The following is a 56,258-nucleotide window of genomic DNA, read 5'->3' on the forward strand; positions in this document are numbered from 1 at the left end:
GGACGTCCGGCATCACCGCCGTCGAGGCCGAGCACGGCCCGCCCGAGGACCGCCGCTACTCCTACGAGCCGACCTACATTTTGCGCGGCCTCAACGACCTGCACCTCGAATTCACGCCGGTCACCGAGTCCTGAACGGATGGTCGTGAACGTGCGGACGGGGGCCCGGCGGGCGCGGCCCCCGTCCGCCGGTCAGCCCTCGGTGATCCGGTTGAGCCGGTCCACGGCGTCGGCGAACTCCTGCACCATGTCGTAGACCACCTGGCGGGCGGGCTTGACGGTGTTCATCAGCCCGACGCACTGGCCGACGAAGTAGTTCGCGAGCTGCCGGGCCCCCGGGTTGCCGGACTCGGCGACCTTGTTGATCTGCCGCATGGCCCCCTCGGCGACGATCATCTGCAGCGGCATGCCGAGGGCGCCGGGGCTCGCGGAGCCCTCCCACTCGTCCGTCCAGGCCGACCGGAGCTGCCGGGCGGGCTTGCCGGTGCGGGACCGTGAGCGGATCGTGTCGCGGGACGTCGCGGCGAGCATCTTCTCCTTGACGGAGGGCGGGGTCTCGGCCTCTTCGGTGGTGAGCCAGACCGAGCCGCACCAGACGCCGGACGCGCCGAGGGCCAGGGACGCGGCCATCTGGCGGCCCGTCGCGATCCCGCCCGCCGCGAGGACGGGGACCGGCGCGACCTCGTCGACGATCTCGGGGACCAGCACCATCGTGGAGATCTCGCCGGTGTGCCCGCCCGCCTCGCCGCCCTGCGCGACGATGAGGTCGGCGCCCGCGGCGACCTGCCGGCGGGCGTGCTCGGCGGTGCCGACGAGCGCGGCCACCGGGACGCCCGCCGCGCGGGCCTTCTCCACCATGAGCGGCGGGGGAGTGCCGAGCGCGCTGGCGATGAGCCCGATCGGATGGGCGAGGGACACGTCGATCAGCTCGGACGCGCCCTTCTTCGTCACCTGCGTGCCGCCGCGGACGTTCGAGCGCTTCGCCTTCTCGAAGTCCGGCGGCGGGACGTCGTACTTCTCGAACAGGCCCGCGAGGAAGGTCCAGTGCTCCTCGGGGATCGCGGCGAGCATGTCGTCCAGCCCGCCGCCCCGCTCGGCCGACGCGTCGATCTTGCCGGGGACGAGGACGTCCACGCCGTACGGCCGCCCGCCCACGTGGTCGTCGATCCAGCGGAGCTCTTCTTCCAGGCGGTCGGGCGTGTAGGCCACCGCGCCGAGGACGCCGAAGCCGCCCGCGTTGGTGACGGCGGCGACGACGTCGCGGCAGTGGCTGAAGGCGAACAGGGGGAACTCGATGCCGAAACGGCGGCAGACCTCGGTGTCCATGCCCGGCACGCTACTAAACCGAATGTCATTCGGTCCAGGGGCGGAACAGCACGTACGCCTCCCCCTCGTCCGGATGGACGAACGCCGCGCGCAGCGGGAGGCCCTCGCGCAGCTCCGCGCGGTCGACGCCGTCCAGCCGGGCGTGCAGCCACGGCCCCTCGGCCAGCTCGACCAGCGCGAGGAACGCGGGCGGCGGGACGGAGCCGTCCGCGGCCGGGCGCCCGTGCGTGACGGTCCAGGAGACGAGGACCGCCTCGCCGCTCGCGTCCGCCCACTCGAGCTCCGTCCCCCCGCAGCCGGGGCAGTCGCCCGCGTCGGGGGCCAGCCGGTGGTCGCAGGCCGCGCAGCGCTTCAGCACGAGCCGGTCGGCGGCGGCGCCGTCGAAGAACGGGTCGGTGCGGCCGTCGCGCCGCAGAACGCCGATGTCCATCGGGTCAGGCTCCCTTCGGGTGCGGGCTGACGATCAGCGTGGAGTGGTGGTCGAGGATGCCGCCGTTGCCGCTGACGAGGATCACGTCGTTGGCGGGCGCCTGCCGCTCGCCGCCGTCCCCGCGGGCCTGGATCACGGCCTCCGACAGCGGCGTCATGCCCCACATGTAGTACGCCGACAGCTGCCCGCCGCCGGTGTTGGTCGGCAGCGACCCGCCCGGGCCGAGGGCGCCGGACGCCGCGAACGCGCCGCCCTCGCCCTTGGCGCAGAAGCCGTAGTCCTCCAGCGACACCAGGACCGTGTACGTGTAGCAGTCGTACAGCTCGCACACCGTGACGTCCGCCGGGGTGACGCCCGCCATCTTCATCGCGGTGGCCCCGGACGCGGCGGCGCCGGTCGTCAGGCCCCACTCGCTGCCGCGCTCCTTGCGGTGCCCCGGGTGCCCCTGCCCCCACCCCCACAGATGGACGGGCGGGCGGGCGAGGTCGCGCGCCCGCTCGGCGGACGTGACGATCACCGCGATCGCGCCGTTCGAGACGAGGCAGCAGTCGAGCAGGTGCAGCGGCTCGGACACCCAGCGCGAGCTCTGGTGGTCGTCGATCGTGATCGGGTCGCGCATCTGCGCGAGCGGGTTGCGGGCCGCCCACTCCCGCGTCGCGACGGCGATCGCGCCGAGCTGCTCGCTGGTGGTCCCGTAGCGGGCCATGTGGCGCTGCGCGGCGAGCGCGTAGAACGAGTTCACGCTGCGCAGGCCGAGCGCGGCCGTCATCCCCCCGAACCCGTACCATTCGCGCGCGTCGCGGTGGTACGCCGCGCCCGACGACTGCTTCGGCTTGAGCGGCGCGTCCGCGAACACGCACGCCACCGCGGACGCGGCGCCGCTGCGCACCGACATCGCCGCGTAGGAGATCATCGCCCCGGCGGTCGCGCCGAACGCGTTCATCTGCGTCAGCAGCCGCAGGTCGCGCATCCCGAGCGTGTCGGCCAGCTCGATGCCGGGGGAGCCCCCCAGCCCGTGGCTGACGATCAGCCCGTCCACCTCGCCCAGCGCGAGGCCCGCGTCGGCCGCGGCGAGCCGCACCGCGTCCGCGGCGAACCGGCGGGGGCTGCGTCCGTACACCTTGCCCAGCTCGGTCATGCCGAGCCCTGCGATCGCCGTCCCGTCACCCATCGGTCGTGCATCCCTCCCGCATGTCCATCCGGCCACGGTACCGAATCGCGTTCGGTGCGGGGGCGGGCGGGTCGGACGGCGCGGCGCGGAAGGCGCCCCGGTACGCCTGCGGGGACGCGCCCACGGCGCGCGCGAAGTGGGCCCGCAGCGTCACCGCCGACCCGTACCCGCACTCGGCCGCGACCCGCTCCACCGGCAGGTCCGTCGTCTCCAGCAACTGCTGCGCCCGCCGCACCCGCGCCCGCGCGAGCCACCGCAGTGGCGTCGTCCCCGCCTGCTCGCGGAAGCGGCGGCTGAGCGTCCGCACGCTGACGGACGCGTGCCGCGCGATGTCGTCCAGCGTCAGCGGCCGGTGCAGGTTCGCCTCTAGCCACGCCAGGACGGGCTGGAGTGCCGTGCCGGCGTCCGCCGGGTCCGCGTGCCGGATGAACTGCGCCTGCCCGCCGTCCCGCTGCGGCGGCATGATGATCCGGCGTGCGGTGCGGGCGGCGGCCGCCGCGCCGTGGTCGCGGCGGACGACGTGCAGGCACAGGTCGATCCCCGCCGCGACGCCGGCCGAGGTCAGCACCGCGCCCTCGTCGATGAACAGGACGGCCGGGTCGACCTCGACGTCCGGGTACCGCCGGGCCAGCCGCCCGGCGTACATCCAGTGGGTCGTCGCGCGCCGCCCGTCCAGCAGCCCGGCGGCGGCCAGGACGAACGCGCCGACGCAGATGCTCGCGACGCGCGCGCCCCGGGCGGACGCGTCCCGCAGCGCGTCCAGCACCGCGCCCGGCGGATCGTACGGGTCGTCGAGGCCGGGGACGACGATCGTGTCGGCGCCCGCGAGCGCGTCGAGCCCGAACGGGGCCTCCACCCGCATCCGGCCGAGCATGCCCGACGTCGCCGCACCGCCCGGCCCGGCGCATATGCGCACCTCGTACAGCGGGACGCCCAGGTCGGTGGTGGTCGGCCCGAACACCTGCCCCGGGACGGCGAGGTCGAACGGCACGACCCCGTCCAGGGCGAGGACCGCGACGACATGAGGGGCGGGGGAGACCGGGTCCGTGAGCGGCATGGCCAGAACGTAGCGCATATCGGCAGGACGGCCACTGGCCGGTGGGAGCCCCCGCGGCGGACGATCGGTGCCGTCATCGTTCGTCCGACAAGGAGACCGGCATGGGCGACTTCTTCGCCGAGTTCAACGCTCCCGACACCGACCTCACCCGCCAGGCCCACGACTTCGTCTTCACGGCCGGGACGCCCGCGCTCGCCGGGCACAGCGCGCGGGCCTACCTGTTCGGCCGGGCGCTCGGTGAGGCGCGGGGCCTGCGGCCGGGCGCCGACTACGACGACGAGGTGCTCCTGCTGGCCTGCCTGCTGCACGACCTCGGCCTCACCGACGACGGGGACGGGGACCAGCGGTTCGAGGTCGACGGCGCCGACCGCGCCGCGTCGTTCCTGCGCGACCGCGGCATGGACGGGGAGCGGGTCCGGGTCGTGTGGGAGGCGATCGCCCTGCACACCAGCCTCGGGATCGCGGACCGGATGCGCCCCGAGATCGCGCTCACCCACGCCGGATCCGGCGCCGACGTCGTCGCGTTCGGCGCGGACGCCCTGCCGGACGGCCTCGCCGACCGGGCGCACGCCGCGTTCCCCCGGCTGGACACCGGCCGCGAGCTGACCGCCGCGATCGTCGGGCAGATCGCCCGGAAAGCGCACAAGGCCCCGCTGGGCTCCCTCCCCGCCGTCCTGGCCGCCCAGGCCGGCGTCACCGTCCCGACCCCGCAGTGGTCGGACCTCGTCGCACAGGCATGGAAGGACGCACCGTGACGGCCCCGCCGTGACGGGCAGGGCTTGGCGCGTTCGGGTGTTCGTTCTGCCGCGACGCGGAGCGCCCGCGTCCCCCGGAGGGGGCGCGGGCGCTTCGGTGCGGGCGCGCGGGGCGGTCAGGAGGCCAGGACGGCCTGCAGGAAGTCCCGCGTGCGCTGCTCGGTGGGCTCGCCGAAGATCTGGTCCGGCGGGCCCTCCTCGACGATCTGGCCCTGGTCGAACATCAGGACCCGGTTCGAGATGTCCCTGGCGAAGTGCATCTCGTGCGTGACGCACAGCATCGTCAGGTCGCTCTCCCGGGCGATGTCCCGCAGCAGGTCCTGGACGCCGACGACCAGTTCGGGGTCGAGCGCCGACGTGACCTCGTCCAGCAGCAGCACCTTGGGCTGCATGGCGAGGGCGCGCGCGATGGCGACCCGCTGCTGCTGGCCGCCCGACAGCCTGCTCGGGTGGGCGTTCTCCTTGTCGGCCAGCCCGACCATGTCCAGCAGGCCGCGGGCCCGCTCGACGGCCTCGTCCTTGGACACCCCCAGCACGCGCACGGGCCCCTCGGTGAGGTTGCGCAGCACGTTCATGTTGGGGAACAGGTTGAACTGCTGGAACACCATGCCGACCTGCTTGCGCATCTCGTGCAGGTGCTTCTCGTTGGCCGGGACGAGCTTGCCGCCCTTGTCCATGTGCCAGAGGGTGTTGTCCCCGATCCAGATGACGCCCTCGTCGAGCTTCTCGAGCGTCATCAGCAGCCGCAGGATCGTGGTCTTGCCCGACCCGGACGGCCCGATGAGCGTCACGCGCTCGCCGGGCCGCACGGTGAAGTCGAGCTCGCGGAGCACGACATTGCCGCCGAACCGCTTGACCACCTTCTCGAAGCGGATGCCGGGCGCGTCGGAGCCCTTGCCGACGGCCGTGCCGAGGGCCTCGCCCTCCTGCTTCGAGACGCCCGCGGTCTCGTCGGGATTCGGGGCTTCCGGTGTGGTGTCAGTTGGTGGCATAGCGCGTCTCCAGGCGGCGGACGATGATCGAGGAGATCACGCTGACCAGGACGAAGATCAGTCCGGCGACGGTCAGCGGCTCCAGGTACTTCAGGGTCTTGGCCCCCTCGTCGAACGCGACGAAGAGCACCTCGTGGACGCTGATCGCCAGCAGCATCGGAGTGTCCTTGAACGTCGCGATCAGGTAGTTCCCGAGGGTCGGGATGACCCGCCGCACCGCCTGCGGCAGGATCACGTCCAGCCAGACCCGCGACCTCGGCAGGTTGAGCGCCGTGCAGGCTTCCCACTGGCCCTTCGGGATGTCGGCGATGCCCGCCCGGTACACCTCCGCCGTGTAGGTGGAGTAGTGCACGCCCAGCGTGATGATGCCGGCGGTGAGCGACTCGAGCGTCAGGCCCCAGTCCGGGAAGACGAAGTAGACGAAGAACAGCTGCGGGATCAGCGGCGTGGACCGGATGAACTCGGTGATCCAGCGGACCGTCTGCCGGACGACCACGTTCGGCGCCCGCCGCAGCAGCGTCCACACCAGCCCCAGGACGAGGGCGATCGCGTAGGCGATCAGCGTCGCCAGGACCGTGACGCGCAGTCCTTCGAGCAGCGCCGGGAAGACGTCCACGGCGTACCCGGTGTCCCACTGCATCAGCCGGTCACCCCCGCCCCGGGGGCGCCCGCCGCGACGGACTTGAGCGACGGCTCGTGGCCGCCGCGGCGGCCGAGCATCCGGTCGACGCGGCGTTCGGCGAAGCGGACGAACAGCTGCAGGACCTGCGCGATCACGAAGTAGAACACGAGGACGACGGAGAAGACCATGATCGTGTCACCCAGGCTGCTCTGCAGGTTCTTCGACACCCGCGTCAGGTCGACCAGGCCGATCAGGGAGACGATGGCGGTCGCCTTCATCAGCTCGATGAGCAGGTTGCCGAACGGCGGCAGCATGAGCGCGACGCCCTGCGGCAGCAGGATGCGCACCATCCGCTGGAACGGCGTGAAGTTCAGCGCGATCGCGGCCTCGTACTGGGCCTTGGGCACCGCGTTGATCGCGCCGCGCACCACTTCCGCGCCGTACGCGCCGACGTTCAGGCCGAGGGCGAGCACCGCCGCGAGCATCGGGGTGAACCGGAAGCCGACGAGGGGCAGCGCGTAGAAGAACCAGTACAGCAGCACCAGCGCCGGCGTCCCGCGGAAGAACTCCACGTAGACGCGGTTGAGCACGCGCACCCATGTGTGGCGCGAGGTGCCCGCCAGGCCGAAGGCCAGGGCGAGCACCAGCGCCAGCAGGGCGCCCAGCACGGTGAGCTGGACGGTGGTCACGGCGCCCTCGAGCCACTGGTCGTTGCTGAGGACCTCGGACACGGATCAGCCCTTGCAGAACTTGGCCGCGGTGTCGTCCGCGCCGGGCATCTCCGCCTCGGTGAAGCCGAACGGCTGGAGGATCGGCAGCAGCTCGTTGCCGTCCTTCAGCTTCTTCAGCTCCGCGTTGAAGGCGTTCAGCAGCTCGCTGTCGGCCTTGCGGAACGCGAACGCGCCCGCGCCGAACTGCTCCTTGCCGTCGACGACGGGCGTGAACGCGTCGGTGACCTCGAAGCCCTCGCCCTCGTGCTTGGACAGCAGGTCGGCCAGCGAGATGCGGGTCAGCCAGATCGCGTCGATCCGGCCGGACTTCAGCCCCGAGAAGGCGCTCGCCTGGTCGGGGAAGGTCTGGACGTCCTTGACGCCGAGGCTCTCGGCGTAGCCCTGCTCGACGGCGCCGGTCAGGACGCCGACCTTCGCGCCCTCGGCGGCGAGGGTCTTGCCGTCCGTCAGGCCCTTCGGGTTGCCCTCCTTGACCATGAGGGCGCTCTTCGCGACGTACTCGGGGTCGGAGAACGCCACCGACTGGCAGCGCTCGGGGGTGATGAACATGCCGGCGGCGATGACGTCGAAGCGCTTGGCGTTCAGACCGCCGATCAGGCCGCCGAAGTCGACCTGGACTCCCTCCATCTCGTCGATGCCGAGGTTCTTGAAGATGACGCGGGCGAGCTCGGGTGCCTCACCGGTCAGCTTGCCGGAGCTGTCGGTGAAGCCGTACGGCGCCTCGTTGGCGAAGCCGACCTTGATCTTGCCGGCGTCCTTCGCCTTCTGGAGGGTGCCGCCGCCGCTCGCCTCGGTCTCCGGGTCCGTCGTGGAGCAACCCGCCGCGGCGAGCGGCACCGCGGCGGACAGCAGAACGGCGGAGCGGAGGAAATGGCGTCGGGAGGAAGTCATCGTTGAACTCCTGCTTCGGGGGGTGGTGTGCGTTGCGCCCGCGGAGACGATATGCCTCCGCGGGCGCAACCACCTTGGTCGGGTTATGAAATTGTTACGTCCATCGGGTCAGTCGCGCACGGGGGTGAAGTCGCGGGCGCCGATGAACGTGGGGCGGGGTGAGGGCGCCGAGAAGGGCTCGACGCACGTGTTCTCCACGCTGTTGAACACGATGAACACGTTGGAGCGCGGGAACGGGGTGATGTTCCCGTTGGAGCCGTGCATGCAGTTGCAGTCGAACATCGTCGCCGAGCCGGCGGGCCCGGTGAACAGCTCGATGCCGTGCTTGTCGGCGAGGATGGAGAGGCTGTTCGGGTCGGGGGTGCCGATTTCCTGACTGCGCAGTGACTCCTTGTAGTGGTCGGCGGGAGTTTCCCCGACGGCCGCCACGAAGGTCTTGTGCGATCCCGGCATAATCATCAAGGCGCCATTGTGCACGAAGTTCTCGGTCAGCGCGATGGAGATGCTCACCGCGCGCATCCGAGGCATGCCGTCCTCCGCGTGCCAGGTCTCGAAGTCCGAGTGCCAGTAGAAGTCCTTGCCGGTGAAACCTGGCTTGTAATTGACCCGGCTCTGGTGGACGTAAACGTCCGAGCCGAGAATTTGCCGGGCCCGGCCAACCACCCGGGGGTCCTTGACCAGCGAGTCGAAGACCTCGCTGATCTTGTGGACCTCGAAGATGGACCGGACCTCGTTCGACCCGCGCTCGGTGACCGTGCGCTCGTCGGCCAGGATCTCCGGGTCGGCGGACAGCCGGCGCAGCTCGGCGCGGTAGTCCTCGACCTCCTCCGGCGCGAGCAGCTGGTCGACGTTCAGGAACCCGTTCGTCTCGAAGGAGTCGAGCGTCGCCTCGTCGATGGGACCGTCGCTCGGACCGCCGTAGACGACCGGGTCCTGGCGGTACAGGAGCGCCGCCTCCGCCCCCTTGCGAGTCGGGTAGGCGTCGTCGATCGTCGGGTGGCTCTCGATGATGCTCATGCGTCCTCCTCTGTGAGCAGCGGATAGACCCCGTTCTCGTCGTGGACCTCCCGGCCGGTCACGGGCGGGTTGAACACGCAGACCGTCTTGACGTCCGTGTGCGCCCGCAGGGTGTGGTGCTCGTGCCCGTCCAGCAGGTACATGACGCCGGGCTCGATACGGTGCTTCTCACCGTTCTCGTGGTTGATCAGCTCCCCTTCGCCCTCGATGCAGTAGACGGCCTCGATGTGGTTCGCGTACCACATCTTCGTCTCGGTCCCGGCGTACAGGACGGTCTCGTGCATCGAGAACCCCACGCCCTCCTTGGCCAGCACGAAGCGGCGGCTGTGCCAGGTGGGCGCCTGAACATCGCGCTCGGTGCCGATGATCTCCTTCAGGGAACGAACGATCATTGATCTCCTCTTTCGATCGGCGGGGGGCGGCCGGTGACGGCCCCTCTGCGGGCCCGCGCTGGACGGGCCCGGCGGACCCCTTGCGGGACGGTCGGTCAGACCGCCACGGTCGAGCGGACGGCCTCGACGGAGTCGGCGATGATCTCCAGGCCGCGGCTCAGCTCGGCCTCGGTCACGGTGAGCGGCGGCAGCAGCTTGACGACCTCGCCCTCCGGACCGGACGTCTCCATCAGCAGCCCGCGCTTGAACGCCTCGCCGCAGACCTGCGGGGCCGTCTCGGGGTCCTTCATGACCAGGCCCCAGGCCAGGCCGCGGCCGCGCACCCCGTCGACGGCGCCGGCGTGCGACAGCGCGATCTCCTCCAGGGCGGTCTGGACCTGCTGGCCCTTGGCGAGGGTCTGCTTCTCCATGCCCTGGCCGGTCCAGTAGTCCTCCAGGGCGCCGACGGCGGTGACGAACGCGGGGTTGAAGCCGCGGAACGTCCCGTTGTGCTCGCCGGGCTCCCAGACGTCCAGCTCGCGCCGCATCAGCGTCACCGCGAACGGCAGCCCGTAGCCGCTGAGCGACTTGGACAGGCAGACGATGTCCGGGGTGATCCCGGCCTCCTCGAAGGAGAAGAACGGGCCGGTGCGGCCGCAGCCCATCTGCACGTCGTCGACGATCAGGAGGATCTCGTGCCGGCGGCACAGGTCCTGCAGGCCGCGCAGCCACTCGGCGGTGGCGACGTTGATGCCGCCCTCGCCCTGCACCGTCTCGACGATGACCGCGGCGGGCTTGTCGAGGCCGCTGCCGCTGTCGTCCAGCATCGTGTCGAACAGCAGGAAGTCGGGCGTGCGGCCGTCGAGGTAGTTGTCGTAGGGCATCGCGACGCCGTGGCCGAGCGGCACGCCGGCGCCGGTGCGCTTCATCGAGTTGCCGGTGACCGCCAGCGCGCCCAGCGTCATGCCGTGGAAGGCGTTGGTGAAGCTGACGACCGTCTCGCGGCCGGTGTACTTGCGGGCGAGCTTGAGGGCGGCCTCGACCGAGTTGTTGCCCGCCGGGCCGGGGAACTGGACCTTGTAGTCCAGGCCCCGCGGGGACAGCACGTACTCGTTGAAGCGTTCCAGGAACTCCCGCTTGGCCGAGGTGTACATGTCCAGGCTGTGGACGATCGCGTCGCTCGCCAGGTAGTCGATCAGGCGGCGTTTCAGCTGCGGGTTGTTGTGCCCGTAGTTGAGGGTCCCGGCGCCGGCGAAGAAATCGAGGTAGGTGCGGCCGTTCTCGTCCGTCATGTGGCTGCCCTGGGCGCTGGTGAACACCGTGGGCCAGCTCCTGCAGTAGCCGCGGACTTCCGATTCCATGCGGGCGAAAGTGTCCATGATCTGCCTCCGGCAGGTTGGGATGGAGTGAGCAGCGGGATGTCGAAGCGTGCGTCAGTCGGCTGCGGTGAACGGGCCGATCCGGAAGAGCACCTCGGGCTCGTGTCCCCCGTCGGGGAAGTGCTCCGCGCCGAACAGCGGGGTGCGGACGAGTTCGCATCCCCGGGCCCGCGCGAACGACTCGAACATCGCGGTCGACGCGGCGTTGTCCGGGGTGACGGTGGCCTCCATGTACCGGTGGCCGCGGTCGGCGAGGCGGTCGGCGAGGTCGTCGAGCATGCGGCGGGCCAGGCCCTGCCCGCGGTGGTCGCGGTCGACGGCGACCTGCCAGACGAAGAACGTGTCGGCGCTGGACGGGCGGGTGTACCCGGTGATGAAGCCGCAGGCCGCGCCGCCGTCGCGGGCGACGACGGAGGTGTCGGCGAAGTCGCGGCACCAGAGCGTGTAGCTGTACGGCGAGTTGACGTCCAGGACCTTGGAGTCCCGGGCGAGCCGCCACATCTCGGGGCCGTCGGTAAGGCTGGGCTCCTGGAGTCGCACGTCCTCGTTCGTCTCGTTCGCGTCCGGGCGTCGGGTCGGTCTTTCCAGGGATTGCGCTGCCATGTCCAGGCAACTTAGCGAATCTCGCCCCGTGATCGCAGAGGAATGTTATCTGCGAGATGTTTAGCCAGGCCGCGCAGTGGGTATGGTGATACGCTTATCAATTTCCGAGGAAATTAAGTCGGTGCGGCGGCACCGCTGAGGCGCCATTCCCTGCGATACGCAGGAGGTACTGTCGACTGCGCGCCGGGAAGCGTCGATCGCCTTCCTGAACGGAAGCTTAATGTCCTGTCATCGCTTGCAGAGGCATTTTGTGTATCGGTTGTGTGAGGTAAGTCACATAGATTTAACGTCAACGGCACAGGTGCGGTGGGCGTCACGTCGGCCGGGCCCGGGAGGGGCTCTCATCACGCCTGGTGGGGCGGGTGGGAGCGGTGGCGCCGGCGCGGGATCTGGGAGGGGCTCCGGCTGTCCCGCAAGCCCCCGAAGGGCTTACCTCGGCGTCAGGGTGAACGCACCGACAGGTAAGGCGATCGCAGGTTTCGGACGATCCGGACGCCCGTCACGGGGGGTTTCGGACGCTGTCGGGCGATCCTGTTCCGGACCGGCTGGAACGACGTTCGGTGGTGGACCGTAAACGGAGGGGGCGGCGGCGCGCCCCCGGGCGAGGGGAATCGGAACGGGGAGAAGGGGACGGGCCTCGGCGGTCCGACGCCCGTCCGGTGGAGCGGCTCAGCGGGTGCGGGCGAACCTGTCGGTCGCCTCGATCAGGCGGTGGAGGATTCCCGGCTCACTGTAGGCGTGCCCGGCGTCGTCCACGATGTGGAAGTCCGCCTCCGGCCACGCGCGGTGCAGGTCCCACGCCGTCGCGGCGGGCGTGCACACGTCGTAGCGGCCCTGCACGATGACCGCCGGGATGTGCCGGATCTTGTCGACGTCCCGGATCAGCTGGTCTTCCTCGAAGAACCCTCCGTTGACGAAGTAGTGGTTCTCGATCCGGGCGAAGGCCACCGCGTAGTCGGGCTCGCCGAAGCCGTCCGCCAGCTTCGCGTCGGGGCGCAGCGTGAGCGTCGACCCCTCCCAGGTCGACCAGGCGCGGGCGGCCGCCACGCGCACGTCGCGGTCGGGGGAGTTGAGCCGCTCGTGGAACGCGGAGACGAGGTCCTCGCGCTCGTCCTCCGGGATCGGCTCGATGTACCGCTCCCACAGATCGGGGAAGATCAGCGACGCGCCCTCCTGGTAGAACCAGTACAGCTCGAACGGCCGCAGCGTGAAGATGCCGCGCAGCACCAGCTCGGTGACGCGGTCCGCGTGCGTCTGCGCGTACGCCAGCGCCAGCGCGCTGCCCCAGCTCCCGCCGAAGACGAGCCACCGGTCGATCCCCAGGTGCTCGCGGAGCCGCTCCATGTCGGCGACGAGGTGCCAGGTGGTGTTCGCCTCCAGCGACACCTCCGGGTCCTTGGCGTGCGGCTCGCTCCGGCCGCAGTTGCGCTGGTCGAACAGCACGATCCGGTACGCCTCGGGATCGAACTGCCGGCGGTGCGCGGGGCTGCACCCGCCGCCCGGGCCGCCGTGCAGCATGACGGCGGGCTTGCCGTCCGGGTTGCCGCAGACCTCCCAGTAGACGCGGTTGCCGTCACCCACGTCGAGCAGCCCGGAGTCGTACGGCTCGATCGGCGGGTACAGGGTGCGAAGCTCCATGGGCCGGATTCTCGCACCCGCGCGCGCCCGCGCGTGCGTCCGACCCCGAAACTCCTCGCGCGCTCGGTCCGTCCTGGGCGGTGGGGGCGGCGTCCGGTGCCGTGGTGCGTGCGTCCGCGCGGCGGCCACCCGGCGGGGACGTCCGGTGCGCAGGAGGTTTCGGGCTCGGTGTGTGCGTTCGTCCGGTCTCCGTGGAACGTTCCGAGGTGGCGTTCGGGTGTGAGTCATGGCACCGTCCGGGGAAGCCCCCACGGACCCGCGCGGGACCGTGATAGGGGGTTGATCAGGCGCGCTGCGTGCGTGAACACCGGACCGGGACCGCTAAAGCAAACCCCAAACTGGGCAAACGTTTCGCCGGTCCGGACTAGAGTGCCTTCCGTGAGCGAAGCGACGAGCCTGCGGGCGAGGAGTGAAGCGAGCACCATGTCCACGGGCGGCCCCGCGCACACGACGTGCACACCAGCCCCGCGAACGCGGCCCAGCGCCGCCAGTCGAGGAGAGCAGTGAGCGAGCTGAACGGATCGGGTGGTTCGCGCGGAGTCCCGGACCCGGGCTCCCCCTGGCCCGCGATGGGCCGCGACCCGTCGCGCGGGTCGGACGTCTCCGTGCCTGCCGCCCAGCAGCCGATCCAGATGACCAAGTCGGACCCGCCCGGCGACACCGCCCGGCCGGAGCCCGAGCAGCCCGAGGCGCAGCCCTGGGACATCGTCGAGCGGCTCCGCCAGATGGCCGACCTGATCGGCGACGCCCTCGCCGCCGGCGAGCGCAAGGTCTCCGAGGCGCAGAACGACGCCGCCTCGCAGGTCTCGGCCCTGCAGGCGGAGAAGGAGTCGGCGCAGCGGGACGCGGCGGCGGCGTGGGGCGAGGTGCAGCGCGCGCGGGGGCAGGCCGAGGAGGCCGACCGCCGCGCCGTCGAGGCCGAGCGCCGCATCACCGAGGCGCAGAGCGAGGCCGCCTCGCAGGTCTCGGCCGTCCAGGCGGAGAAGGAGTCGGCGCAGCGGGACGCGGCGGCGGCGTGGGGCGAGGTGCAGCGCGCGCGGGGGCAGGCCGAGGAGGCCGACCGCCGCGCCGTCGAGGCCGAGCGGAAGATCGCCGAGGCGGAGCGCCGCGCCACCGAGGTCCAGAACGAGGCGGTCACCCAGATCGCGGCCCTCCAGACGGAGAAGGAGGCCGCCCAGCGCGACGCGGCCGCCGCCTGGAACCAGGCCCAGCAGGGACGCGTCCAGGCCGACCAGGCGCGCGGACAGGCCGAGCAGGCCCGCATCCAGGCCGACCAGGCGCGCGCGCAGGCCGAGCAGGCCCGTACCCAGATGGAGCAGGCGCAGGGCCAGGCGGCCCAGGCGCGGGCCCAGGTCGAGCAGGCCGAACACCGCGTCGCCGAAGCTGAGGCGACCGTCCGGCAGGCCATCCAGCAGCGCGACGCCATGAGCGAGGCCCGCGACGACTCCCTGCGCGCCGTGGAGGACGCCGTCGCCGGCCGCCGCGCGGCCGAGACCGAGCGCGACCGCGCCGCCGAGCAGGCCGCCGAGCTTTCCCGGGCGCTGGAGACCGCGCACGCCGAGCTGACCGCGCTGCGCGCGAAGGTGTCCGACGCGGAGATGACCGCGCAGAACCTGCAGCACGCCGTGGTCGCCGCCGGCAAGGAGGCCGACGAGACGCGCCGCCGCGCCGACGCCGCCGAGCGCCGCGCGCAGGAGAACGACCGGCGCGCCCAGGACGCCGAGCGGCGCGCGCAGGAGTCCGAACGGCGCGCCACCGACGCGCAGCGCCGCGCCGAGGCCGCCGAGGCCGAGCGGCAGCAGGCCCTCGACACCGCCGCCCAGTCGCTGGAGGCGGGCAAGAAGGCCGAGCGCGAGCGCGACGTCGCCGCCAAGGCCCGCGAGGACGCCGAGCGGGCCCGCGAGGCGGCCGTCCAGGCCCAGGCGCGCGCCGAGTCCGAGCTCACCCTCGCCCGCGGCCGCGCCGACCAGGCCGGTCGGGAACGGGACAAGGCGGTGGCCGGAATGCGCCAGATGGCCGCCGAGCGCGACGCCGTGGCCGAGAAGCTCGCCGAGCGCGACCAGTGGGTCGACCAGCTGGCGCAGGCGGTCACCGAGCAGCGCGCCGCGATCGCCGAGCTGTCCCAGGAGCGCGACGCCGCCAAGAACGCCGCCGACCAGGCGCGCTCGCTGATCGACGAGCTGACCCGCCAGCTCCGCACGATCATGCCGACCGCGGCCACGCCCCGCCTCTAGGGGACGGACGGGCAGCAGACGGACGAACGGGACGGCGCGACCGCGCCGTCCCGTTCGCCGTTCCGGCCCCCGGCAGCCTCGCGACCGGCCCACGACGGCCTCCGAGGCCACCGCCGCCACCGCCGCCACCCGGGCCCGCCCCCGGCGTGTGCGACGGAGCCCGCTGCTCGGGGCGCCGCGCGGCGTGCCGCCAGCTCACCGGCCCGCCGTGCCGCGCGGCGGGACGGCCTGCGGCGGGACGGCGGCGGCGGGCTCGCGGGCGGTCGGTTCGGCCCCTGACCAGGAGCGGGGCGCCACCGGACGTTCGACCTCCGGACGCCTCACCGGTGCGCGGCTGTTATCCTGGTGGCCCGTGGACAGTGAGCCTTCTCCAGGCTCCAAGCGGTACCGTCCGCATCGCAACGACCACGGGAGCGCCTTCTTGCCTTCGGCAGCCACTGGTAGAACTCGTCCTACCAAGCATCTCTTCGTCACCGGCGGTGTCGCCTCCAGCCTCGGCAAGGGTCTGACGGCGTCCAGCCTGGGCCGGCTACTCACCCTCCGCGGCCTGCGGGTCACCATGCAGAAGCTCGACCCCTACCTCAACGTCGACCCCGGCACGATGAACCCCTTCCAGCACGGCGAGGTCTTCGTCACCGACGACGGCGCCGAGACCGACCTGGACATCGGGCACTACGAGCGCTTCCTGGACACCGACCTCCACGGCTCCGCGAACGTCACCACCGGCCAGGTGTACTCGAACGTCATCGCCAAGGAGCGGCGCGGGGAGTACCTCGGCGACACCGTGCAGGTCATCCCGCACATCACCAACGAGATCAAGGACCGCATCCGCGGCATGGCGGACGGCTCCGACGGCGCCGAGGTCGACGTCGTGATCACCGAGGTCGGCGGGACGGTCGGCGACATCGAGTCGCAGCCGTTCCTGGAGGCCGTCCGGCAGATCCGGCACGAGATCGGCCGCGAGAACTGCTTCTTCCTGCACGTCTCGCTGCTGCCGTACATCGGCCCGTCCGGCGAGCTGAAGACCAAGCCCACGCAGCACTCGGTGGCCGCGCTGCGCTCCATCGGCATCCAGCCCGACGCGATCGTGTGCCGCTCCGACCGGCCGATCACCGACGGGCTCAAGCACAAGATCAGCATGATGTGCGACGTCGACCGCGACGCGGTCGTCTCCGCCGTCGACGCCGCCAGCATCTACGACATCCCGAAGGTGCTGCACGCCGAGGGGCTCGACGCCTACGTCGTCCGCCGCCTCGACCTGCCGTTCCGGGACGTCGACTGGGGCGCGTGGGACGAGCTGCTGCGGCGCGTCCATCGGCCCGCGCACGACGTCACCATCGCCCTCGTCGGCAAGTACATCGACCTGCCCGACGCGTACCTGTCGGTCACCGAGGCGCTCCGGCACGGCGGGTTCGGCAACGACGCCAAGGTCCGCATCCGCTGGGTCAAGAGCGACGACTGCGAGACGCCCGAGGGCGCCAAGCGCGAGCTGGACGGCGTGGACGGCGTGCTGATCCCCGGCGGGTTCGGCGTCCGCGGCATCGAGGGCAAGCTCGGCGCCGTCCGGCACGCCCGCGAGAACGGCGTCCCGCTGCTCGGCATCTGCCTCGGCCTCCAGTGCATGGTGATCGAGGCGGCCCGCAACCTCGCCGGGATCCCCGGCGCGGGCAGCGCCGAGTTCGACGCGACCACCGCCGACCCGGTGGTCGCGACCATGGCCGACCAGCTCGACGTCGTCGCCGGGGAGCGCGACATGGGCGGCACCATGCGGCTCGGCCTCTACCCCGCCGACCTCGCCGAGGACTCGATCGTCCGCGAGCTGTACGGCGAGTCGAAGATCTCCGAGCGGCACCGGCACCGGTACGAGGTGAACAACCTCTACCGCGACCGGCTGGAGGACGCCGGGCTGCGGTTCAGCGGCCTGTCGCCGGACGGCCGGCTCGTCGAGTACGCCGAGCTGCCCCGCGACCGGCACCCGTTCTTCGTCGGGACGCAGGCGCACCCGGAGTTCCGCTCCCGGCCGACCCGCCCGCACCCGCTGTTCACCGGCCTGGTCGCCGCCGCGATCGACTACGCCGGGGAGCACGGCCGAGGCCGGGCGCCCGGCGCCGTGACCGCGTCGTGAGCGGCCTCGGCCCGGACGACGTCCGCGACCGCCCGGAGCGCTGGCGCGTCGTGGAGGAGACCACGGCGTTCAAGGGGCACGTGTTCAACGTCCGGCGCGACCGGGTGGAGATGCCGCGCGGCGACGGCAGCGAGGTCGTCGGGCGGGACGTGATCGAGCATCTCGGGTCCGTCGGCGTGATCGCGCTGGACGACCGCGACCGCGTCCTGCTCGTCCGCCAGTACCGGCACCCGGTCGGGCGGCTGCTGTGGGAGGCGCCCGCCGGGCTGCGGGACGTGGCGGGGGAGCCCCTGCACGAGCTCGCGCGGCGCGAGCTGCTGGAGGAGGCCGGGTACCGGGCGGAGCGCTGGGACACCCTCGTCGACGTGTACCCCTCGTCCGGCATGTCGGACGAGCGGGTCCGCATCTTCCTCGCCCGGGACGTCGCCGAGGTCCCCGCCGACCAGATCGACTTCGAGCGGATCCACGAGGAGGCCGACATGCCCGCCGTGTGGGTGCCGCTCGACGAGGCCGTCCGGAAGGTCCTCGCCGGCGACGTGCACAACATGATCGCCACGGTCGGGATCCTCGCCGCGCACGCCGCCCGCGCCGCCGGGTTCGCCGGGCTGCGGCCGGTCGACGCGCCCGAGGACTGAGGCCGATCAGCGCCCCCTCGCGCCGCGCGAGGGGGCATGATGGGCGGGTCCCCGATCGGCCGCCACCGCCGGAAGAGGTGCCGCACTGTCTCCGCGCACGACCCGCCGCAGCACCGGACGCCCCCCGGCCGGCCCCGCCCCCGGCAACGCGGCGCCCCGCGAACCGGACGGCCCCGCCCGCGACTCCGCGGCAGCGCCGGAGCCGCCGCTGGCCGCGGCCGTCGACACCTACCTGGGGCACCTGGCGGTCGAGCGCGGGCTGGCCGCCAACACGCTCAGCGCCTACCGCCGCGACCTCGGCCGGTACCTGCGGGTGATGCTGCTGCGGGGCCGCACCGCCGTCGACCAGGTCACCGAGCACGACGTCCGCGGCTTCCTGCTCGTCCTGCGCGAGGGCGACCCCGACCATCCGCCGCTGTCGGCGGGTTCGGCGGCGCGCGCGCTCGTCGCCGTCCGCGGCCTGCACCGGTTCGCGCTGCGCGAGGGCCTCGCCCCCGACGACCCCGCCCACGGCGTCAAACCGCCGACGCCGCCGCGCCGGCTCCCGAAGGCGATCTCCGTGCGGGACGTCGAGCGCCTGCTCGCCGCCGCGTCCGCGGCGTCCGGCGGGTCCGCCGCGGACGGCCGCGCCGCCCGCGGCCTGCGGGACCGCGCCCTGCTGGAGCTGCTGTACGGGTCGGGCGCCCGGATCTCCGAGGCCGTCGGGCTGGACGTCGACGACCTCGACCTCGCCGAGGGCGTCGCCCGCGTCGCCGGCAAGGGCGGCAAGGACCGCGTCGTCCCCGTCGGCGACTACGCCGTCCGCGCCGTCGACGCCTACCTCGTGCGGGCCCGCCCCGAGCTGGCGGGGGCGGGGCGGGGCGGCCCCGCGCTGTTCCTGAACGCGCGCGGCGGGCGGCTGTCGCGGCAGGGCGCGTGGATGGTGCTGCGCGCCGCCGCCGAGCGGGCCGGACTGTCGGACGTCTCGCCGCACACCCTCCGGCACTCGTTCGCCACCCACCTGCTGGACGGCGGGGCGGACGTGCGCGTCGTCCAGGAGTTGCTCGGGCATGCGTCGGTGACCACCACCCAGGTCTACACTCTCGTCACGGTGCAGCTCCTGCGCGAGGTGTACGCCACCTCGCACCCCCGTGCGAGGAGCGCCTGACCGGCCGCCTTACCGGACGGAAACCAGCGGTGATGCGGCACCGACAAATACCGACGTACGGCGCGCGTCGCCTTGTGAGGGCATGGTAGGGGGCCATAGAGTCCCCGTTCTGGACGGCATTTCCGGCCGCCGGGGAGGGATCTGGTGACCAGCACGAACGGTGCGGACGGGCTGTCCTCCGCCACCATAGAGACCGATCCGAGTCGGGCCCTCGGCCCGACTCAGCGACCCGTGCCCGAATTCCCGGAACCTGAGATCCCGGCCGAGCACGGGCCCGCGCGCATCGTCGCCATCTGCAACCAGAAGGGCGGCGTCGGCAAGACCACGACGACCATAAACCTGGGCGCCGCGCTCGCCGAGTACGGCCGCCGCGTCCTCCTCGTGGACTTCGACCCGCAGGGCGCCCTGTCGGTGGGCCTGGGCAAGGGGGACCCGCGCCAGCTCGACGTGACGATCCACAACCTGCTGCTCGAGGCCGACACCGAGTGGGAGGACGTGGTCATCGAGACCAGCGTCGACGGCATGGACCTCCTGCCGAGCAACATCGACCTGTCGGGGGCGGAGGTGCAGCTCGTCCACGAGGTCGGGCGCGAGTACATCCTGCAGCAGGCGCTGAAGTCGGCCGTGCCGCACTACGACTACATCCTGATCGACTGCCAGCCGTCGCTCGGCCTGCTCACGGTCAACGCGCTGGCGGCCAGCGAGGGCGTGCTGATCCCGCTGGAGTGCGAGTACTTCGCGATGCGCGGCGTCGCGCTGCTGATGGAGACGATCGAGAAGGTGCAGGGCCGGATCAACCCGTCCCTGGTCATCGACGGCGTGCTCGGCACCATGTACGACTCGCGCACGCTGCACACCCGCGAGGTGCTCGGCCGGATCGTCGAGGCGTTCGGCGAGAAGGTGTTCCACACGGTCATCAACCGGACCGTGCGGTTCCCCGACGCGACCGTCGCCGGCGAGCCGATCACCTTCTTCGACCCCAACTCGATGGGGGCGAACGCCTACCGCGCGCTGGCGCGCGAAGTCCTCGCCAAGTGGGCGGCCTAGCCCGGCCGGACCGACGGGACGACAAGTGAATCAGTACGGGGCGCAGCCCGTGCCGGCGTCGCCGCCCGAACCGGGCGGCGGACCGCCGAGGAAGGCCGTCGCCATCGTGGCGGCCTCGGTCGCCGTGGCGGTCGTCCTGGCGGCCGCCGGGGCGTTCCTGGCGATCCGGTTCGCCGGCACGCAGCACCGCGGGGCCGGGCCGGCCCCGCGAGGCCCCGTGGAACTGCGGATGCCGCTCGAGTTCACGCAGGTCGCCGACGAGCGGCAGGGGCGGCCGTGCCCGTCCGGTTACCTGCCCGAGGGCACCGCCGACGCCTGCCTCCAGTTGGAGTCCGGCGGCTTCCAGGTGGCGCGCGTCGACGCGATCGAAGCCGCCCGGCCGGAGCACTCGATGACGTGGGGCGTGGAGCTTACGCTCACCGGGGACGACGCCGAGGCGTTCGCGCGGCTGACCGAGCGGGCCGCGGCGGCGCGGGCCGGGACGCCCGGCCAGCGGATCGCCGTCGTGGTCGGCGGCGAGATCATCTCGGCGCCGGTGGTGATGCAGCCCATCACCGGCGGCGAAGTCCTGATCAGCGGCGACTTCACCCGGACGCAGGTCGACGACCTCATCGAGCGCATCACCGGCGGCTGACCCCTCGCCGGTCCGCCCGCCCCGGCCCCGAACGTGCCCGCGCACCCGCCGCGGCATGGGACGATGTGGCCGGTGGACGGCGTGGCGGAACGGGGGGAGAAGCGGGTGGGCTCCGCTACGGTGAGCGACGTGGAGGAGACGCCCCCGGACCCGACGCCCCCGGACGCGCCGCGGCCGGGGCCCGAGGCCGGTGCGGAGAGCGCGGGGGAGACCGCCGAGGAAGGCGGGTTCCACGTCCACCTGGACAACTTCGACGGGCCGTTCGACCTGCTGCTCGGGCTGATCTCCAAGCACAAGCTGGACATCACCGAGGTGTCCCTGCACAAGGTCACCGACGACTTCATCGCGCACATCCGGTCCCACGGCAAGGACTGGGACCTCGACCAGGCCAGCCACTTCCTGCTGGTCGCCGCGACCCTCCTGGACCTCAAGGCCGCGCGGCTGCTGCCGTCCGGCGAGGTCGACGACGAGGAGGACCTCGCGCTGCTGGAGGCCCGCGACCTGCTGTTCGCGCGGCTCCTGCAGTACCGCGCGTACAAGGAGGTCGCGGGGGTCTTCGCGGCGCGGATCACCGAGCACGGCCGCCGCTACCCGCGGCTCGTCCCGATGGAGCCGCGGTTCGCGAACCTGCTGCCCGAGGTGCTGCTCGGCCTCGGACCGGACGAGTTCGCGCGGCTCGCCGCGCGGGCGATGACGCCCAAGGCGCCGCCTTCGGTGTCCGTCGAGCACATGTACCAGCCGAAGGCGAGCGTCAAGGAGCAGGCGGAGATCGTCGTGGCGATGCTGCGGCGGCTGCGCAACACGACGTTCCGGGTCCTGGCGGCCGACGCCGGCGGCACCTACGAGGTCGTCGCGCGGTTCCTGGCGCTGCTCGAGCTGTACCGGGAGCAGGCCGTCGCGTTCCGCCAGGACGAGCCGCTCGGCGAGCTGCACGTCGCCTGGACCGGCACCGACGACGGCGACGTCGCGGTCGGCGACGACTACGAGGGCGCCCCGAAAACCGCCGAGGACGCGGAGCGCGCCGAGCACGCGGAGCGCGCCGAACACGCGGAAGGCGCCGAGCACACCGAGCACACCGAGCACACCGAGCACACCGAGCACACCGAGCACACCGAGCACACCGAGCACACCGAAGACGCGGCGGGCTCCGCGGACCCGGTGGGCCCGGCGGACGCCCGCGACGACGACGAGGGGGGACGATGACCCAGGAACCGATCACCGCCGAGCCCGGCGGCCCGCTCGACGCCCCGGACGGCCCGACCCTGCACGCCGCGATCGAGGCGATCCTGCTGGTCGTCGACGAGCCCGTCGCCGAGATCACGCTCGCGCAGCTGCTGGAGCGGCCCCGCCCGCAGATCGCGGCGGCCGTCCGGGAGCTGGCCGCGGAATACACCGCGCAGGGCCGGGGGTTCGACCTCAGGGAGGTCGCCGGCGGCTGGCGGTTCTACACCCGGGACGTGTGCGCCCCGGTCGTGGAGCGCTTCGTGACGGACGGGCGGCAGGCGCGGCTCACCCAGGCCGCGCTGGAGACCCTCGCCGTCGTGGCGTACCGGCAGCCGGTGAGCCGCGCGCGCGTGTCGGCGATCCGCGGCGTCAACAGCGACGGCGTCATGCGGACGCTGGCGCTGCGCGGCCTCATCGAGGACGCCGGCCAGGACCCGCGGTCGCAGGCGCACCTCTACCGCACCACCGGGTACTTCCTGGAGCGGCTGGGGCTGCGCGATCTCGACGAGCTGCCCGAGCTCGCCCCCTACCTGCCCGACGACCTGCCCGACGAGATGGTCGACGAATGACCGAGGCGGTCGGACACCGACCGACCGTACGAAGACCGACCGGATGATCGAGGAAACGTGAGCGAGAACGAAGGCGTGCGGTTGCAGAAGGTCCTGGCCGAGGCCGGGATCGGCAGCCGTCGCCACTGCGAGGAGCTGATCGGCGAGGGCCGCGTCACCGTGAACGGCAAGAAGGTGTTCCGGTTCGGCGAGCGCGTCGACCCGGACCGCGCCGTCATCCACGTGGACGGCCGGCGGGTCGAGACCCGCTCCGAGATGCGGTACTACATGATCAACAAGCCGCGCGGCGTGGTCAGCACGATGTCGGACGAGCGGGGCCGCAAGTCCCTCGCCGACTACGTGGAGGTGCCCGAGCGGCTGTTCCACGTCGGCCGGCTCGACACCGACACCGAGGGGCTGATCCTCCTCACCAACGACGGGGAGCTGTCGCACCGGCTGACCCACCCCAGCTACGGCGTGTTCAAGACCTACCTCGCCGAGATCCACGGCCCGATCCCGCGCGACCTCGGGCGGCGGCTGAAGGCCGGGGTGACGCTGGAGGACGGGCCCGCGAAGGCCGACAAGTTCCGGATCTTCGACCAGGTGGGCCGCCGGGTGCTCGTGGAGATCACCCTGCACGAGGGGCGCAAGCACATCGTGCGGCGGCTGCTGAAGGAGGTCGGTTTCCCGGTGCAGCAGCTGGCCCGCGTAGAGTTCGGGCCCATCAAGCTGGGGCAGCTGAAGCCGGGCGGGATGCGCGCGCTGACCGTCCGGGAGGTCGGCGAGCTGTACAAGGCCGTCGGGCTGTAGCCGCGGGCGGACGACGAGGAGGGGAGTGCAGGTGGCGGTACGCGCGGTCCGCGGGGCGACGCAGATCGACGCCGACGACCGGGACCAGATCCTGGAGGCGACGGCGGAACTGGTGGCCGAGGTGATGAGCCGCAACGCGCTCAGCACCGACGACGTCATCAGCGTGATCTTCACCGTGACGCCGGACATCACGGCGGAGTTCCCGGCGCTCGCCGCGCGCAAGCTCGGGTTCCACGAGGTGCCGCTGCTGTGCGCGACGGAGATCGGCGTCCCGCACGCCCTGCCGCTGGTGATCCGGCTGATGGCGCACATCGAGACGGACCGGCCGCGTTCGGACGTCCAGCACGTGTACCTGCGGGGGGCGACCGCCCTCCGGCTCGACATCGCGCAGTGACGCGGAGCGACGCGCACCGGCGCGCAACAGGCGGGACATCGCAGTGAAGAGGGTGGCGGCGTGAAAGACGAACTGGGGGACCTGCGGATCGCCGTGGTCGGCACGGGCCTGATCGGCACCTCGATCGCCCTGGCCGCCCGGGAGCGGGGCGCGGAGGTGCTGCTGACCGACCGGGACGCGGCGGCGCTGGAGCTGGCCGTCGAGCTCGGCGCGGGGCGGGCGCTGCCGGACGGCGCCCTGGACGGCCCCGCCGACCTGGCCGTCCTCGCCGTGCCGCCCGCCGCGGTCGCGGTGACGCTGCTGGACGCGCAGAAGCGCGGGCTCGCGTCCGTCTACACCGACGTGGCGAGCGTGAAGGCGCTGCCGCTGGCGCAGGCGGCGGAGCTGGGCTGCGACATGTCGGTGTTCGTGCCCGGCCATCCCCTCGCGGGCAGCGAGCGGTCCGGGCCGGGCGCGGCCCGCGCGGACCTGTTCCTCGGCCGCCCGTGGGCGCTGACCCCCGGACCGGAGGCCGGCCCGGACGCGGTGGCGCGGGTCACCGCGCTGGTGCGGGCCTGCGGCGGGATGCCCGTCACGGTGGACGCGGCCGAGCACGACCGGGCGGTCGCGCTGGTGTCGCACGGCCCGCACGTGGTGTCGGCGGCGGTCGCGGCCCGGCTGACCGGCGCCGACGACACGGCGCTGGGCCTGGCGGGCCAGGGCGTCCGGGACGTCACCCGGATCGCCGCCGGGGACCCGAAGCTGTGGATCGGCATCCTCGCCGCGAACGCGCAGCCGGTCGCGGACGTCCTGGAGGGCGTGGCGACCGACCTCGCGGTGGCCGCGTCGCTGCTGCGGGACGGCAGCGAGGGCGCCGCGGCGCACGTCGCCGACCTGCTGCTGCGCGGCAACGCGGGCCGGTCCCGCATCCCGGGCAAGCACGGCGGCGACCAGTCCGCGTACACGTCCGTCCAGGTGGTGATCCCGGACCGTCCGGGCGAGCTGGCGATGGTGTTCCAGGCGGCGGGGATCGCCGGGGTCAACATCGAGGACGTGACGATCGAGCATTCGCCGGGCCGCCCGGTGGGCGTCCTGGAGCTGTCGGTGGCCCCCGAGGCGGCCGACCGGCTCGCCGACGAGCTGCGCGCCCGCGGCTGGTCGGTGCCGGGCCGGCCCACCGGGGGCTGAGCGGCCCCCGGCACGGCGCCGGGGGTGGCCGCGGCCCGGTAGCCTGATGCGCCGGGGCTCGTACGGGGGACGCGCACGCCGCGCTGCGGCGGGACGAGCGCCGCCCGTTCGCCCGACGGCCGCGCCGTGGGGCGCTCCGACGAACAGAGAAAGGGAGCGATCGTGCCGCTCGTCATCGCCATGGACGGACCCTCCGGGTCGGGCAAGTCGAGCGCCTCCAAGGGCGTCGCCCGCGCGCTGGGCCTGCGCTACCTGGACACCGGCGCCATGTACCGCGCCATGACCTGGTGGATGCTGCGGGCCGGGGTGCCGGTGGAGGACGCGGGCGCCGTCGCGGCCCGCGCGCTGGAGCCGGCGATCGAGGCGGGCACCGACCCGGACGCCCCGGCGATCGCGGTGGACGGCGAGGACGTGTCCGGGCCGATCCGCACCCGCGAGGTGACCAACGCGGTCAGCGCGGTCAGCTCCGTTCCGGCGGTCCGCACCCGGCTGGTCGACCTGCAGCGCGAGATCATCGGTGTCGGCGGCATCGTGGTGGAGGGCCGCGACATCGGCACGGTGGTCGCGCCGGACGCCGCGGTGAAGGTGTTCCTGACCGCGAGCGAGGAGGCCAGGGCGCAGCGCCGGGCGAAGGAACTGGCGGCCGACCCGGGCGCGTCGGTTCAGGTCACGCAGGCCGAGCAGGCCCGCCGGGACCGGATCGACTCCACCCGGAAGGCGTCGCCGCTGACGAAGGCGGCCGACGCGCACGAGATCGACTCGACCGAGCTGGGGCTCGACGAGGTCATCGAGGCGGTCGTCCGCCTCGCCAAAGAGCGGGAGTGAGCGGGCCGTACGGCGCCCGCCGGGGAAGCACAGTGAGCGAATACGAGATCGAGACGGTCGACATGGAGACGGTCGACGTCGGCGCCGAAGTCGGCGCGGACGAGGGGCCGGCGCCGGTGGTGGCGGTCGTCGGCCGCCCGAACGTCGGCAAGTCCACGCTGGTCAACCGGATCCTGGGGCGCCGCGAGGCCGTCGTCGAGGACGTCCCGGGCGTCACCCGGGACCGCGTCGCCTACGACGCGACGTGGAGCGGGCGGCGGTTCACCGTCGTCGACACCGGCGGCTGGCTGCCGGACTCGTCCGGGCTGGCCGCGGCGATCGCCGAGCAGGCCCGGCTGGCGGTCGACCTCGCCGACGTCGTGATGTTCGTGGTCGACGCGACCGTGGGCGCCACCGACGTCGACGAGGCCGTGGTGGAGATCCTGCGGCGCGCGGGCAAGCCGGTGGTGCTGGTCGCGAACAAGGTCGACGACGCGGGCACCGAGGCGGACGCGGCGCTGCTGTGGTCGCTCGGCATCGGCGAGCCGCATCCGGTCAGCGCGCTGCACGGGCGCGGCAGCGGCGACCTCCTGGACGCGGTGCTGGAGGCGCTGCCCGAGGAGCCGCCGGCCGAGACGTTCGCGGAGGCGGGCGGCCCGCGCCGGGTGGCGCTGCTGGGACGTCCGAACGTCGGCAAGTCGAGCCTGCTGAACAAGCTCGCGGGGGAGAACCGCGCGGTCGTCGACGCGGTCGCCGGGACGACCCGCGACCCGGTCGACGAGCTGATCGAGCTGGGCGGCCGGGAGTGGCGGTTCATCGACACCGCCGGGATCCGGCGGCGGCACCGGGAGAACCAGGGCGCCGACTTCTACGCGACGCTGCGGACGCAGTCGGCGCTGGAGCGGGCCGAGGTCGCGGTCGTCCTCGTCGACGCGGGGGAGCCGCTCGCCGAGCAGGACCTGCGGATCATCTCGATGGTGGTCGAGTCGGGCCGCGCGCTGGTCATCGCCTACAACAAGTGGGACCTGCTGGACGAGGAGCGCCGCCACTACCTGGAGCGCGAGATCGACCGGCAGCTCCACAACGCCCGGTGGGCGCCGCGGGTGAACATCTCCGCGAAGACCGGACGGCACGTGGAGAAGCTCGTCCCCGGGATCGACGCGGCCCTCGAGGGCTGGGGCACCCGGGTGCCGACGTCGAAGCTGAACCAGTTCTTCGCCGACCTGGTGAACTCGCATCCGCACCCGGTGCGGGGCGGGAAGCAGCCGAAGGTGCTGTTCGCGACGCAGGCGGGCGTGCGTCCGCCGAGGTTCGTGCTGTTCACGTCCGGGTTCCTCGAGGAGGGGTACCGGCGGTTCATCGAGCGCCGGCTGCGCGAGGAGTTCGGCTTCGAGGGCACCCCGCTGGACGTCACGATGAAGATCCGCGAGAAGCGCGGGAAGGGCCGCAAGTAGCCCCGACCGCGAGCACGGCCCGTCCGGGGACCTTCCCCGGGCGGGCCGCGGCGTGTCAGGATGCAATCAGCGGGCGCGAGTAAGTTGTCCATTACTCGAGGGGTGCTTAGGTGAAGCTGCTGTTGTTCCTGTCCTGTGCCGTCGTGTGCGTCGCGCTGAGCTTCGCCTGGCGGGAACCGTGGATCGGCGGCGTCGGCCTGCTGTTCGGGTTCCTGGCCATGTTCACCGACCGCGACGACGTCCAGGTGGACGACGAGAAGCGCAGCTACGAGACGACGAAGGCCGTCCGCAACATGCGCCACGGCAACCGCTAGCAGGGGTCCGCCCCGCGCTCGGCGCCGTCCGGCGGCCGCCGGACGGATCAGACCGCCCGGGAGCGCAGCTCGGGGTGGTCGCGGTCGATGTGCCAGCTGACGATCCGGGTCGGGCGGATGCGGATCAGGTCGTCGCTGAAGAAGCCCTCGCCGATGTGCATCGTGCCCTTGACCGGCTCGGCGGCGCCGCGGATCTCGACGCCGCGGCCCCAGCCGGGCTTGACCGCGTCGGGGTCGTCGGCCGCGGCCACGTCGTCGACGAGGAACGACACGTGCGGGACGGCCTGCACGTTGCGGTACTTGCGGCTGTTCGCGTTGTCGGGGCCGCCGATGTCGATGGTGCCGTCGTCGTTCAGCCGGAAGCCGACCGGCCGCGTCTGCGGGGCGCCGTCGGGGCCGATCGTGGACAGGCGCCCGAGGCTCTGCGCGGCGAGGTAGGCGCGTTCGGCGGCGGTGAAGGGATCGGTGATGGTGTCCATGGCACGACGGTAGAACCTCAAGTTCGGTCGAGGTCAAGCCCCGGTTGCATGTGCCAGACCCGACCCGCGACCGGGTTGGCAATCTCCGTACTTTCGGCCGGATGCGTCTCGAATCTGCGAGACGCTAAGGTTGCCGCGTGACGACATTCGGGATCGGCGAGGCGGCGGCGCTGCTGGGCGTGAGCGCGGACACCGTGCGGCGGTGGGTGGACGGCGGGCGGCTCCCGGCCGCGCGGGACGAGCACGGGCGCCGCCGGGTCCCCGGGCCCGACCTGGCGGCGTTCGTCCGGGAGCAGGCGCGCGGCGGCCTCGGGGAGCACGGCGAGCGCTCCTCCTCGGCGCGCAACCGCCTGCGCGGGATCGTCACCGAGGTGGTCCGCGACGGCGTCATGGCGCAGGTGGAGATCCAGGCCGGTCCGTTCCGGGTGGTGTCGCTGATGAGCCGTGAGGCGGCGGACGAGCTGGGCCTCGCGCCGGGCGTGGTCGCGGAGGCCGTCGTGAAGTCCACCAACGTCGTCGTCGAGCTGCCCGACGCGGGCTGAGGGGGAGAGGTGTTCCAGCGCACGGCGGCCGCCGCCCTGCTCGCCCTGCTCGCCTCGGTCCCCGCGCTCGTCGGATGCGGCGCGGTGGACGGCGCCTCAGGTGAGGGCGGCGGACGGACGCTGACGGTCTTCGCGGCGGCGTCGCTCACCGAGGCGTTCACCGAACTGGGGGAGGAGTTCGAGGAGTCCCACCCCGGGACGGAGGTCCGCTTCGGCTTCGCCGGGAGTTCGACGCTCGCCCAGCAGATCACCCAGGGCGCGCCCGCGGACGTGTTCGCCTCCGCCAGCCCCGCGACCATGAGGACGGTGACGGACGCCGGGGACGCGGCCGGCGACCCGCGCGTGTTCACCACGAACCGGCTCGTCATCGCCGTCCCCCAGGACGGCCCCCGCCGCGTCCGGACGGTCGGGGACCTGGCGCGCGACGGGCTCCGGGTCGTCCTGTGCGCCGAGCAGGTGCCGTGCGGCGCGGCGTCGCGCACCGCGCTGGACGCGGCCGGGGTGGCGGTCGCGCCCGTGTCCCTGGAGAAGGACGTCAAGGCCGTGCTGACCAAGGTGCGGCTCGGGGAGGCCGACGCGGGACTCGTCTACCGCACCGACGCGAGGGCCGCCGGCGGGGACGTCGCGGCCATCGAGTTCGCGGCGGCGGCCGAGGCCGTCAACGACTATCCGATCGTCCGGGTCGCGCACGCGCCGCAGCCGGGGCTCGCGCGGGAGTTCATCGACCTCGTGACGGGGCCGCGCGGCGGGGCCGTGCTCGGCCGGGCCGGTTTCCAGGCCCCGTGAGCGCACCGGACACCGCGCGCGACACCGCGCGCGACACCGTCCCGGGCCGCCCGCCGCTGGTCCTGGTGCTGCCCGCGCTCGCGGGGCTCGCGTTCCTCGTGCTGCCGCTCGCCGGGCTGCTCGTCCGCGCGCCGTGGTCGACGCTCGGCACCCGGCTCGCGCGGCCGGAGGTCCTGGACGCGCTGCGGCTCTCGCTGGTCACCGCGACGGCCGCGACCGTGCTGTGCGTGCTGTTCGGCGTCCCGCTGGCGTGGACGCTCGCGCGCGTCCCGTTCCCCGGCGTCCGGCTCGTCCGGGCGCTGGTCACGGTGCCGCTGGTGCTGCCGCCGGTGGTCGGCGGCGTCGCGCTGCTGCTGGCCGCCGGACGGCGGGGGATCGTCGGCGGCCCGCTGGAGTCGCTGGGGATCACGCTGCCGTTCACCACGGCCGGCGTGGTGCTCGCGCAGACGTTCGTCGCCATGCCGTTCCTCGTGATCAGCGTCGAGGGGGCGCTGCGCGCCGCCGACCTGCGCTACGAGGAGGCCGCCGCGACCCTCGGCGCCACCCGCTGGACGGCGTTCCGCCGCGTGACCCTGCCGCTCGCCGCGCCGGGCGTCGCGGCGGGGGCGGTCCTGTGCTGGGCACGCGCGCTCGGCGAGTTCGGCGCGACGATCACGTTCGCGGGGAACTTCCCGGGCGAGACCCAGACGATGCCGCTGGCCGTCTACCTCGCGCTGGAGACCGACCCGCAGGCCGCGATCGTCCTCAGCCTGGTGATGCTCGCGGTGTCGGTCGTGGTGCTGGCCGCCCTCCGCGACCGCTGGACGGGCGCGTCATGACCGGCGGGACGGACGAGGGGAAGGGCGCGGGGGCGGGCCTGGACGCGCGGGTGGTCGTGCGGCGCGGCGGGTTCGTCCTCGACCTGCCGCTCGCGGCCGGGCCCGGCGAGGTCGTGGCGCTGCTCGGGCCGAACGGCGCGGGGAAGAGCACGGCCCTGCGGGCCCTCGCCGGGCTCGTCGCGACGTCCGGCGGGCACGTGCGGCTGGACGGCGCCGACCTGCGCCCGCTGCCGCCCGAGCGCCGCCGCGTCGGCATGGTGTTCCAGGACTACCTGCTCTTCCCGCACCTCAGCGCCCTCGACAACGTCGCGTTCGGGCCGCGCTGCGGGGGCGCCCGGCGCCGCGAGGCGCGGCGGACCGCCGCCGAGTGGCTGGAGCGCGTGGGCCTCGGCGCGTACGCGTCGGCCAGGCCGCGCGAGCTGTCCGGCGGCCAGGCGCAGCGGGTCGCGCTCGCCCGCGCGCTGGCCGTCCGGCCGGGCCTGCTCCTGCTCGACGAGCCGCTCGCCGCGCTGGACGCCCACACCCGGATGGAGATCCGGGCGGCGCTGCGCCGCCACCTCGCCGGGTTCGAGGGCGCGGCGGTGCTCGTCACCCACGATCCGCTGGACGCGATGGTCCTGGCCGACCGCATCGTCGTGGTCGAGGGCGGGCGGCCCGTGCAGGAGGGCGAGCCGGCCGACGTCGCGCGCCGCCCCCGCACCGACTACGTCGCCCGCCTCGTGGGGCTGAACCTCTACCGGGGGACGGCCGAGGGCGGCCGCGTCGTGCTGGGTGACGGTTCTCACACTCTGGACACTGTGGAGTCACTCACCGGTCAGGTGTTCGTGGCCTTCGCGCCATCGGCCGTGGCCCTGTACCGGACGCGCCCGGACGGCAGCCCCCGCAACCTCTGGCAGGCCCGTGTGGGAACGATCGAACGGCACGGGGACCGGGTGCGGGTGCGGCTCGCGGGCGATGCCTTTACGGCCCTCGCGGACGTCACCGCGGCGGCGGTCGCGGAGCTCCAATTGTCGGAAGGCAGCCCGATATGGGCGGCCGTCAAGGCCACCGAGACGCACGTTTACCCAGCTTGAGGGCGGTTATGTCCTGGTTTGGGATGAGACGTCCGGGCCGCCCGTAGTCTGGTGATATCAATCACAAAAGGGGTCGGGAAGGCCCAAAAACCGACGGGATTGGTCCAGACCAAATGGCAAAAACCGAGGGTCTTGTTCATCATGCAAAGATCCTGCGAACAGCTGAAGGAGTAGCCCGTGTCCATCCAGGTCCCCGGCCTCGACCAGGCCCCTACCGGTCACACCGAACTGATTGACTGGGTACGCGGGATCGCCGAGCTGACGAAGCCCGACCGCGTCGAGTGGTGCGACGGCTCGGACGACGAGTGGGAGCGGCTCACCGGCCTGCTCGTCGAGCAGGGCACGCTCACGCGGCTCGACCCGGCGAAACGACCCAACAGCTTCTACGCCGCCTCCGACCCCACCGACGTGGCCCGCGTGGAGGACCGGACGTTCATCTGCTCCGAGAAGGAGGAGGACGCCGGTCCCACGAACAACTGGATCGCCCCCGGCGAGATGCGCGAGACCCTGAGCGGGCTCTTCGACGGCTGCATGAAGGGCCGCACCATGTACGTGGTGCCGTTCTGCATGGGCCCGCTGGGCGGCGAGATCTCCCAGCTCGGCGTCGAGATCACCGACTCCGCCTACGTCGCGGTGTCGATGCGGATCATGACCCGGATGGGCGCGGGCGCGCTGCGGCTGATCGAGGAGCGCGGCTCGTTCGTCAAGGCCGTCCACTCCGTCGGTGCCCCGCTCGAGCCCGGCCAGCAGGACGTGAAGTGGCCCTGCAACTCCACGAAGTACATCACGCACTTCCCCGAGACCCGTGAGATCTGGTCGTTCGGGTCCGGGTACGGCGGCAACGCCCTGCTCGGCAAGAAGTGCTACGCGCTGCGGATCGCCTCCACGATGGCCCGCGACGAGGGCTGGATGGCCGAGCACATGCTCGTCCTCAAGCTGACCCCGCCGGACGGCGAGACCCGCTACGTCGCCGCCGCGTTCCCGTCCGCCTGCGGCAAGACCAACCTCGCCATGCTGGAGCCGACGATCCCCGGCTGGAAGGTCGAGACGATCGGCGACGACATCGCCTGGATGCGGTTCGGCGACGACGGCCGCCTCTACGCGATCAACCCCGAGGCCGGCTTCTTCGGCGTCGCGCCCGGCACCGGCGAGAGCACCAACGCCAACGCCGTGAAGACGCTGTGGGGCAACAGCATCTTCACCAACGTCGCCCTCACCGACGACGGCGACGTGTGGTGGGAGGGCCTCACCGACGAGCCCCCGGCGCACCTCACCGACTGGAAGGGCAACGACTGGACGCCCGGGTCGGAGACGCCCGCCGCGCACCCGAACGCCCGCTTCACCACCCCCGCCGGGCAGTGCCCGATCATCGCGCCCGAGTGGGAGGACCCGAAGGGCGTGCCGATCTCGGCGATCCTGTTCGGCGGCCGCCGCGCCACCGCCGTCCCGCTGGTCACCGAGTCGTTCGACTGGCAGCAGGGCGTGTTCCTCGGCGCCAACGTGGCGTCGGAGAAGACCGCCGCCGCCGAGGGCAAGGTCGGCGAGCTGCGCCGCGACCCGTTCGCGATGCTGCCGTTCTGCGGCTACAACATGGGCGACTACTTCGGCCACTGGCTCGACATCGGCAAGGCCACCGACCCCGAGAAGCTGCCCCGGATCTACTACGTCAACTGGTTCCGCAAGGACGCCGACGGCAAGTTCATCTGGCCCGGCTTCGGTGAGAACAGCCGCGTCCTGAAGTGGATCGTCGAGCGCCTCAACGGCAAGGCCGACGCGGTCAAGTCCCCGATCGGGCACCTGCCGACCAAGGACTCGCTGGACACCGAGGGCCTCGACATCGACGACGCCGCCCTCGAGACCCTCCTGTCGGTCGACACCGAGGTGTGGAAGGAGGAGGCCGCGCTCGTCGTGCCGCACTTCGAGACGTTCGGCGACCACACCCCGAAGGCCCTGTGGGACGAGTACCACAGCCTGGTGCGCCGCCTGGAGCACTGACCCGCGCGGGCCTCCCGCACGGCCCCCGCACGGCACCACGCGCCCGCCGCCCGGCACGTCCGGGCGGCGGGCGCCGCCGTCGCGGGCGCTTGCCCCGTACTCCCGCGGGAACGGACGGGGTGACCGTTCCCCGACTCCGGGAGGCAGGCGTGTTCGACCTCATGACCCGCCACTGGTGGGTGCTGGCGCTGCGCGGCGCGTTCGCCGTCCTGTTCGGCATCGTCGCGTGGGTGTGGCCCGGCATCACCGTCTGGGCCCTGGTGCTCCTCTTCGGCGCGTACGCCCTCGTCGACGGCGCGGCGGCGGTCGCGCACGCGATCCGCGGGACGACCGGCGGCGCGTCCCGCGGCTGGCTCGGCGTCTCCGGCGCGGCCGGGATCGTCCTCGGCGTGCTCGCCCTAGTGTGGCCCGCCGCCACCGCGCTCGTCCTGCTGTGGCTCATCGGGATCTGGGCGATCGCCACCGGCGTGTTCGAGATCGTCGCCGCGGTCGCGCTGCGCCGGGAGCTGCGCGGCGAATGGCTCTACGCGCTGACCGGCGCGATCTCCGTCGTCTTCGGCGTCCTCCTGCTGGCGTGGCCGGTGAGCGGCGCGCTCGCGCTCGTCTGGCTGATCGGGCTGGCGTCGATCCTGTTCGGCGCGGCGATGATCGGCGCCGCGTTCCGGCTCCGCAGGCTCGGCGAGGACGCGCGGCGCGGCCGGCGCCCGTACGGCGAGCCGTCCCCGCGCCCGCACTAGCCGCCCCGGATCGGCCGCACCACCGGGCATCCGGATCGGGCGTCTAGGATGCGGAGCATGACGCGGCTGGAATTCCGGGTGCAGGAACTGACCGTCGGCCAGCTCGCCGAGCGCAGCGGCGTGGCCGTCTCCGCCCTGCACTTCTACGAGTCCAAGGGGCTGATCAGCAGCCGCCGGACGGCCGGGAACCAGCGCCGGTTCAGCCGCGACACGCTCCGCCGGGTGTCCTTCATCAAGGTGTCCCAGCGGGTCGGCATCCCGCTCGCCGAGATCCGCGAGGCGCTCGCCACCCTCCCCGAGGAGCGCACCCCGACCGTCGACGACTGGGCGCGGCTGTCGCAGCACTGGCGCGGCACCCTCGACGACCGCATCGCCCAGCTCGAGAAGCTCCGCGACGACCTCACCGACTGCATCGGCTGCGGCTGCCTCTCGATCAGCAAGTGCGCGCTCGCGAACCCCTACGACCGCCTCGGCGACGAGGGCCCCGGCCCCCGCCGCCTGCTGACCGGCACCGCCGCCGCGGCCCGTCCCGGGGAGCCCGCCCGGACCGGCGCCCGCCCGGCCCGCGACGAGGACGGCTGCGCCCCCGTCTGCGCGCCCCCCGAGTGACGCCCGCCCGAGCGGCCGCCACCCGGAGGGTCCGGTCCCTCAGCGCCCGCGGCGGTCGTCGCGGCCGTGCGGGTCGAGGCGGCGCGGCATCGGCTCCCGCCCCGCCGGCTGCGTCGGCGGCGGCTGCGCCGAGACCGGCTCGACGGGCAGCTCGACGGGCTCCTCGCCCAGCGTGAACGGCTCGCCGTGGTGCCACAGCTTGACGCCCGGGCCGTCCAGCAGGTCGTAGCGGGCGGAGTCGGCGGTCACGGTCACCCGCACGAGGCTGCCCCGGTACCGCATCCGGAACGTCAGCCGGCTGATCCCGCCGGGCAGCCGCGGCGCGAACCGGAGCCGCCCGCCGCCCGCCCGCATCCCGCCGAACCCGGCGACGAGCCCGTTCCAGGCGCCCGCCATCGACGCGAGGTGCAGCCCGTCGCCGGTGTTGCGGTTCAGGTCGTGCAGGTCCATCAGGGCCGTCTCGCCCAGGTAGTCGTGCGCCAGTTCGAGCTGCCCGACCTCGGCGGCGATGACCGCCTGCGTCTGCGCCGAGAGGGACGAGTCCCGGACGGTCAGCGCCTCGTAGTACGCGAAGTTGCGTGACTTCTGCTCGTCCGTGAACGCCTGCCCGCACAGGTGCAGCGCCAGCACCAGGTCGGCCTGCTTCACCACCTGCTTGCGGTACAGGTCGAAGTACGGGTAGCTCAGCAGCAGCGGGTAGTGGTCGGGCTTCGTCGAGGCGAAGTCCCAGCGGGCGTGGTTGGTGAACCCCTCGCTCTGCGGGTGCACCCCGAGCCGCCGGTCGTACGGGATCAGCATCGCGGCGGCGGCGTCCCGCCACGACGCGGCCTCCTCGGCGTCCACGCCGAGCCGCTCGGCGACGTCCGGGTGCCGCATCGCCGTCTCGGCGGCCTCCTGCAGGTTCCGCCGCGCCATCAGGTTCGTGTAGACGTTGTTGTCGGCCACCGCGCTGTACTCGTCCGGCCCGGTGACGCCGTCGATGCGGAACACCCCGCCGACGTCGTGGTGGCCGAGGCTCCGCCACAGCCGCGCCGTCTCGACCAGCACCTCCAAACCGACCTCCCGCTCGAACCCGACGTCCTGCGTGACGTCCGCGTACCGGACGACCGCGTCGGCGATGTCGGCGTTCACGTGGAACGCGGCGGTGCCCGCCGGCCAGTACCCCGAGCACTCGTGGCCCCGGATCGTCCGCCAGGGGAACGCGGCGCCGCGCAGGCCGAGCTGGTGGGCGCGCTCGCGGGCCAGCGGCAGGGTCATGTGCCGCCACGCCAGGACGTCGGCGGCCGCGCCGGGCACCGTGTAGGTGAGCACCGGCAGGACGAACGTCTCGGTGTCCCAGAACGTGTGCCCGTCGTAACCGGGACCGGTGAGCCCCTTGGCCGGGATCATGCGGCGTTCGGCGCGCGCGCCCGCCTGCAGCACGTGGAACAGCCCGAACCGGACGGCCTGCTGGATCTCGGCGTCGCCCTCCACCTCGACGTCCGCGCACTGCCAGAACGCGTCGAGGTACTCGCGCTGCTCCGCCAGCAGCCCCTCCCAGCCGGTCTGCCGCGCGCCCGCCAGCGCCCCGACGACCTGGTCGTGCAGCGCCGGGCGGGACCGCTGGCTCGACCACCCGTAGGCGATGTACTTGACGATCCGGAGCCGCTGCCCCGGCTCGATGCGCGTCGCGACCGTCAGCCGGCCCACGTCCGGGGAGCTCTCGGTGTCGACCGACATCGACTCCGGGCCCTCGATGTCGTGCGCCATCGCCGCCGCCATCCGCAGGCCGCTCTCCCGCGTGCAGTGCAGCAGCAGGACCTTCTTGCCGTTGGCGGCGTGCTCCTCGCTGACCAGCGGGCTCTCCAGGATCGCCGACGCGCGCGGGTCCTTCCCGCCGCCGGGCAGCGCCTCGTTCGCGACGAGCTCGGACTGCACGACGATCCGGACGGCCTCGTCCACCGGCTCCACGTCGTAGCAGATCGCGGCGACGGCACGCTGCGTCAGCGACACCAGCCGCACCGAGCCGACCCGCACCCGCCGGCCCGCCGGGGACGTCCACTCCACGTCCCGGGTCAGCGTCCCGGCCCGCATGTCGAGGACGCGCTCGTGGTGGTGCACCCGCCCGTAGCGGACGTCGAACGGCTCGTCGTCCACCAGCAGCCGGATCACCTTGCCGTTGGTGACGTTGATGACCGTCTGCCCCGACTCGGGATAGCCGTAGGCGGTCTCGGCGTGCGGCAGCGGCCGCTGCTCGTAGAACGAGTTCAGGTAGGTGCCCGGCAGTCCGTGCGGCTCGCCCTCGTCGAGGTTGCCGCGCAGGCCGACGTGCCCGTTGGAGAGCGCGAACACCGACTCGCTCTGCCGCAGCCGGTCCAGCCGCAGCTCGGGCTCCCGCACGCACCACGGCTCGACCATGAACACCGGGCGATCGGCGCTCGCCTGCCCTTCCGGGATGTTCACGCGCTCCCCTTCCGCGTCCCGTCCTGCATGAGTTCCGCGAGATCGCCCACGACGACGTCCGCGCCGCGCTCGGCCAGCTCCCGCGCGTGCGTCCCGCCGACCCGGTCGACCCCCACGACGTGCCCGAACCCGCCGGCCCGTCCCGCCGCCACGCCCGCGAGCGCGTCCTCGAACACCGCCGCGCGCGCCGCCGGGACGTCCAGGTCCCGCGCGGCGGCGAGGAACATGTCCGGGGCGGGCTTGCCCGGAAGGCGCCGCTCGGCCGCGACGACACCGTCCACCCGGGCGTCGAACAGGCCGGCGATCCCTGCCGCCGCCAGCACCTGGACGGTGTTCGCGCTGGACGACACGACGGCCGTCTTCAGCCCGGCGTCCCGCACCGCCCGCACGTAGTCGATCGACCCGTCGAACCGCTCCACGCCCTTCTCCCCGATCAGCTCGAGGACGAGCGCGTTCTTGCGGTTCCCGAGCCCCCGGATCGTCTCGGCGTCCGGCGGATCGTCCGGGCCGCCCTCCGGCAACCGGATGCCGCGCGACTCCAGGAACGACCGCGTCCCGTCCTCGCGCTTCTTGCCGTCCACGTAGGGGCCGTAGTCCTTCGCGATGTCGAAGGGGACGAACGGCTCCCCGGTCCGACCGGCCCGCTCCCGCAGGTACCCGTCGAACATCTCCTTCCATGCGGCCGCGTGCACCGACGCCGTCCGCGTGAGCACTCCGTCCAGGTCGAACAGGCACGCCGCGGTTCCGTCCGGAAGCCCCAGCATCGCACCCCCACCTCGCTCGTGATCCCGTCGTTCCGTCACGTGCGACCCGTTCCCGAGGGGAATAAGGGCATGCGGGCACGGTGCTCGAACGGGGGATCGCGATCTTGCGTACCCGCCCGCGGTCAGGGTCGAACACGACAAGGAGAGATCACATGGAGAAGGCGCGGATCGGTGTCACGGGGCTCGCGACGATGGGCCGCAACCTGGCCCGGAACCTGGCCCGGCACGGCCATCCGGTCGCCGTGCACAACCGCACGCCGTCCCGGACGAGGGCGCTGGTGGAGCAGTTCGGGGACGAGGGGACGTTCCTGCCGGCCGAGTCCCCGGAGGCGTTCGTCGCGTCCCTGGAGCGGCCCCGCAAACTGGTGGTGATGGTGAAGGCGGGCCCCGCGACGGACGCGGTCATCGAGGAGTTCGCGCCGCTCCTCGACCCCGGCGACATGATCGTCGACGGCGGCAACGCGCACTTCGCCGACACCCGCCGCCGCGAGGCCGACCTGCGCGGGCGCGGCCTCCACTTCGTCGGCACCGGCATCTCCGGCGGCGAGGAGGGCGCGCTGCACGGGCCGAGCATCATGCCGGGCGGGTCCGCCGAGTCCTACGCGTCCCTCGGCCCGCTGCTCGAGGACATCTCCGCCCACGTCGACGGGACGCCCTGCGCCGTCCACGTCGGCCCCGACGGCGCCGGGCACTTCGTCAAGATGGTCCACAACGGCATCGAGTACGCCGACATGCAGCTGATCGCCGAGTCCTACGACCTGCTGCGGCACGCCGCCGGGCTCGCCCCCGACGAGATCGCCGCCGTGTTCCGGGAGTGGAACACCGGCCGCCTCGAGTCGTACCTGATCGAGATCACCGCCGAGGTCCTCGCGCACACCGACGCCGCCACCGGGCGCCCGTTCGTCGACGTCGTCCTCGACCGGGCCGAGCAGAAGGGCACCGGCCGCTGGACGGTGCAGAGCGCGCTCGACCTCGGCGTCCCCGTCGGCGGCATCGCCGAGGCCGTGTTCGCCCGGTCGGTGTCCGGCCACGCCGACCTGCGCGACGCCGCCCGCGGCCTGCCCGGCCCCGCCCGCGCCGGAGCGGAGACGCTGCCGGGCGTCCCCGACGCGATCGAGAAGGCGCTCTACGCGTCCAAGATCGTCGCGTACGCGCAGGGCTTCCACGAGATCCAGGCGGGCAGCGCCGAGTACGGCTGGGACATCGACGCGGGCGCGATGGCGACGATCTGGCGCGGCGGCTGCATCATCCGCGCCCGGTTCCTCGACCGGATCCGCGCCGCCTACGAGGCCGACCCGCGGACCCCGACGCTGCTGACCGACGCGCACTTCGCCGAGGCGCTCGGCGACGCCCAGGAGGCGTGGCGCAACGTCATCGCGATCGCCGCGAAGCACGGCGTCCCCGTGCCCGGCTTCTCCGCCGCGCTGGCCTACTACGACTCGCTGCGCGCGCCCCGGCTGCCCGCCGCGCTCACCCAGGGCCAGCGGGACTTCTTCGGCGCGCACACCTACCGGCGCGTCGACCGCGAAGGCACGTTCCACACCCTCTGGGGCGGCGACCGCACGGAGGTCACGCCCTGACCGTCACCCCTCGCGCCACTTCGGCGAGTCGAGGGCCCCGGCGGCCTGCGGGCCCATCAGCCCCAGGCCGCCGTCCACGAACAGGGACGCGCCGGTGACGTAGGACGACTCCGGGCCGGCGAGGAACGCGATCGCGGCGCCGACCTCCTTCGCGTGCCCGGGGCGGGCCAGCGGGTAGCCGGGCCTGCTGTCCGCCTCGGGCGGCCGCTCGTGCTGCCCCGTCATCGGCGTCGCGATCTCGCCCGGCGCGACCGTGTTCACGGTGATCCCGTACTGCGACAGCTCCAGCGCCAGCACGCGGGCCAGCATCTTCAGCCCGCCCTTCGCGGCGCAGTACGGGCCCGCGCCGACCCTCGGGTGCTCCTCGTGGACGCTCGTCACGTTGACGATCCGCCCGCCCTGACCGCGCTCGATCATCCGCCGCGCCGCCCGCCGCGAGCACAGGAACGCGCCGTCGAGATCGACCGACAGCACCTCGCGCCACTCGCCATAGTCCATGTCGACCAGCGGCCGCATGCTGCCCGTCCCGGCGTTGTTCACCAGGACGCCGAGGCCGCCCAGCTCGTCGGCCAGCTCGTCCACCGCCGCGGAGGCCGCCTCCGGGTCGGCCAGGTCGTGCCGCCGCACCGCCGCGCGCCGTCCCGCCGCCTCCACCTCGGCGACCGTCCCCCGCGCGCCCTCCTCGTCGGACCGGAACGTGATCCCGACGTTGAAGCCGCGCCCGGCGAGCGCGACCGCCGCCGCCTTCCCGATCCCCGAGTCCGCGCCGGTGACGACCGCGACCCTGTCGTACCCGTTCACCGTTCGTCCCCGCGCCCGGGTTCGTCGTCCCGCTCGACCCCCGCGGTCGGGTCGCCCGTCCGGGTGCCCTGCTCGTCCTCGTCCTGGTACCCCTCCGCGGCGGTCCCCGTCCCGGGGACGATCCGCTCGTGCGGCCGGTCCTCCCGTCCGGAACCGGCCCCGGGCCCCCGCTCCTCGTCCTTGCGCATGTCCTCGCCTCCTCCGGTCGTCTCCGCGCCTTTTCCGCGCCGGACCAGCGGATTCTTGCCGGACGGCGGCGCCCTAACCGCCCGCCCCGCGGGTCCGGATCCCGCTTCGGCCCCGCTCCGGTTCCCGGTCGGCGGGCGATCGGGGGCAGGATGGAGGGGTGAGTCTTATCGATGAGCTTCCCTCCGGAAACGACGCCGACGCCGATTCGCTGTTCGAAGCCTTCGAGCGGTGGGTGTCCGGGCGCGGGATCACGCTGTACCCCGCGCAGGAGGAGGCGCTGATCGAGGTCGTCTCGGGCGCGAACGTGATCCTGTCCACGCCGACCGGCTCCGGCAAGAGCCTCGTCGCGGCGGGAGCGCTGTTCGCCGCGCTCGGCAAGGACCAGGTCGGCTTCTACACCGCGCCGATCAAGGCGCTGGTGTCGGAGAAGTTCTTCGACCTGTGCGAGATGTTCGGCCGCGACAACGTCGGGATGATGACCGGCGACGCCAGCGTCAACGCCGACGCCCCGATCGTCTGCTGCACCGCCGAGGTGCTCGCCAACATCGCGCTGCGGGACGGCGCGCAGGCCGACATCGGCGTGGTGGTGATGGACGAGTTCCACTTCTACGCCGAGCCGGAGCGGGGCTGGGCGTGGCAGATCCCGCTGCTGGAGCTGCCGCAGAGCCAGTTCCTGCTGATGTCGGCGACGCTCGGCGACGTCGGGTTCTTCCAGAAGGACCTCACCCGCCGGACGGGACGGCCCACCGCGCTCGTCACGTCCGCGGAGCGTCCCGTCCCGCTGATCTACGACTACCGGGTCACGCCGCTGCACGAGACGATCGAGGAGCTGCTCGGCGAGCAGAAGGCGCCGATCTACCTGGTGCACTTCACGCAGGCCGCCGCGATCGAGCGGGCGCAGTCGCTGATGAGCATCAACGTGTGCACGAAGGCGGAGAAGGCGCGGATCGCCGAGCTGATCGGCGGTTTCCGGTTCACGACCAAGTTCGGCCGGAACCTGTCCCGGTTCGTGCGGCACGGCATCGGCGTCCACCACGCCGGGATGCTGCCCAAGTACCGGCGGCTGGTGGAACGGCTCGCGCAGGCCGGGCTGCTCAAGGTCATCTGCGGCACCGACACCCTCGGCGTCGGCGTCAACGTCCCCATCCGGACGGTCGTGTTCACCGCGCTCAGCAAGTACGACGGCAGCCGGGTGCGGCGGCTGCGGGCCCGCGAGTTCCACCAGATCGCCGGACGGGCGGGCCGCGCGGGCTTCGACACGGTCGGGTTCGTCGTCGCGCAGGCGCCCGAGCACGTCGTGGAGAACGAGAAGGCCCTCGCGAAGGCGGGCGACGACCCGAAGAAGCGGCGGAAGGTGCAGCGGAAGAAGCCCCCGGAGGGGTTCGTCGGCTGGGACGAGGAGGTCTTCCGCAAGCTGCAGGACGCCGAGCCGGAGATGCTGCGGTCCCGGTTCCAGGTGAGCCACGCGATGCTGCTGTCGGTGATCGCGCGGCCGGGCAACGCGTTCCAGGCGATGAAGCGGCTGCTGACCGACAACCACGAGGAGCCGGCGGCGCGGCGGCGGCACATCTCCCGCGCCATCGCGATCTACCGGTCGCTGCTGGCCGGGGGAGTGGTCGAGGTGCTGCCGGAGCCGGACGACGTCGGACGGTACGCGCGGATCACCGTCGACCTCCAGGAGGACTTCGCGCTCAACCAGCCGCTGTCGACGTTCGCGCTCGCCGCGTTCGAGGTGCTCGACCCGGGCTCGCCGTCGTACGCGCTGGACGTCCTGTCGGTGATCGAGGCGACGCTCGACGACCCCCGGCAGATCCTCGCGGCGCAGCTGAACAAGGCGCGCGGCGCGGCGGTGCAGGAGATGAAGGCCGAGGGCATCGAGTACGAGGAGCGGATGGAGCTGCTCCAGGACGTCGACTACCCGAAGCCGCTGGACGAGGAGCTCGGCGCCGCCTACGAGATCTACCGGGCGGGGCACCCGTGGGTGGGCGACCATCCACTGCGCCCCAAGTCGGTGGTGCGCGACATGTACGAGCGGGCGATGACGTTCACCGAGTACATCGCGTACTACGAGCTGGCGCGGGGCGAGGGGCTGGTGCTGCGGTACCTGTCCGGGGCGTACAAGGCGCTGCAGCAGACCGTCCCCGAGTCGATCAAGACCGACGACCTCATCGACCTGATCGAGTGGCTCGGGGAGCTGGTCCGGCAGGTCGACTCCAGCCTGCTGGACGAGTGGGAGCAGCTCGCCAACCCCGCGGAGGAGCCCGACGAGCCGATCGAGGAGCGCGTCACGAAGGTCACCGCGAACGCGCGGGCGTTCCGGGTGCTGGTGCGCAACGCGATGTTCCGCCGCGTGGAGCTGGCGGCGCTGGAGCGGTACCGCGACCTCGGCGAGCTGGACCCGGACTTCGGCGCGGACGCCTGGTCGGAGGCGATGGACGGCTACTTCGCCGAGTACGACGAGCTGCTGACGGGCCCGGACGCGCGCGGCCCGAAGCTGCTGCAGATCGAGGAGGTCCCCGAGGACGCGCTGTGGCGCGTCCGGCAGGTGTTCGACGACCCGGAGGGGCACCACGACTGGGGGATCTCGGCGGAGGTGGACCTCGCGGGCTCCGACCAGGAGGGCGCCGCCGTCGTCCGGGTGACCGGCGTGGACCGGCTCTGACACGGCGTTTCCGAGAGCGGGAAGGACGGGAGCATGGTGCAGGTCGCGGTGGCGCAGTTCGCGCCCGGGACGAACAAGGACGAGAACCTCCGCGCGATCGGGGGACTGGTGGCCGAGGCGGCCGGGCGCGGCGCGAAGGTGGTGGCGTGCCCCGAGTTCGCGATGTTCGCGGCGCCGAGACTGGACCGGCGGTACGTCGACTCCGCCGAGCGGCTCGACGGCCCGTTCGCGAGCGGGCTCGCCGAGCTGGCGCGCGGCCACGGCGTGCACGTCGTCGCCGGGCTGAACGAGCGGCTGGACGAACCGGACCGCATCGCCAACGTGCTCGTCGCGTTCGCCCCCGACGGGACGGTCGCCGCGACGTACCGCAAGACGCACCTGTACGACGCGTTCGGGTACAAGGAGTCGGAGATCGTCCGGCACGGCGGCATCGGCGACCCCGAGACGTTCGCGGTGGACGGCGTCACGTTCGGCATGCAGACCTGCTACGACGTGCGGTTCCCCGAGGTGACGCGCCGGATCGTGGACGCGGGCGCCGACGTGCTCCTGCTGCCCGCCCAGTGGGTTCCGGGGCCGCTCAAGGAGGACCACTGGCGGACGCTCGTGCGCGCCCGCGCCATCGAGAACACGATCTACGTGGCGGCCGCGGACCAGTGCGCGCCGACCGGCGCGGGCAACAGCATGATCGTCGATCCGATGGGCGTGGTGGCGGCGTCGCTGGGGGAGGCGCCGGGCGCCGCCGTGGCCGACGTCGCGCCCGCGCGGCTCGCGGACGTCCGGGAGCGGAACCCGGCGCTGGCGCTGCGCCGCTTCACGGTCGTGCCGCGCTGACCGGTATGTGCTGGGCCGGGCCCGCCCGGGCCGGGCGGGCGGCGTGTATCGAGGTGGCAACGGCCGGGCCGTTCTCCGTGTGCGGACGTGCGCGGAGGGTGACGATCAGGGGGTGCGACCTCCCCGTCACCTGCCGCCGTCCGGATACACGCGCGCCGCGCCGAGCCCGCCGGACCCGCCGCGCCGCCCGCTCGTCCGTCCGGCCGCCCCCCTGCTCGCCGGTCTGCTGCTCGCGGGGCTGGTGACCGCCGTCGCGGTGGCGGGCGCCGTGCGCGGCCCGGAGCCGCGGTCGTCCCCGGCGGACGCCCCGTCGCACCGGGCGAGCGGGACGGCCGCGCCCGGACCGCCCGCGGGCGGTCCGCCGGAGGCGGCGACGCGTCCCGCGCGTCCCGCCCCGGACGTCGCCCCGGACGCCCCCGACACCCCGGCGGTGCCGACGGCCTCCGGCGGGACGCCGGGCGCCGGTGGGGTCCCGGAGGCGGGGGAGGGCCGGGCGCCGTCCGTCCGGACCGTCCCGCCGGCCGGGCCGCGGCCGCGCGGCGCCGAACCGCCGGCCGTCCCCGTGGAGCCGCGCCCCGCGCCCCGTCCCCGGGACGCGCCGCGCCCCCCGGGCGGACCGGCGGGCGCCCCCGCGGACGGGGCCGCCGGTGCGCCCCCGCCGCCGCGCGACCCGTCGTGGATCGAGGCCGAGTGCCGACGGCGCTTCCCAGGCGACCCCGCCCGCAGGAGCGCCTGCGTGGCCGCGCTCCGGTCGCGCTTCGGCGGCTGACCGGGACGGTCCACCGGGACGGTCCGCCGCCGGGGGTTCAGGCGGCCTTGGACGTCAGCATGCGCGTGATGTCGGCACGGAGTTCGGCGACGTCCGCGCCCGATTCCCACACGAGCCGCACCGCGCGGAAGTCGTCGTCGTGGAGCAGGCCGAGCAGGATGTGCCCCGTGCCGATGTAGTTGTGCTTGAGCCGGATCGCGTGGCGCAGGCTCAGCTCAAGGGCCTTCTTCGCCTCCTTGCCGAAGGGGCGGTGGCCCTTGCGCCGTCCGCGCTCGCCGGGCGCCGCGTCCAGCGCGCCCTCGCCGAAGCTGTCCTCGGCGGCGCGGCGGACGGCGTCGAGGTCGATGCCGATGGAGCGCAGCGCGTCGGGGTCCAGGTCGCCGTCCAGGCCGCCGACGGCGGCGACGCGGGCGCGCAGGGCGGCGGCCTCCAGCCCGTGGGCGCGGAGGGCCCGGGCGGTGCCGTCGTCGGCGTCGAGGAGCGCGAGCAGGACGTGCTCGGTGCCGATGCGGCCGTGGCCGAGGTCGCGGGCTTGCGCCTGGGCGTCGACGACGGTCTGCCGGGCGTCCTTGGTGAACCGTTCGAACATGCCTAACGCTCCTTCGTCGGGAGGAGGCGGCGCCCGCCGCCGTGCTTCTTGTGGACCGCCTGCCGGCTCACGCCGAGGTGGTCCGCGATCTCCTGCCAGGACCAGCCGCGCTCGCGGGCCGAGGCGACCTGGAGGGCCTCCAGGCGCTCGGCCAGCTCCCGCAGCGCCCGGACGGCCCGCAGCCCCACGGCCGGGTCCCGGCTGCCCGCCTCTCGGGCGAGCGTCACTCCATCGCTCATGCGTGTCAATCTAGGTTGACAGTCGCCACATGTCAACCAACGTTGACACGTGCGTCCGGGCGCGGCGGCTCAGCGGACGGCCAGCAGGGTGGTGAGCAGGTCGTCCAGGCTGACCAGGCCCGCGACGCGGCCCCCGGCGTCCACCGCGAGCCCCAGGTGGCTGTGCCGCGCCCGCAGCGTCGCGACCGCCTCGCCGACCGGCGTGGCGAGCGGCATCGCCGGCACCGGATGGGCCAGCTCGCCCGCGACGGCGTCCCGGCCGCGGGCGCGGGCGAGGTACGCGTCCCGGACGTGCACCATGCGGGCCGCGCCGGACCGGTCGAAGCCGCGCAGCATGATCCGGGTCCGGCCGGTCCGTGCGGCCGTGTCGATCACCTCCTGCGGGGTCGCGTCCGCCGGGACGGACACGATGTCGGCGAGCGGGACCACGAGGCCCGCCAGCGGCGCCCGCGGGGCGTCCAGCGCCGCCGTCAGCAGCGTCAGGTCGCTCTCCCCGATCAGCCCGAGCCGCCGCGACTCCACCGCGATGCTGCGCAGCTGCTCGGGCGTGCGCGGCGCCTCCCGCGTCGTGGTGGGCCGGACGCCGATCGCCCGCAGCAGCAGGTTCGTCCCGCCGTTCAGCGCCGCCAGCACCGGCCGCATCACGATGCTGAACGCCCGGAACGGGGGCCCCAGGATCGTCGCCGACCGCTCCGGCGCGGTGATCGCCCACGACTTCGGCGCCATCTCGCCGACCACCATGTGCAGGAACGTCACCAGCGCCAGCGCGAGGACGAACGCCAGCACGTGCGACGCGCCGTCCGGGAGCCCGGCGGCGTGCGCGAGCGGCGCCAGGGTCTCGGCGAACACCGGCTCCGACACCAGGCCGAGGCCCAGCGAGCACATCGTGATCCCGAGCTGCGCGCCCGCGAGCGTCAGCGTCAGCTCGTCGATGCCCGCCACCGCCGTGCCCGCGGCCCGGCTGCCGCGTGCCGCCGCCCGCTCCAGCCGCGGCCGCTTCGCCGCCACCAGCGCGAACTCGGTCGCGACGAAGAACCCGTTGCCCGCCAGCAGCGCGAGCGTCACGGCCGCGCCGAGCGCCGGGTTCACCGCCGCCCCCGCCCGCCGCCGGCCGCGGGCCCGCCGGTCCCGCCCGCCGGCCCGCGCCCGTCCCCGTCGGCCGGGCCGCCCGCCGCGACGGTCCGGACGCGGACCAGCCCCGGGACGTGCCGCCGGACGGTCAGCACCTCGACGATCGCGGTCCGGGCGGGCTCGTCCAGCCGCGTCCGCGGCAGCGCGACGTCGACCACGTCGCCGGGCCGGGCGACGCGGCCGAGGCGCTGCAGCAGCAGGCCCGCGACCGTCTCGTAGTCGCCCTCCGGCAGCGCGATCCCCGTCTCGTGCTCGACCTCGTCCACCCGCAGCCCGGCGTCGGTCGTCCACCACTCGCCGCGCCGGATCGCCAGGTCCTCGTCCGGCTCGTTCTCGTCCGCGATCTCGCCGACCAGCTCCTCGGCGACGTCCTCCCACGTGATGAGCCCCGCGAAGCCGCCGTACTCGTCCACCACGCAGGCGAGCGTCTCGCGGGCGCCCTGCAGCCGCAGGACGACCTCCGGCAGCGGCAGCGAGGACGGCAGCAGCAGCGGCGGGCGGGCGATCTCGCCGACCCGCGTGGCCGCCGCCGCACCGGGCGCCAGCGGCACCAGCTCCTCCAGGCCCACCACCCCGACCACGTCGTCGACGCCCGCCCCGACCACGGGGAAGCGGGACCGGCCCGTCGCGGAGATGATCTCGTCCAGGTCGGCGGCGCGGGCGGTCGCCGGCACCGTCACGACGTCCACCCGGGGCACCATGACCTCAGCGGCGTCGCGCTCGGAGAACGCCAGCGCCCGCTCCAGCAGGTCCACGTGGCCCTCCGGGAGCTGCGCGCCGGACTCGCCGATGATGTGCCCCAGCTCCTCCAGCGTCGCGCCGTGCTGCAGCTCCTCGACCGGCTCGATGCCCAGCGCCCGCACCAGCCGGTTCGCCGACGTGTCGAACAGCCGGATCAGCGGCGAGGCCACCGTGAGGTACACCAGGGTCGACCCGGCCAGGGCGCGCGCCAGCGGCTCGGCCTTCGCCAGCGCCAGGTTCTTGGGGAACAGCTCGCCCAGCACCATCTGGATCACCGTGGCGAGCGCGAAGCCCAGCGCCACCGCGATGCCGCCCGTCGCCCCCTCGGGCACTCCGGCCGCCGTCAGCGCGGGCGCGATCAGGTCGGCCAGCGCGGGCTTGGCGATGAACCCGACCACCAGCGCGGTGACCGTGATGCCGAGCTGCGCGCCCGACAGCATGAACGACAGCCGCCCCATCACCCGCACCGCGCGCGCCGCCGCGCGGTCGCCCTCGGCGGCCCGCTGGTCCAGCGACGGGCGGTCCGCGGTGACGAACGCGAACTCCTGCGCGACGAAGTACCCGGTCGCGGCGGTCAGCAGCAGGACCGCCAGCAGGCCGAGCGCGGCGTCCACCACGGGCGCCCCCCTTCCACTCCATCCGATGGGTCCCTACCCGCCCGCCGCCCGCCTTCGCGTCCGCCCGGGGGGCGAGGGGACGCGCGATTAACGCCGGTGGTCAGTGATTGGTTACATATGCGGCAATTGTCCAGGGATTGCGGCGCCGATCGGGAAGAAATGCCGAACCGCGCTTCCCGGCGCGGGCGGGGCGGGCATGCACGAGGCCGGGGCGATGAGAATTTCACCCCGGCCTCGAGAAGGCGCCGAACGCCGCCGCGTGCGCGGCCCCCGCGCTAGTGCGCGGCCTCGTACTTCTCGATCACGTGGGCGGGGATACGGCCCCGCTCATTGACCTTGATGCCCCGGTTCTTCGCCCACTCGCGAATCTCGGCGGAGCGCTCGCGGCTGTTCGCGGTACGGGTGCCCCGGGCCGTGCGTCCGGTCGTCTTGCGCGCCTTGCGGGCGCCCGCCACGAAGGGCTCCAGGCCCGCGCGGAGCTTCTCGGCGTTCTTCTTGCTCAGGTCGATCTCGTACGTGGTCCCATCGATGGAAAAGCTGACGGTCTCGTCGGCCTCTCCGCCGTCGATGTCGTCCACGAGCAGGACTTCGACCTTCTGTGCCATGCGGGGACTCCCTAACTATGCGTCCGGCTTCGCGTCCGGATGAGCCTCGATGAATGCAGCATAGACCTCATCCGATATCTTGCCACGTTCGGAGACTTCGACGCCCTCTCGCAATGCCCACGAGCGCACATCGCCGTTCGTGTAGCCCTTGATCTTCGCGGTGCGGGACTTGCGTCCCTTCCCCGCGGGCTTCACCTCGGCGGCGTTCTCGATGAACGGCGCGAGACCGTCCAGCAACTCGTTCAGGCGCTTGTAGTTGTCGTCGCTCAAGTCGATCGTGAACGTACGACCCAGGACTTCGAAGTCCCGCTTGTCGACATCGGACCCTTCGGAGCCGTCGATGTCGTCCACCCGAATGACCTTCTCGGCCATGTGCGTCCCGTGTTCCTTCCCCTCGCCAACGCGGCGTCCATGACCGTAGCGGATTCCCGGACCCGACGAGTCCACCCGGCGCGCGGCGACACGGAAAAGGGGAACCGGACGGCCCGCTCTCCGGGGGCCGCTCCCGGCGGGACGCGCGGCGCGGCGGCGCCCGTCCCGGCGTTCCGGCGCGCGACACGACCGGGCCCCCCAAAGTTCCGGTCAAGTCGGGCATGTCATTGATTTCCCTGGGTAGCGGCGAGCACGGAGAGTCCCACCCGCGCGCGTCTTGAGGAGCGATGATGGTCGACGGCGGCCGCGACGAGAAGCAGGAACAGCTGGAACGGTGGCGGGTGAGCCCCGAGGGGTCGGCGCTCACGACCGACCAGGGCATCCAGGTGGACGACACCGACGACTCGCTCACCGTCGGGGAGCGCGGCCCCAGCCTCCTCGAGGACTTCCACCTCCGCGAGAAGATCACCCACTTCGACCACGAGCGGATCCCCGAACGGGTCGTGCACGCGCGCGGCTCGGGCGCCTACGGCCACTTCCGGGTCACCGACCCGCTCACCGACTACACGACGGCCGAATTCCTGCGCGACACCTCGCTCACCACGCCGGTGTTCGTCCGGTTCTCGACGGTCGCCGGTTCGCGCGGGTCGGCCGACACCGTCCGGGACGTCCGCGGATTCGCGACGAAGTTCTACACGCGGCAGGGCAACTTCGACCTCGTCGGCAACAACATGCCCGTGTTCTTCATCCAGGACGGCATCAAGTTCCCCGATTTCGTGCACGCGGTGAAGCCCGAGCCGTCCAGCGAGATCCCGCAGGCGCAGTCCGCGCACGACACGCTCTGGGACTTCGTCCAGCTCCAGCCCGAGACGATGCACATGATGATGTGGCTGATGTCGGACCGGGCGATCCCGCGCAGCTACGCGATGATGCAGGGATTCGGCGTCCACACGTTCCGGCTCATCAACGCCGAGGGGCGCCCGACGTTCGCGAAGTTCCACTGGAAGCCGCTCCTCGGCACGCACTCCCTGGCGTGGGACGAGACGCAGAAGATCGGCGGAAAGGACCCCGACTTCAACCGCCGCGACCTTTGGGACCGGATCGAGGCGGGCGCGTTCCCCGAATACGAGCTGGGCGTGCAGCTCGTCCCCGCCGAGGACGAGCACCGCTTCGACTTCGACCTGCTCGACGCCACGAAGATCATTCCGGAGGAGGTGGTGCCGGTGCGGCCGGTCGGCCGGCTGACGCTGAACCGCAACCCCGACAACTTCTTCGCCGAGACCGAGCAGGTCGCGTTCCACATCGCCAACGTCGTGCCCGGCATCGACTTCACCAACGACCCGCTGCTGCAGGCGCGGCTGTTCTCCTACCTGGACACGCAGCTCATCCGCCTCGGCGGGCCGAACTTCCCGCAGATCCCGGTGAACCGGCCGGTGGCGCCCGTCCGCAACCACCACCGCGACGGCTACCACCAGGCGGACATCAACCCGGCCCGGTCCGCCTACCACAAGAACAGCCTCTCGGGCGGCTGCCCGGCCGTGGGCGGCGAGGGCTCGTTCACCCACTACCAGGAGCGGGTCGACGGCGCCAAGATCCGCAAGCGGAGCGACAGCTTCCGGGACCACTACTCCCAGGCGACGCTGTTCTGGAACAGCATGGCCGACTGGGAGAAGGAGCACATCGTCGGCGCTTTCCGCTTCGAGCTCGGCAAGTGCGAGCAGACGCACATCCGCGAGGGCGTCGTCGCGCACCTCAACCACGTCGACCACGACCTCGCCGTGGCCGTCGCGAAGGGGATCGGCGTCGAGCCGCCCGGCGAGGCCGGCACCGCCAACCACGGCCGCAGCTCGCCCGCGCTGAGCCAGGCGAACGCGCCGGCCGACTCCGTGCTGGGCCGCAAGATCGCGGTGCTCGCCGCGGACGGCGTCGACTCGGCGGCGATCGCGGCGGTCGGCGACGCGTTCACGCGGCGGGGCGCGATCGTGGAGGTGCTCGCGGCCGCGGACGGCTTCGTCCAGGCGGCCAACGGCGGCCAGGTCGAGGTCACCAAGGCGATGCCGACCATGGCGTCCGTGCTGTACGACGCGGTCCTCGTGCCCGGGGGAGAGGCGAGCGTGCGGACCCTGTCCGAGGACGGCGACGCCGTGCACTTCGTCGCCGAGGCGTTCGTCCACTGCAAGGCGGTCGGCGCGCTCGACGAGGGCATCGGGCTGCTCGAGCGGGCGGGGCTCACCGGGGTGCGGTTCGCCGGCGAGGCCGCGGGCGGCGACGCCCTCGTGGACCAGGGCGTTGTCACGACCCGCGGCCACGGCGGCGACTTCGCCGACCGGTTCGTCGACGCGGTCGCCGCGCACCGGCACTGGACCCGCAGGAAGAGCCACGTGCCCGCCTGAGACCGGGGGACCGGACGGGGCCCGGTGCGGCGCGCTCGGGGGCGCGCCGCACCGGGCCCTTCGCCGCGCCGGGAATGAAACGGGGCCGCGGGGACTTGATCAATGAAGATCCCCGAACTCCCCCTGGAGGCGTGTACACGTGTCCCTCGATCCCGCCCTGCCCCGGCATCCGGACGCGGCCGTGATCCCCGACGACCCCGGGGCCGGCCGCGTCGCCGTCGCCGCCGCCCCGGTCGCCGATCCGGTCACCGCCCCGGTCGCCGGTGCGGCCGCCGGTGCGGTCGCCGCGCCCGCGCGGGAACGGGGCGGCGGGACGCTCGTCGCGGTGCTGGCGTTCGCCGGGATCGTCGTCGCGCTGATGCAGACGCTGCTCATCCCCGTCATCGGCCGGCTGCCGCAGCTGCTCGACACGTCCATCGCCAACGCCACCTGGGCGATGACGGCGACGCTGCTGTCCGGCGCCGTCGCCACCCCGATCATGGGCCGGCTCGGCGACATGTACGGCAAGCGCCGGATGATCCTGGTGAGCATCTCCGCCGTCGTCGCCGGGTCGCTGGTCGCCGCGGTGAGCTCCGAACTGCTCGTCGTCGTCGCGGGCCGCGCGATCCAGGGCTTCGCGGTGGGCGCCATCCCGCTCGGCATCAGCCTGATGCGCGACCGGCTCCCCCGGGAGCGGCTCGGCGCCGCGCTCGCGCTGATGAGCTCCTCGCTCGGCGTCGGCGGCGCGCTCGGCCTGCCCCTGTCGGCCTACGTCGCGCAGAACTTCAGCTGGCACGTGCTGTTCTACGGGGCCGCGGCCCTCGGCGCGGTGGCGTTCGCGCTCGTCTGGCGGCTGGTCCCCGAGTCCCCGCAGCGGACCGGCGGCCGCTTCGACGTCGCGGGCGCGCTCGGGCTCTCGGCCGGGCTGCTGGCGCTGCTGCTGCCGATCACCAAGGGCGCCGAATGGGGCTGGACGAGCCCCGCGACGCTCGGCCTCGCCGCCGCCGGGCTCGCGATCCTCGTGCTGTGGGGCGTCCTGGAGCTGCGGGTGCGCGAGCCGCTGATCGACCTGCGCACCACCGCCCGCCGCCAGGTCCTGCTGACCAACCTGACGGCGGTCACGGTCGGCGTCTCCTTCTACGCCATGTCGCTGGTGCTGCCGCAGCTGCTGGAGCTGCCGACGGCCACCGGCTACGGCCTCGGCCAGACCCTCCTCGTCGCCGGCCTCGCGGTGGCGCCGATGGGCATCTCGATGATGCTCGTCTCGCCGCTGTCCGCCCGCATCTCCGCCGCCCGCGGCCCCAAGACGTCCCTCATCATGGGGCTGCTCGTCATCGGCGGCGCGTACGCGGCGGCGCAGGGCCTGATGGGCGCCGTGTGGCAGGTCGCGCTGATCTCCACGCTCGTCGGCGCCGGCATCGGCCTCGCCTACTCGGCGCTGCCCACCCTGATCATGAGCGCGGTGCCGACGTCGGAGACCGGCGCCGCCAACGGCGTGAACACGCTGATGCGCTCGATCGGCACCTCGGTGTCCAGCGCGGTTCTCGGCGCCGTCCTCGCGCGCAACACGGTCTCGTTCCACGGCACGGCCGTGCCCGACATGACGGGCTTCCGGATCTCCTTCCTCATCGCGACCGCCGTGGTCGGCCTCGGCGTCCTGCTCGCCGCGTTCCTGCCGTCCGGGCGGCGGGCCGCGCGGCCCGCGGTCAGGACGCGGGCTCCAGCAGCACCTTGATGGCGCCGTCCCGCTTCTTCTGGAACATCTCGTACGCTTCCGGCGCCTTCTCCAGCGGCATCTTGTGCGTGGCCAGGTCCATGACCCCGAGCGGGTCGGCGTCGTCGGACACCAGCGGCAGCAGGTCGTCGATCCACGCGCGGACGTGGGCCTGGCCCATCCGCAGCGCGATGCCCTTGTCGAACATCCGCAGCATCGGCATCGGGTCGGTCATCCCGCCGTACACGCCGATCACCGAGATCGTCCCGCCCCGGCGGACGACCTCGATCGCCGTCATCAGCGCCGCGAGCCGGTCCACCCCGACGCGCGACATGAGCGGCGCGGCGGTGTTGCCGGGCAGCATCCCGGTGAGCGTCTGCGCGATCTTCGCGCCGGGGGAGCCGTGCGCCTCCATCCCGACCGCGTCGATCACCGAGTCGGTGCCGCGGCCGCCGGTGAGCTGCCGCACCGCGTCCGCGACGTCGTCGGCGTCCGCGGAGTCGATCACCTCGATGCCGTGCCGGCGCGCCATCTCCAGCCGCTCCGGGACGACGTCCACGCCGATCACCCGGTGGCCGCGGTGCCGCGCGATGCGCGCGCACATCTGGCCGATGGGGCCGAGCCCGAGGACGGTCACCGACCCGTCCTTCGGCACGTCCGCCCACTCCACGGCCTGCCACGAGGTCGGCAGGACGTCCGACAGGTACACGAACCGCTCGTCCGGCGGCCCCTCCGGCACCTTGACGGGACCGAAGTGCGCCTGCGGGACCCGCAGGTACTCGGCCTGCCCGCCCGGCACCTGCCCGTACAGCCGGGTGTAGCCGAACAGGGCGGCGCCCATGCCCTGCTCGCGGACCTGCGTCGTCTCGCACTGCGCGAAGAGCTTCCGCTCGCACATGTGGCAGTGCCCGCAGGAGATGTTGAACGGAATGACCACGCGGTCGCCGGGTTTGACGTGCGTCACGTCCGGGCCGGTCTCCTCGACGATCCCCATCGGCTCGTGGCCCAGGACGTCCCCCTCGGTGAGGAACGGTCCGAGCACCTCGTACAGGTGCAGGTCCGAGCCGCAGATCCCGGACGAGGTCACCCGGATGATCGCGTCGTCGGCCTCCTTGAGCTCCGGGTCGGGGACGTTCTCGACGCGGACGTCCCGCCTGCCGTGCCAGGTCACAGCCTTCATCGTCGCCCTCCTTGAAGCGGGGTACAGGTCGGCCCTACCCCGCCCGACAGGGCGAAACGTGCGATAAGGGACACCGGTGCCATGCGAGGAACGAGCCGCGTGCGCCGCGCCGTCGATGCTCGCCGTCGATGTCCGCCGTCCGTGGGCGGCCGGTCGTTTGGGCGGCGGCCTGGCGGGCAGCCCGCAGGTCTCGCAGTCAGGGGCTTCGCAGTCCGGGGCTCCGCAGCAGGGGGGGACGACATGCGGATCGCCGACACCGGCCGGATCGAGGAACTGCTCGGGGACCTGGCGTTCCCGGCGACCAAGGAGCGGATCGTCGAGCACGTGCACGCCAGGAGCCCGGGGACGGACGCCGAGCGCGCGCTCGCCGCGCTGCCGCTCGGCACCTACGGCGGCGTCGCCGAGGTGATGCGCTCGGTCCCGGTCGAACCCGACACCGGGCGCAGCGCCGCGGAACGGGACTACCAGCGCCGCCACCACAACAAGCCCGGCCTGGCCGAGCACATGCGCGAGACCGAGCGGCCGCCCGTCGAGGACGAACTGCGCCGCGACGACGACGGCGCACAGTGAGACGGCGCACGGTGAGACGGCGCGGGGACGACGCGCGGCGCCCCGCCGCCGGGGGACGCCCGCCGGGGGCGGCGGGCGTCCCCCGGCCGGCTCAGCGGGCGTAGGTCCCGGTCAGCGTCCCGGTCGCGACGACCTTGCCGCGCAGCGCGTCCCGCAGGTCGTCGGGGGAGAAGCCGGACGTCAGCCCGGACGGCCGGTCCAGCGCGTGGAGCGTGAACACGTACCGGTGGGGCGCGCCGCCGGGCGGCGGGTGCGGGCCGCCGTAGCCGTTGTCGCCGAACCCGTTGCGCCCCTTCGCGATGCGCGGGGCGTCCTCCCCGGCCGACAGGCCGTCGCGTTCGGGCTGCATGCCCGCCACCATCCAGTGCGTGAACGTGCCGCCGGGCGCGTCCGGGTCGTCGCAGGCCAGGACGAGTTCGACCGCCGAGGTGGGCACGCCGGTCCAGTCCAGAGAGGGGGACAGGTCGCCCGCCTCGTGGGAGTGGACGGCCGGGATCGGGCCGCCGTCGGCGAACTCGGGGCTGCTCAGCTTGATCTCATCCATGGTGCGGTACTGCCCGCTCACCGCGGAAGGATTCGGGCGTTTCACCGCTTCCCGCGCCGCCGCCCGACGAACCGGCGGAGCCGGGCGAGCCTGCTCCCGTCGCTCCGCTGCGCGGCGTCCTCGACCGGCGGGCCCTCGATCTGCGCCCGCTGCCGCGGCGACGCGCCGTCCGCCCGTCCCTGCCCGCCGCCCTGCGACAGCACCTGGTAGTCGAGGTAGAACCGGTTCGCCCGCGTGCGCGCCTGCGTGCGGACGCGCCCGGGCGTCGGCATCGGCAGGATGTGGTGCGGGTACGCGGCGAGCAGCTCGCGCGGCTGCCGGGTCTGCAGGAGCGCCGCCCGCTCGTCCGACGACCGCTCGTGCCGCTCGGTGAACCCGCCGTCGGGGGTCAGCGAGATCAGCCCGCTCTCCACCCCCTCCTTGCGCTGCCGCAGGTCGCGGCGCTGCAACGACAGGCAGATCCGCCGCGTGACGACGAACGCGACGATCGGGAACACGAAGAATCCGACGCGGAAGAACCAGGTCGTCCAGAACAGCGGGATGTGGAACACCCACGCGATGATGTCGTTGCCGCCCGCCGCCCACAGGTTCCCGTACCAGACGATGACGGCCGCGCCGATCGCCGTCCGGGTGGCGGCGTTGCGCGGCCGGTCCAGCAGGTGGTGGACGCGCTCGTCGCCCGTCGCCCACCGCTCGAAGAACGGGTACAGCGCGAGGAGGGTGAAGAACACCCCGGGCAGGATCACCGCGGGCGCCAGCACGTTCCAGGAGACGGTGTGCCCCCACAGGGTGGTCTCGAGCCGCGGCATGATGCGCAGCGAGCCCTCCAGGAACCCGACGTACCAGTCGGGCTGCGAGCCGAACGACACCTCGTCCGGCTCGTACGGTCCGTAGAGCCACACGGGGTTGATCTGGAACAGCGCCGCCATCAGCGCCAGGAACCCGAACGTGAACAGGAAGTACGCCCCGCTCTGCGCGGCGAACGCCG

Annotated in this window: 57 protein-coding genes and 1 pseudogene (2 of these 58 only partly in view); 30 read left to right on the top strand and 28 right to left on the bottom strand. The window is 73.2% G+C overall.

The window, feature by feature from the left end; translation table 11 throughout:
- A protein-coding gene (locus tag H505_RS0136485) for a cytochrome P450 (RefSeq protein ID WP_026405904.1) crosses the window boundary here: on the top strand, positions 1-134 show its 3' end. It extends 1,138 nt beyond the left edge of the window; 134 of the gene's 1,272 nt are visible here — the last part of the coding sequence; its start codon lies off the left edge, out of view; it ends in the stop codon at positions 132-134.
- Positions 135-191: 57 nt separating this feature from the next.
- On the opposite strand, the gene H505_RS0136490 is transcribed toward H505_RS0136485, so the two are convergent.
- The 4 genes from H505_RS0136490 to H505_RS46665 are packed head-to-tail and all read right to left on the bottom strand — an operon-like array spanning position 192 to position 3,983.
- Entirely contained in the window at positions 192-1,325 is a 1,134-nt protein-coding gene (locus tag H505_RS0136490; protein ID WP_026405905.1) for an NAD(P)H-dependent flavin oxidoreductase, read from the bottom strand.
- 25 nt (positions 1,326-1,350) lie between these two features.
- Positions 1,351-1,755, bottom strand: a complete 405-nt coding sequence (locus H505_RS0136495) for a Zn-ribbon domain-containing OB-fold protein (RefSeq protein ID WP_026405906.1) — start codon at positions 1,753-1,755, stop codon at positions 1,351-1,353.
- Between the two features lie 4 nt (positions 1,756-1,759).
- Complete coding sequence (locus H505_RS0136500) at positions 1,760-2,926, bottom strand: thiolase family protein (protein ID WP_026405907.1); 1,167 nt, start codon at positions 2,924-2,926, stop codon at positions 1,760-1,762.
- A complete protein-coding gene (locus H505_RS46665) occupies positions 2,919-3,983 on the bottom strand; it encodes a GlxA family transcriptional regulator (RefSeq protein ID WP_051301582.1) in 1,065 nt (354 codons plus the stop codon). The genes H505_RS0136500 and H505_RS46665 overlap by 8 nt, the downstream gene beginning before the upstream one ends.
- Positions 3,984-4,084: 101 nt before the next feature.
- Here H505_RS46665 and H505_RS46670 point away from each other — a divergent pair, with 101 nt between their 5' ends.
- Positions 4,085-4,738 carry an HD domain-containing protein gene (locus tag H505_RS46670; protein ID WP_051301545.1) on the top strand — a complete coding sequence of 218 codons (654 nt, stop codon included), beginning with the start codon at positions 4,085-4,087 and terminating at the stop codon, positions 4,736-4,738.
- A 116-nt stretch (positions 4,739-4,854) separates the two neighbouring features.
- On the opposite strand, the gene ehuA is transcribed toward H505_RS46670, so the two are convergent.
- From ehuA to pip, 9 genes are all read right to left on the bottom strand, one after another.
- The gene (ehuA, locus tag H505_RS0136515) at positions 4,855-5,730 is read right to left on the bottom strand and encodes an ectoine/hydroxyectoine ABC transporter ATP-binding protein EhuA (RefSeq protein ID WP_026405908.1); all 876 of its coding nucleotides are present in this window, start codon (positions 5,728-5,730) and stop codon (positions 4,855-4,857) included.
- The gene (gene ehuD, locus H505_RS0136520) at positions 5,717-6,370 is read right to left on the bottom strand and encodes an ectoine/hydroxyectoine ABC transporter permease subunit EhuD (protein ID WP_026405909.1); all 654 of its coding nucleotides are present in this window, start codon (positions 6,368-6,370) and stop codon (positions 5,717-5,719) included. Before ehuD ends, ehuA begins: the two co-directional genes overlap by 14 nt.
- On the bottom strand, positions 6,370-7,083 hold the full coding sequence (gene ehuC / locus H505_RS0136525) for an ectoine/hydroxyectoine ABC transporter permease subunit EhuC (RefSeq protein ID WP_026405910.1): 714 nt from the start codon (positions 7,081-7,083) through the stop codon (positions 6,370-6,372). Before ehuC ends, ehuD begins: the two co-directional genes overlap by 1 nt.
- Before the next feature lie 3 nt (positions 7,084-7,086).
- The gene (gene ehuB / locus H505_RS0136530) at positions 7,087-7,974 is read right to left on the bottom strand and encodes an ectoine/hydroxyectoine ABC transporter substrate-binding protein EhuB (protein WP_026405911.1); all 888 of its coding nucleotides are present in this window, start codon (positions 7,972-7,974) and stop codon (positions 7,087-7,089) included.
- 108 nt (positions 7,975-8,082) lie between these two features.
- Positions 8,083-8,991, bottom strand: a complete 909-nt coding sequence (thpD, locus tag H505_RS0136535) for an ectoine hydroxylase (protein ID WP_026405912.1) — start codon at positions 8,989-8,991, stop codon at positions 8,083-8,085.
- The gene (locus H505_RS0136540; protein ID WP_026405913.1) at positions 8,988-9,383 is read right to left on the bottom strand and encodes an ectoine synthase; all 396 of its coding nucleotides are present in this window, start codon (positions 9,381-9,383) and stop codon (positions 8,988-8,990) included. Before H505_RS0136540 ends, thpD begins: the two co-directional genes overlap by 4 nt.
- Before the next feature lie 95 nt (positions 9,384-9,478).
- On the bottom strand, positions 9,479-10,741 hold the full coding sequence (gene ectB, locus H505_RS0136545) for a diaminobutyrate--2-oxoglutarate transaminase (RefSeq protein WP_026405914.1): 1,263 nt from the start codon (positions 10,739-10,741) through the stop codon (positions 9,479-9,481).
- Positions 10,742-10,795: 54 nt separating this feature from the next.
- On the bottom strand, positions 10,796-11,344 hold the full coding sequence (gene ectA / locus H505_RS0136550; protein WP_084551198.1) for a diaminobutyrate acetyltransferase: 549 nt from the start codon (positions 11,342-11,344) through the stop codon (positions 10,796-10,798).
- Between the two features lie 669 nt (positions 11,345-12,013).
- A complete protein-coding gene (gene pip / locus H505_RS0136555; RefSeq protein WP_026405916.1) occupies positions 12,014-12,982 on the bottom strand; it encodes a prolyl aminopeptidase in 969 nt (322 codons plus the stop codon).
- Between the two features lie 503 nt (positions 12,983-13,485).
- Here pip and H505_RS0136560 point away from each other — a divergent pair.
- Positions 13,486-15,216, top strand: a complete 1,731-nt coding sequence (locus H505_RS0136560; RefSeq protein WP_157433257.1) for a coiled-coil domain-containing protein — start codon at positions 13,486-13,488, stop codon at positions 15,214-15,216.
- A gap of 195 nt (positions 15,217-15,411) precedes the next feature.
- On the opposite strand, the gene H505_RS52600 is transcribed toward H505_RS0136560, so the two are convergent.
- Positions 15,412-15,540 (bottom strand): hypothetical protein, encoded by a 129-nt coding sequence (locus H505_RS52600; RefSeq protein ID WP_281173513.1) that lies wholly within the window; start codon positions 15,538-15,540, stop codon positions 15,412-15,414.
- Between the two features lie 97 nt (positions 15,541-15,637).
- On the opposite strand from H505_RS52600, the gene H505_RS46675 reads away from it, so the two are divergent.
- From H505_RS46675 to H505_RS0136625, 13 genes and pseudogenes are all read left to right on the top strand, one after another.
- Entirely contained in the window at positions 15,638-17,341 is a 1,704-nt protein-coding gene (locus tag H505_RS46675; protein ID WP_034521394.1) for a CTP synthase, read from the top strand.
- Complete coding sequence (locus tag H505_RS0136570; RefSeq protein WP_026405918.1) at positions 17,338-17,976, top strand: NUDIX domain-containing protein; 639 nt, start codon at positions 17,338-17,340, stop codon at positions 17,974-17,976. The genes H505_RS46675 and H505_RS0136570 overlap by 4 nt, the downstream gene beginning before the upstream one ends.
- 208 nt (positions 17,977-18,184) lie before the next feature.
- Positions 18,185-19,123: a site-specific tyrosine recombinase XerD gene (locus H505_RS0136575; protein ID WP_026405919.1), complete on the top strand. Its 939-nt coding sequence runs from the start codon at positions 18,185-18,187 to the stop codon at positions 19,121-19,123.
- A 186-nt stretch (positions 19,124-19,309) separates the two neighbouring features.
- Entirely contained in the window at positions 19,310-20,170 is an 861-nt protein-coding gene (locus H505_RS0136580; RefSeq protein ID WP_425248285.1) for a ParA family protein, read from the top strand.
- 25 nt (positions 20,171-20,195) lie between these two features.
- Positions 20,196-20,804 carry a SecDF P1 head subdomain-containing protein gene (locus tag H505_RS0136585; RefSeq protein ID WP_157433258.1) on the top strand — a complete coding sequence of 203 codons (609 nt, stop codon included), beginning with the start codon at positions 20,196-20,198 and terminating at the stop codon, positions 20,802-20,804.
- A 240-nt stretch (positions 20,805-21,044) separates the two neighbouring features.
- Positions 21,045-21,821: pseudogene (locus H505_RS46680) on the top strand (segregation and condensation protein A); the annotation flags it as partial.
- A 182-nt stretch (positions 21,822-22,003) separates the two neighbouring features.
- Entirely contained in the window at positions 22,004-22,597 is a 594-nt protein-coding gene (scpB, locus tag H505_RS0136595) for an SMC-Scp complex subunit ScpB (RefSeq protein ID WP_026405922.1), read from the top strand.
- Positions 22,598-22,654: 57 nt separating this feature from the next.
- Positions 22,655-23,386 (top strand): pseudouridine synthase, encoded by a 732-nt coding sequence (locus H505_RS0136600; RefSeq protein ID WP_026405923.1) that lies wholly within the window; start codon positions 22,655-22,657, stop codon positions 23,384-23,386.
- Positions 23,387-23,417: 31 nt separating this feature from the next.
- The gene (gene aroH / locus H505_RS0136605; RefSeq protein WP_026405924.1) at positions 23,418-23,780 is read left to right on the top strand and encodes a chorismate mutase; all 363 of its coding nucleotides are present in this window, start codon (positions 23,418-23,420) and stop codon (positions 23,778-23,780) included.
- Positions 23,781-23,840: 60 nt separating this feature from the next.
- Entirely contained in the window at positions 23,841-24,947 is a 1,107-nt protein-coding gene (locus H505_RS0136610) for a prephenate dehydrogenase (RefSeq protein ID WP_026405925.1), read from the top strand.
- A gap of 162 nt (positions 24,948-25,109) precedes the next feature.
- Positions 25,110-25,772 carry a (d)CMP kinase gene (cmk, locus tag H505_RS0136615; RefSeq protein ID WP_026405926.1) on the top strand — a complete coding sequence of 221 codons (663 nt, stop codon included), beginning with the start codon at positions 25,110-25,112 and terminating at the stop codon, positions 25,770-25,772.
- A gap of 32 nt (positions 25,773-25,804) precedes the next feature.
- Positions 25,805-27,205 carry a ribosome biogenesis GTPase Der gene (gene der / locus H505_RS0136620; RefSeq protein ID WP_026405927.1) on the top strand — a complete coding sequence of 467 codons (1,401 nt, stop codon included), beginning with the start codon at positions 25,805-25,807 and terminating at the stop codon, positions 27,203-27,205.
- Positions 27,206-27,315: 110 nt separating this feature from the next.
- Positions 27,316-27,519 (top strand): hypothetical protein, encoded by a 204-nt coding sequence (locus H505_RS0136625; RefSeq protein WP_026405928.1) that lies wholly within the window; start codon positions 27,316-27,318, stop codon positions 27,517-27,519.
- A gap of 47 nt (positions 27,520-27,566) precedes the next feature.
- On the opposite strand, the gene H505_RS0136630 is transcribed toward H505_RS0136625, so the two are convergent.
- Positions 27,567-27,998, bottom strand: a complete 432-nt coding sequence (locus H505_RS0136630; protein ID WP_026405929.1) for a PPOX class F420-dependent oxidoreductase — start codon at positions 27,996-27,998, stop codon at positions 27,567-27,569.
- A gap of 137 nt (positions 27,999-28,135) precedes the next feature.
- On the opposite strand from H505_RS0136630, the gene H505_RS0136635 reads away from it, so the two are divergent.
- The 7 genes from H505_RS0136635 to soxR all read left to right on the top strand — a co-directional run bounded on the left by H505_RS0136635 (position 28,136) and on the right by soxR (position 34,558).
- Positions 28,136-28,540 carry a TOBE domain-containing protein gene (locus H505_RS0136635; RefSeq protein ID WP_026405930.1) on the top strand — a complete coding sequence of 135 codons (405 nt, stop codon included), beginning with the start codon at positions 28,136-28,138 and terminating at the stop codon, positions 28,538-28,540.
- A 9-nt stretch (positions 28,541-28,549) separates the two neighbouring features.
- Positions 28,550-29,326 carry a molybdate ABC transporter substrate-binding protein gene (gene modA / locus H505_RS0136640; RefSeq protein WP_051301547.1) on the top strand — a complete coding sequence of 259 codons (777 nt, stop codon included), beginning with the start codon at positions 28,550-28,552 and terminating at the stop codon, positions 29,324-29,326.
- Entirely contained in the window at positions 29,323-30,144 is an 822-nt protein-coding gene (locus H505_RS46685; RefSeq protein WP_051301548.1) for an ABC transporter permease, read from the top strand. Before modA ends, H505_RS46685 begins: the two co-directional genes overlap by 4 nt.
- Positions 30,141-31,217 carry an ABC transporter ATP-binding protein gene (locus H505_RS0136650; protein ID WP_051301549.1) on the top strand — a complete coding sequence of 359 codons (1,077 nt, stop codon included), beginning with the start codon at positions 30,141-30,143 and terminating at the stop codon, positions 31,215-31,217. Before H505_RS46685 ends, H505_RS0136650 begins: the two co-directional genes overlap by 4 nt.
- 177 nt (positions 31,218-31,394) lie before the next feature.
- A complete protein-coding gene (locus H505_RS0136655) occupies positions 31,395-33,212 on the top strand; it encodes a phosphoenolpyruvate carboxykinase (GTP) (RefSeq protein WP_026405933.1) in 1,818 nt (605 codons plus the stop codon).
- Positions 33,213-33,361: 149 nt separating this feature from the next.
- Positions 33,362-33,949, top strand: coding sequence for an HdeD family acid-resistance protein (locus tag H505_RS46690; protein WP_125620205.1), 588 nt, complete (start codon positions 33,362-33,364; stop codon positions 33,947-33,949).
- Positions 33,950-33,997: 48 nt separating this feature from the next.
- Positions 33,998-34,558 (top strand): redox-sensitive transcriptional activator SoxR, encoded by a 561-nt coding sequence (gene soxR, locus H505_RS46695; RefSeq protein ID WP_425248281.1) that lies wholly within the window; start codon positions 33,998-34,000, stop codon positions 34,556-34,558.
- Between the two features lie 39 nt (positions 34,559-34,597).
- Here the strand turns inward: soxR and H505_RS46700 are convergent, their stop codons facing one another.
- Positions 34,598-37,000, bottom strand: a complete 2,403-nt coding sequence (locus tag H505_RS46700; protein WP_245592722.1) for a glycoside hydrolase family 65 protein — start codon at positions 36,998-37,000, stop codon at positions 34,598-34,600.
- Positions 36,997-37,764: a beta-phosphoglucomutase family hydrolase gene (locus H505_RS0136675; protein WP_026405934.1), complete on the bottom strand. Its 768-nt coding sequence runs from the start codon at positions 37,762-37,764 to the stop codon at positions 36,997-36,999. Before H505_RS0136675 ends, H505_RS46700 begins: the two co-directional genes overlap by 4 nt.
- Positions 37,765-37,916: 152 nt before the next feature.
- Between H505_RS0136675 and gndA the strand changes: the two genes are divergently transcribed.
- Positions 37,917-39,344 (top strand): NADP-dependent phosphogluconate dehydrogenase, encoded by a 1,428-nt coding sequence (gene gndA, locus H505_RS0136680; RefSeq protein ID WP_026405935.1) that lies wholly within the window; start codon positions 37,917-37,919, stop codon positions 39,342-39,344.
- Between the two features lie 3 nt (positions 39,345-39,347).
- Here gndA and H505_RS0136685 read toward each other — a convergent pair whose 3' ends face one another.
- Both H505_RS0136685 and H505_RS46705 read right to left on the bottom strand, forming a co-directional pair.
- Entirely contained in the window at positions 39,348-40,145 is a 798-nt protein-coding gene (locus H505_RS0136685) for an SDR family oxidoreductase (protein WP_026405936.1), read from the bottom strand.
- Positions 40,142-40,333: a hypothetical protein gene (locus H505_RS46705; RefSeq protein ID WP_051301550.1), complete on the bottom strand. Its 192-nt coding sequence runs from the start codon at positions 40,331-40,333 to the stop codon at positions 40,142-40,144. Before H505_RS46705 ends, H505_RS0136685 begins: the two co-directional genes overlap by 4 nt.
- A 158-nt stretch (positions 40,334-40,491) precedes the next feature.
- On the opposite strand from H505_RS46705, the gene H505_RS0136695 reads away from it, so the two are divergent.
- The 3 genes from H505_RS0136695 to H505_RS0136705 all read left to right on the top strand — a co-directional run bounded on the left by H505_RS0136695 (position 40,492) and on the right by H505_RS0136705 (position 44,596).
- A complete protein-coding gene (locus tag H505_RS0136695) occupies positions 40,492-42,996 on the top strand; it encodes a DEAD/DEAH box helicase (protein WP_026405937.1) in 2,505 nt (834 codons plus the stop codon).
- Between the two features lie 33 nt (positions 42,997-43,029).
- Positions 43,030-43,827: a carbon-nitrogen hydrolase family protein gene (locus tag H505_RS0136700; RefSeq protein ID WP_026405938.1), complete on the top strand. Its 798-nt coding sequence runs from the start codon at positions 43,030-43,032 to the stop codon at positions 43,825-43,827.
- Between the two features lie 112 nt (positions 43,828-43,939).
- Positions 43,940-44,596, top strand: a complete 657-nt coding sequence (locus H505_RS0136705; RefSeq protein WP_026405939.1) for a hypothetical protein — start codon at positions 43,940-43,942, stop codon at positions 44,594-44,596.
- A gap of 37 nt (positions 44,597-44,633) precedes the next feature.
- Here H505_RS0136705 and H505_RS0136710 read toward each other — a convergent pair whose 3' ends face one another.
- From H505_RS0136710 to H505_RS0136735, 6 genes are all read right to left on the bottom strand, one after another.
- On the bottom strand, positions 44,634-45,185 hold the full coding sequence (locus tag H505_RS0136710) for a Clp protease N-terminal domain-containing protein (protein WP_026405940.1): 552 nt from the start codon (positions 45,183-45,185) through the stop codon (positions 44,634-44,636).
- A 2-nt stretch (positions 45,186-45,187) separates the two neighbouring features.
- On the bottom strand, positions 45,188-45,424 hold the full coding sequence (locus H505_RS0136715; protein WP_026405941.1) for a helix-turn-helix domain-containing protein: 237 nt from the start codon (positions 45,422-45,424) through the stop codon (positions 45,188-45,190).
- Positions 45,425-45,493: 69 nt separating this feature from the next.
- Positions 45,494-46,513, bottom strand: a complete 1,020-nt coding sequence (locus H505_RS0136720; RefSeq protein WP_026405942.1) for a hemolysin family protein — start codon at positions 46,511-46,513, stop codon at positions 45,494-45,496.
- On the bottom strand, positions 46,510-47,913 hold the full coding sequence (locus tag H505_RS46710) for a hemolysin family protein (RefSeq protein ID WP_341849587.1): 1,404 nt from the start codon (positions 47,911-47,913) through the stop codon (positions 46,510-46,512). Before H505_RS46710 ends, H505_RS0136720 begins: the two co-directional genes overlap by 4 nt.
- Positions 47,914-48,188: 275 nt before the next feature.
- Positions 48,189-48,518, bottom strand: coding sequence for a histone-like nucleoid-structuring protein Lsr2 (locus H505_RS0136730; protein ID WP_026405943.1), 330 nt, complete (start codon positions 48,516-48,518; stop codon positions 48,189-48,191).
- A gap of 15 nt (positions 48,519-48,533) precedes the next feature.
- A complete protein-coding gene (locus H505_RS0136735) occupies positions 48,534-48,890 on the bottom strand; it encodes a histone-like nucleoid-structuring protein Lsr2 (RefSeq protein WP_026405944.1) in 357 nt (118 codons plus the stop codon).
- Between the two features lie 290 nt (positions 48,891-49,180).
- Between H505_RS0136735 and H505_RS0136740 the strand changes: the two genes are divergently transcribed.
- Together H505_RS0136740 and H505_RS46715 are read left to right on the top strand one after the other, a co-directional pair.
- On the top strand, positions 49,181-51,283 hold the full coding sequence (locus H505_RS0136740) for a catalase (RefSeq protein ID WP_026405945.1): 2,103 nt from the start codon (positions 49,181-49,183) through the stop codon (positions 51,281-51,283).
- A 139-nt stretch (positions 51,284-51,422) separates the two neighbouring features.
- On the top strand, positions 51,423-52,997 hold the full coding sequence (locus H505_RS46715; RefSeq protein WP_051301551.1) for an MFS transporter: 1,575 nt from the start codon (positions 51,423-51,425) through the stop codon (positions 52,995-52,997).
- Here the strand turns inward: H505_RS46715 and H505_RS0136750 are convergent.
- On the bottom strand, positions 52,969-54,156 hold the full coding sequence (locus H505_RS0136750) for a zinc-dependent alcohol dehydrogenase (RefSeq protein ID WP_026405946.1): 1,188 nt from the start codon (positions 54,154-54,156) through the stop codon (positions 52,969-52,971). The two genes, H505_RS46715 and H505_RS0136750, sit on opposite strands and share 29 nt — an antisense overlap.
- Positions 54,157-54,396: 240 nt before the next feature.
- Here H505_RS0136750 and H505_RS0136755 point away from each other — a divergent pair, with 240 nt between their 5' ends.
- Complete coding sequence (locus tag H505_RS0136755; RefSeq protein ID WP_026405947.1) at positions 54,397-54,726, top strand: DUF2795 domain-containing protein; 330 nt, start codon at positions 54,397-54,399, stop codon at positions 54,724-54,726.
- Positions 54,727-54,817: 91 nt separating this feature from the next.
- Here the strand turns inward: H505_RS0136755 and H505_RS0136760 are convergent, their stop codons facing one another.
- Both H505_RS0136760 and qcrB read right to left on the bottom strand, forming a co-directional pair.
- The gene (locus H505_RS0136760; RefSeq protein ID WP_245592723.1) at positions 54,818-55,291 is read right to left on the bottom strand and encodes a YbhB/YbcL family Raf kinase inhibitor-like protein; all 474 of its coding nucleotides are present in this window, start codon (positions 55,289-55,291) and stop codon (positions 54,818-54,820) included.
- Between the two features lie 20 nt (positions 55,292-55,311).
- Positions 55,312-56,258: the 3' portion of a cytochrome bc1 complex cytochrome b subunit gene (gene qcrB / locus H505_RS46720; protein WP_084551205.1), read on the bottom strand. The gene runs 775 nt beyond the window's last position; the window shows 947 of its 1,722 coding nt (coding positions 776-1,722); its start codon lies beyond the right edge, outside the window — the gene reads right to left on this strand; its stop codon occupies positions 55,312-55,314.

The organism is Actinomadura rifamycini DSM 43936, from assembly GCF_000425065.1.
Lineage (GTDB): Bacteria > Actinomycetota > Actinomycetes > Streptosporangiales > Streptosporangiaceae > Spirillospora > Spirillospora rifamycini.

What these genes read in the sequence shown, in the direction of transcription:
- H505_RS46705 (WP_051301550.1), bottom strand. Translation starts at nt 40,333, where the DNA reads ATGCGCAAGGACGAGGAGCGGGGGCCCGGGGCCGGTTCCGGACGGGAG.
- pip (WP_026405916.1), bottom strand. Translation starts at nt 12,982, where the DNA reads ATGGAGCTTCGCACCCTGTACCCGCCGATCGAGCCGTACGACTCCGGG.
- ehuD (WP_026405909.1), bottom strand. Translation starts at nt 6,370, where the DNA reads ATGCAGTGGGACACCGGGTACGCCGTGGACGTCTTCCCGGCGCTGCTC.
- ehuB (WP_026405911.1), bottom strand. Translation starts at nt 7,974, where the DNA reads ATGACTTCCTCCCGACGCCATTTCCTCCGCTCCGCCGTTCTGCTGTCC.
- H505_RS0136755 (WP_026405947.1), top strand. Translation starts at nt 54,397, where the DNA reads ATGCGGATCGCCGACACCGGCCGGATCGAGGAACTGCTCGGGGACCTG.
- H505_RS0136700 (WP_026405938.1), top strand. Translation starts at nt 43,030, where the DNA reads ATGGTGCAGGTCGCGGTGGCGCAGTTCGCGCCCGGGACGAACAAGGAC.
- H505_RS0136495 (WP_026405906.1), bottom strand. Translation starts at nt 1,755, where the DNA reads ATGGACATCGGCGTTCTGCGGCGCGACGGCCGCACCGACCCGTTCTTC.
- thpD (WP_026405912.1), bottom strand. Translation starts at nt 8,991, where the DNA reads ATGAGCATCATCGAGAGCCACCCGACGATCGACGACGCCTACCCGACT.
- ectB (WP_026405914.1), bottom strand. Translation starts at nt 10,741, where the DNA reads ATGGACACTTTCGCCCGCATGGAATCGGAAGTCCGCGGCTACTGCAGG.
- H505_RS0136730 (WP_026405943.1), bottom strand. Translation starts at nt 48,518, where the DNA reads ATGGCACAGAAGGTCGAAGTCCTGCTCGTGGACGACATCGACGGCGGA.
- gndA (WP_026405935.1), top strand. Translation starts at nt 37,917, where the DNA reads ATGGAGAAGGCGCGGATCGGTGTCACGGGGCTCGCGACGATGGGCCGC.
- H505_RS0136710 (WP_026405940.1), bottom strand. Translation starts at nt 45,185, where the DNA reads ATGTTCGAACGGTTCACCAAGGACGCCCGGCAGACCGTCGTCGACGCC.
- H505_RS0136715 (WP_026405941.1), bottom strand. Translation starts at nt 45,424, where the DNA reads ATGAGCGATGGAGTGACGCTCGCCCGAGAGGCGGGCAGCCGGGACCCG.
- ectA (WP_084551198.1), bottom strand. Translation starts at nt 11,344, where the DNA reads ATGGCAGCGCAATCCCTGGAAAGACCGACCCGACGCCCGGACGCGAAC.
- ehuA (WP_026405908.1), bottom strand. Translation starts at nt 5,730, where the DNA reads ATGCCACCAACTGACACCACACCGGAAGCCCCGAATCCCGACGAGACC.
- H505_RS0136490 (WP_026405905.1), bottom strand. Translation starts at nt 1,325, where the DNA reads ATGGACACCGAGGTCTGCCGCCGTTTCGGCATCGAGTTCCCCCTGTTC.
- H505_RS0136500 (WP_026405907.1), bottom strand. Translation starts at nt 2,926, where the DNA reads ATGGGTGACGGGACGGCGATCGCAGGGCTCGGCATGACCGAGCTGGGC.
- H505_RS0136650 (WP_051301549.1), top strand. Translation starts at nt 30,141, where the DNA reads ATGACCGGCGGGACGGACGAGGGGAAGGGCGCGGGGGCGGGCCTGGAC.
- H505_RS0136735 (WP_026405944.1), bottom strand. Translation starts at nt 48,890, where the DNA reads ATGGCCGAGAAGGTCATTCGGGTGGACGACATCGACGGCTCCGAAGGG.
- soxR (WP_425248281.1), top strand. Translation starts at nt 33,998, where the DNA reads ATGCGGAGCATGACGCGGCTGGAATTCCGGGTGCAGGAACTGACCGTC.
- H505_RS0136630 (WP_026405929.1), bottom strand. Translation starts at nt 27,998, where the DNA reads ATGGACACCATCACCGATCCCTTCACCGCCGCCGAACGCGCCTACCTC.
- H505_RS0136540 (WP_026405913.1), bottom strand. Translation starts at nt 9,383, where the DNA reads ATGATCGTTCGTTCCCTGAAGGAGATCATCGGCACCGAGCGCGATGTT.
- H505_RS46670 (WP_051301545.1), top strand. Translation starts at nt 4,085, where the DNA reads ATGGGCGACTTCTTCGCCGAGTTCAACGCTCCCGACACCGACCTCACC.
- H505_RS0136740 (WP_026405945.1), top strand. Translation starts at nt 49,181, where the DNA reads ATGGTCGACGGCGGCCGCGACGAGAAGCAGGAACAGCTGGAACGGTGG.
- H505_RS46665 (WP_051301582.1), bottom strand. Translation starts at nt 3,983, where the DNA reads ATGCCGCTCACGGACCCGGTCTCCCCCGCCCCTCATGTCGTCGCGGTC.
- scpB (WP_026405922.1), top strand. Translation starts at nt 22,004, where the DNA reads ATGACCCAGGAACCGATCACCGCCGAGCCCGGCGGCCCGCTCGACGCC.
- H505_RS0136675 (WP_026405934.1), bottom strand. Translation starts at nt 37,764, where the DNA reads ATGCTGGGGCTTCCGGACGGAACCGCGGCGTGCCTGTTCGACCTGGAC.
- H505_RS0136750 (WP_026405946.1), bottom strand. Translation starts at nt 54,156, where the DNA reads ATGAAGGCTGTGACCTGGCACGGCAGGCGGGACGTCCGCGTCGAGAAC.